The organism is Micromonospora sp. CPCC 205539, assembly GCF_036906815.1.
Classification (GTDB): Bacteria; Actinomycetota; Actinomycetes; order Mycobacteriales; family Micromonosporaceae; genus Micromonospora.
Map to the genome: position 1 here is coordinate 1 of NZ_JBAKHW010000018.1, position 56363 is coordinate 56363.

Sequence of the window (56363 nt, forward strand, 5' to 3'; positions counted from 1 at the left end):
CGCGGCGCGGGCGCGCGGCGGCGTGGCGCGGGCGCGCGGCGGCGTGGCGCGGCGCGGGCGCGCGACGCGGGGCATGGCACGGCACGGCGGGTCAGGCGGAGTCGCGCAGGATCAGTTCGGTGGGGAGCATGATCGCCGGTTCGATGCTCTCGCCGGCGGCCAGCCGGAGCAGTTGACGGGTCATCCGTCGGCCGATCTCCACGATCGGCTGCCGGATGGTGGTCAGCGGCGGGTCGGTGTACGCGGCGGTCTCGATGTCGTCGAAGCCGATCACCGCGACATCCTCCGGCACCCGCCTGCCGACCTCGCGCAGCGTCCGCATGGCGGCGTGGGCCATCAGGTCGGAGGCCGCGAAGACCGCGTCCAGGTCGGGGTGCTCGACGAGCAGTCGGTGCATCGCTGCGGCCCCGGACTCCCGGGTGAAGTCGCCGACCGCGATCAGCTCGGGCAGCCCGGCGGCGGCCATCGCGCTGCGGTAGCCGGTGAGCCGTTCGATGCCGGCGATCATGTCCTGTGGACCGGCGATGCTGGCGATGCGTCGGCGACCGCTGTCGATCAGGTGCCGCACCGCCGCGGTCACACCGCCGACGTGGTCGACGTCGACGTACGGCACGGGGACGTCGCCGAGCGGCCGGCCGCTGCACACCACCGGAATGCCGAGCCGGGCCAGCGTGCCAGGCAGCGGGTCGGCGCCGTGCAGTGATGCGAAGAGCACGCCGTCGACGTGCCGCCCGGTGGTGAACCGTTCGACCCGGTCGTGCCCGGCCGGCGAGCCGGCCAGCATCAGCACCAGTTGCTTGTCGGCCGCCTCCAGCTCCTGGCTGACGCCGCGGATGATGCCGGGGAAGACCTGGTCGTCGGAGAAGACCCGGGTGGCCGCCTCCGGCATGACCAGGGCGATCGAGTCGGTGCGCTGGGTGACCAGACTGCGGGCGGCCAGGTTGGGGACGTACCCCAGCTCGGCGACCGCCCGGTTGACCGCCTCCCGGATCGGCTCGGCGACGGTGGTGGAGCCGTTGACCACCCGGGACACGGTGGCTCGGGACACCCCTGCCCGCGCCGCCACCGCCTCGAGTGTCGGCCGTTGCGCCGTTGTCATCGCGCCTTCCCCCCGGTCGTCACAGCCCGTTCCGGGAGATCACCTCCTGGTACCACCGGGCGCTGGCCTTCGGTGTGCGCCGCTGGGTCAGGTAGTCGACGTGCACGACTCCGAACCGCTTGCGGTAGCCCTCTGCCCACTCAAAGTTGTCCAGGAATGACCATACGAGATAACCACGCAGGTCCACGCCCCGGGAGATCGCCTCATGGGCTGCCCGCAGGTGACCGTCCAGGTAGGCGATCCGGTCCGTGTCGATCACCTGTCCCGACCCGGCGGGCGAGTCGGCGCCGGGCTTGTCGGGGAACGCCGCGCCGTTCTCGGTGATCAGCAGCGGCACCCCGGGGTAGTCGGTGGCGATCCGTTCCAGCAACCGGGTCAACCCCGCCGGCTCGATCATCCAGCCCATGTCGGTGAGCGGGCCGGCCGGCGGCAGGAAGTGCACCGCGCCCTCGGTGCCCGGGTACGCGCCACCGCCGCCAGCGCCGTCGGGCCGGCCGGCGACGTAGCTGGGCGCGTAGTAGTTGATGCCGAGCAGGTCGATCGGGGCGGCGATGAGCTTCTCGTCGCCGTCCCGGATGAACGTCGGCTCGACGATCTTCGCCATGTGCTCACGCACGTCGTCCGGGTAACCGCCGGCCAGCAGCGGGTCGAAGAAGATCCGGTTGTGCAGGCCGTCGACCAGGCGGACCGCGGCGGCGTCGGCGGCGCTGTCCGGATCGGCTGGCCGTACGTCGGCCGGGTTGAGGGTGATGCCCACGGTCCGCGCTCCGGCCGCGCGCAGCGCCCTGGCCGCCAGGCCGTGCCCGAGCAGGAGATGGTGGACGGCGCTGAAGGCCGCCGCAGGGTCCTGCTCGCCCGGCGCGTGCACCCCGTTGCCGTAGCCGAGGTAGGCCGAGCACCATGGCTCGTTGAGGGTGGTCCAGACGTCCACCCGGTCGCCCAGTTGCTTGTGGACAGCGGTGGCGTACGTGGCGAAGTGCTCGGCGGTCTCCCGGTTGGTCCAGCCGCCCCGGTCGCCCAGGCTCTGCGGCAGGTCCCAGTGATAGAGCGTGACGATCGGGTCGATGCCCTGCGCGAGCAGCGTGTCGGTGAGCCGATCGTAGAAGTCCAGCCCGCGCGGGTTGACCGGCCCGGTGCCGTCCGGCTGGATGCGCGGCCAGGCGACCGAGAACCGGTACGCACGCAGGCCCAGCTCGGCCATCAACGCGACGTCGTCGGCGTACCGGTGGTAGTGGTCGCAGGCGACGTCGCCGGTGTGGCCCTGATGCACCTTGCCCGGTGTCCGGCTGAAGGTGTCCCAAATGGAGGGGCCGCGTCCGTCGTCACGGGCCGCGCCCTCGATCTGGTACGCGGCGGTGGCCGCGCCCCAGAGGAAGTGCTCGGGAAAACGGAGTTCGCTCACGCTTGGCCGCACCTTCCATGTCCGCCGGGTCGTACAGCACAGCGTACGGCCAGTGGGAGCCGTTCCAAGAGACATGAGAGCGCTCTCCGCCATCTCTGATCGCGAAGGGGGCGTCCTGGAGCGACGCCCCCTTCGGTGGTCCAGGGCTTGCCCTCAGCCGGTACGAAGACCCTCGAGTAGGTTGCGGTCGCCGGCGACGTCCAACGTATCGAAGCTGACCCGTCCCCAGAGCGCCAGCAGCAGGTCGCTCGCCGTGCCACTGACCTGCGCCCGCGCGTGGTGGTCGTCGTGATCGAAGATGGTCGCGGTGTCGAGCAGCGCCACCCCCTCGCCGCGTAGCCGCAGGTACCAGTCCTGAGCGGCGTCGGTCGCGGAGAGCTGCACCACCCCGTGCCAGTCGCCCGGCACCCGCCGTCGGCCCGCGGGCAGCCAGGTGTCCAGCACCTCGCTCACCCCGTCCGCGGCGAGCTTCGCCTCCACCGGCTCACCGGCGGCGATGGCGAGTTGGGCGTCCCAGCGGTGCACCGCCGTCTCGTGCGCCATCCGGCGCGGCCAGAAGGCGGCCTTCTTCGGCTGCGGGGCCCAGTTCCACGCCGGGGCCTCCGGGTCGAGCCCGTCCAGGAGGACCATCAGCTTGTCGTACCCCTGCTGCCAGAGCTGAAGCGGGCTGAGGCCGGTCGCGTCGAAGTCCGGGCGGGCCGGGGCGGCGGTCTGGCCGGAGCCGGCGAACGAGGACACCCAGTGGTAGGCGCCGGCGAGGTGCAACGTGAGATCGGTGACGGTCCAGCCCGGACAGGAGAGGACCGGTGTCTCGGGTGGCGCCTCCGCCACCGCCGCAGCGAATGCGGGACCCTCCGCCCGGAGTGCCCCGATCCAGAAGTCCTTGCTGCCCTGCAGTCTGCTCATCGCCATCCTCCCGGGGGTGCCGGGCGACCAGTGGGTGCCGCGGCTGCCCCTCAGCCTAAGGTGAAGGACGTGCCAGACGCCTACGCCCAGTCGACAACCGATGCCGATCGTGCCATCCCCGGCCCGCTGGCCAGCTACACCACGCTGCGGATGGGCGGGCCTGCCGAGCGGATCGTGGCCGCGGGCACTGTCGACGAGATCATCCAGGCGGTCCGGGCCGCCGCCGAGCCGGTGCTGATCCTCGCCGGCGGCAGCAACGTGGTGATCGGCGACGAGGGCTTCCCCGGCACGGTCGTCCTGGTGCGCTCCCGTGGGCTGCGGGTCCTCGCCGAGGACGCCGGGTCGGTCACGGTACGGGTCGAGGCCGGCGAGCCGTGGGACGACCTGGTCGCCACCACGGTGGCCAACGGCTGGGCCGGGCTGGAGTGCCTGTCCGGCATCCCCGGCTCGACCGGTGCCACCCCGATCCAGAACGTCGGCGCGTACGGCCAGGAGGTTGCCGAGACCATCACCGGCGTCGAGGTGTACGACCGGGTCGAGGACACCCGTCAGTGGATCCCCGCCGCCGACTGCGGGTTCGCGTACCGGGGCAGCATCTTCAAGTACCGGGACCGCTGGGTGGTGCTCTCGGTCGACTTCCGGCTCACCCGCTCTCCGCTCTCCGGTCCGGTGCGCTACGCCGAGCTGGCGCGGGCGCTCGACGTCCAGGTGGGTGACCAGGTGCCGCTGGCCGACGCCCGGTCGGCGGTGCTCCGGCTTCGGGCCGGCAAGGGCATGGTGCTCGACGCCGACGACCCGGACACTCGTTCGGTCGGCTCCTTCTTCACCAACCCGGTGCTCGACGCGGCGACGTACGAGCTGTTCCGGGAGCGCGCCGCCGAGCTGGGCGAGCCGCCGGCCTGGCCCGGCTCCGACGGCATGGTCAAGGTGAGCGCGGCCTGGTTGATCGACAAGGCCGGCTTCGGCAAGGGTCACCCGGGGCCGGCCGGCGTGGCCATCTCCGGCAAGCACACCCTGGCGCTCACCAACCGCACCGGCACGGCCAGCACCGCGGACCTGCTGACCCTGGCCCGCGAGATCCGCGACAAGGTCGAGACGAGCTTCGGCGTGAGCCTCCACCCCGAACCAGTCCTGATCAACTGCACGTTCTAGCCCCGCGCCCGGCCCGGCCCGGCCCGGCCCCGCCCCCGCGCCCGCCCCGCGCCCGCCCCGCCCCCGCCCCCGCGATCTTGCACTTACTGCCCGGACATAGCCGGCTAGAAGTGGCATAAAGGGGACCGAGAGTGCAAGATCGCGCGATGGTGAGGGGCTAGGGCGCGGTGGGGGCGACTCGCGGCCAAAGGGACCGAGAGTGCAAGATCGCGCGATGGTGAGGGGCTAGGGCGCGGTGGGGGCGACTCGCGGCCAAGGGAGGGTCAACTCGCCCTGGCGCCAGCGGGTGGGGCCGTTGAGGATGGGCCAGCCGGTGTTCTTGAGGCTCGTCACGGCTTGCAGCCAGCGTTGGCGGGGGCCGAACGGGGCGTAGGGCGCCGCGGTCCGCCAGGCGTCGTCCAACGCCTTGATCAGGGCGTGGACCGGCTCACCGGGCACGTTGTGGTGGATCAGCGCCTTGGGCAGCCGCTCGGCCAACTCGGCCGGGCTGCCCAGCGTGGTGAGCTTCGCAGCCAGGGTCAGCGTCCGGGGTCCGTCGGCGTCGATCAGCAGCCACCCGCCGAGCCGGCCCAACTCGTCGCAGGTGCCCTCGACCAGCACCCCGCCCGGGGCGAGCGCGGCGGTCATCGTCCGCCAGGCGTCGAGGACCTCGCGCTCGTCGTACTGGCGGAGCACGTTGAACGCGCGGACCACCACCGGCCGGAGCCCGGCCAGCTCGAACCCGCCCCGGGCGAAGGTCAGGCCGGGCGGATCGGCGGCCGGCGCCGCGGCGGCCACCCGGGCGGGGTCGATCTCCAGCCCGATCAGCCGTACGTCGGGGCGGACCCCGGCGGCCAGCCGGGCGCGCAGCTCCACGGCGGTCACCGGGGTGGCGCCGTAGCCGAGGTCGACCACCAGCGGGTCGGCCGCTGCCCGTAGCCGGTCGGCGCAGGTGGCGACGATCCAGTTGTCCACCCGGCGGAGCCGGTTCGGGTTGGTCGTACCCCGGGTGACCACGCCGAGCGGACGGCGTCGCGCTGCTTCGCTCATCCCGGCCTCAGGACACCCGGTGCACCTTGTGCTGCGCGGCCTGCGCCCGCGGCCGGACCACCAGCCGGTCCACGTTGACATGCTCGGGGCGGGTGGCGCACCAGGCGATGCAGTCCGCCACGTCCTCGGCGACCAGCGGGTCGGGCACTCCGGCGTAGACGGCGGCGGCCCGTTCCGCGTCGCCGTCGAAGCGGACCAGCCCGAATTCGTCGGTCTGCACCATGCCCGGGTCGATCTCGATGACCCGGAGCGGCCGACCACACAGCTCCAGCCGGAGCGTGCCGGCGATGGCGGTCTGCGCGTGCTTCGCCGCCGTGTAGCCGCCGCCGCCCTCGTACACGGTCAGGCCGGCGGTTGAGGACACCACCACGATGGTGCCGGCGCCGGACGCCTCCAGCGCCGGCAGCAGCGCCTGGGTCACCCGGAGCGTGCCGAGCACGTTGACGTCGTACATCCACTGCCAGTCGCGGACCGAGCCGGACTCCACCGGGTCCAACCCACGCGCGCCGCCAGCGTTGTTGACCAGCAGGGTGACCGGTCCGGGTGCCTGCGCGGCGGCCTCGGCCAGCCCGGCCACCGACTCGTCCGAGGTGACGTCGCAGGTCACCGCGGTCGCCTGCCCACCGGCGGCGGTGATCTCGGCGACCAGATCGGCGAGCCGATCGGCGCGGCGGGCGGCGGCGAGCACGTGGAAGCCCTCGGCGGCGAGCCGGCGGGCGGTGGCCGCGCCGATCCCGCTGGACGCTCCGGTGACGATGGCGACAGGGGTCATCCGGTCATTGTCACCCCGGTCGTCCGACCGACTTCGGGCGGGCGCGGGACGGGTGGGCGGTGATGAGGTCTGTCACCCCGAGGGACCGCAGCGAAGCATTTCCGTCGTCCGATGGGGAAGATGACACCCGGCGTACAGGTTGACCAAGAAGCGCCGGTCGTGCGACGCGGCATTAACCGTGACAAGAGGAGCGGACGTGGCGGAACTGCACACCGGTGTTGGTCGTCAGCGGGGTGCCCGTCCGTGGCCCCGGCCGCGCCGCATCGCCACCCTTTCGGTACACACGTCCCCCCTGCACCAGCCCGGCACGGGCGATGCAGGGGGGATGAATGTTTACATCCTGGAGGTCGCGCGGCGGCTCGCCGAGGCCAACGTCGAGGTGGAGATCTTCACCCGGGCCACCTCCGGCGACCTTCCCCCGGTGGTCGAGATGGCCCCCGGCGTGCAGGTCCGGCACATCACCTCCGGCCCCCTGGAGGGCCTGACCAAGGAGGAGTTGCCCGGCCAGCTCTGCGCCTTCACGGCCGGGGTGCTGCGCGCCGAGGCGGCCCGCCCGCCCGGCCACTACGACCTGATCCACTCTCACTACTGGCTCTCCGGTCAGGTCGGCTGGCTGGCCAAGGAGCGCTGGGGGGTGCCGCTGGTGCACACGGCGCACACCCTGGCGAAGGTCAAGAACGCCCAGCTCGCGGCCGGCGACCGGCCGGAGCCCAAGGCCCGCGTGATCGGCGAGGAGCAGGTGGTCGCCGAGGCGGACCGGCTGGTCGCCAACACCCGGGTGGAGGCCCGCGACCTGGTCGAGCGGTACGACGCCGACCCCACCCGGGTCGCCGTCGTCCAGCCGGGCGTCGACCTGGACCGGTTCCGGCCCGCGCCGGGCGACCGGTCCGCGGCGAGCCGGGACGCTCGCCGTCGGCTGGGGCTGCCGGTCGAGGGGTACGTGGTGGCCTTCGTCGGCCGGATCCAGCCGCTCAAGGCCCCCGACGTGCTGATCCGTTCGGTCGCCGCGCTGCGCAAGCTCGACCCGGCGCTGGCCGACGAGGTGACCGTGGCGATCTGCGGTGGCCCCAGCGGCAGTGGTCTGGACCGGCCGACCGCGCTGATGGAGCTGGCCGCCAGGCTCGGGGTGGCCGACCGGGTGTGCTTCCTGCCACCCCGCACCGGCGACGACCTGCCGGCGCTGTACCGGGCCGCCGACCTGGTCGCGGTGCCGTCACACAACGAGTCGTTCGGGCTGGTCGCCCTGGAGGCGCAGGCCTGCGGCACGCCGGTGCTGGCCGCCGCCGTCGGCGGTTTGGTGACCGCCGTCCAGGACCAGGTGAGCGGGGTGCTGATCGACGGGCACGACCCGGTGGACTGGGCGCGTGCCCTGGGTGACCTGCTGCCCGACGAGGCTCGGCGGGCGGCTCTCGCCAAGGGCGCCGAGCAGCATGCCCAGCACTTCTCCTGGGACCGTACGGTCGCCAAGCTGCTCGCCGTCTACGGCGAGGCGATGGCCGTGCACCGCGCCCGGCTCGCTGCCGATCTGGCTGCCGATCCCGCGCTCTCCTGCTCCTGGTGACCGCGGGCGCCGGTCGCCACCCGGTGCGTTGGCCGGGTCGGTCGTAGAGTGGGTCCGGTGAGCCCGAAGAGCGATCTTGCGACCTTGATCGAGTCGGTGTGTGCCGAGCGGGAGCTGGCCTGGGAGTCGACCGGGCCCGGCTCCTACGCGGTGACCCTGCCGGGCACCCACAAGCTCAAGACGGTCTGCAACCTGATCGTCGGCGAGCACGCGTTGCGGGTCGAGGCGTTCGTGATGCGTCAGCCGGATGAGCGGCGCGAGGAGCTGTGGGCCTGGCTGTTGCAGCGCAACGCCCGGATGTACGGCGTCTCCTTCTCCATCGACGCGGTCGGCGACGTGTACCTGACCGGACGGGTCAACCCGGCGGGGGTGGACGCCGACGAGCTGGACCGGCTGTTCGGCGCGGTGCTCACCTACGCCGACGAGTCCTTCGACACCATGCTGGAGATCGGCTTCGGCAGCTCGATCCGGCGCGAGTACGAGTGGCGGGTCAAGCGCGGCGAGTCGACCGCCAACCTGGCCGCCTTCACGCACCTCTTCGAGCCCTCCGGCTCCGGCCCCGACCCGGCCTGAGCGCCGGCCCCGAGCCGACCCGCCCGGGTGACCCGACGGCTGGTGGTTCGGACCGCCCCCGACGGGTATGCCGCACCGCGCGGTGCGGCATTTGGGACCCCCGCGCGCCGAGGACGGAGTGTCGAGGAGCGTGAGCGTGCCATGGCTCAGCGGAACAGCTCAGGTCGCGGCGGGACTGCGACCAGGACGAAACGACAGGCTGGCAACCAGACGCCGGGTACTCCGGGAGTCTCCGAGTCGGAGATCTCCCGGATGCGGGTGGACGACATCCGTGGGCAGCTGCGCAAGCGGGGGGTCTCCGGGATCTCCGCACTGCGCAAGCCCGACCTGGTGAAACAGCTGGTGCGCTCGCTGCGGGCGGAGCGAGGCGGCGCCGCTCGGCGCAGCACCGGTCCGGCCGGCCGGGCCACCGGCACCAGGGCGTCGGCGGGTCGTGCCGCCGCGACGAAGAAGTCGGTGGCCAGGGCGGCGCCGAGCCGGGCGAAGGCCGCACCGGCGAACAAGAGCGCCCCAGCGAAGCGGGCCGCCGCGAAGAAGGCGACCGCCGCGAAGAGAACAACGCCTGCGAAGAAGGCGACTGCCCCGAGGAAGACCGTGGCGGCCCGAAAGACGACCGCCGCGCGGAAGACGGCGGTGGCCAAGAAGGCGCCTGCGGCCCGGAAGACGGCGGTCGCCAAGAAGGCGCCTGCGGCCCGGAAGACGGCGCCCGCACGGAAGGCACCGGCGAAGAAGGCCCCTGCGCGGCCGGCGGCGGCGAAACGCACGTCGGCTGCCAGCGGCGGTACGGCGGCTGGCGGGATCCGTACCGGGCGGAGCACCGCGCGGTCGGTCCGCAGTTCGCAGGTGATCTCGTCGACCGCGGATCGGCCGGAGCGCCCGGGGCGGAGTCTGGTCACCGCGAACCATGAGGTGATCCAGCAGTGGGCTCGGCGGCGCGGGGCGAAGCCGGCGACCATCGCCGGCACCGAACGGGACGGCCGGGCCGGGGTGCTGACCTTCAACATTCCCGGATACCGGGAAAGCGGCCGGATTCGCGAAATCACCTGGGATGAGTGGTTTCATACTTTCGACCTGCGCCGGCTGAACCTGATTTATCAGGAGCAGTTGCGCGACGGCCGCCCGAGTAACTTCTTCCGGACCGAGTCACCCGATCGGGAGGACGGTTGAGGTGTTTGCGGGAATGCCGGACGGGTACGCGGCTGTTGCCAAAGACCGAGGCCAGAGCACTGGCTACCGGCGAGTTGTGACCGGCGAAACAGCCGTTCCGGGTTGAATTCGCAATCCGGGCGAACTAACTTTATTGCACCGCACCACGCTTGGAAACGTTCGGGGGAGCGGCGGATCGATCAGATCCGCGCACCAGGCGAGGTGCGAGGGACGGGTGGATTAACCGTTGGGGGACGGTGCCCACCTGTTTGGACCGGCGGCGTGAGCGGGCGACGCTTACGGGGGTGAGTGTTGCCCGCCGCCGCCGGCCCCACTGCGGGCGCCCGCCACGACCTTCGGGGACGGGGCGGGCGCCTTGTGTATCTCGTACCTGATTAGTGGGGCGCGGGGGGGGGCTCCCGGTCGACGGCCCGGTGCAGCGCGGCGACGTGCCGCTCCCGGGGCGGCCCGGCGAGCAGGTGGCCCAACGCGGCCAGCAGGCCGAGCCCGCCCACGATCAGCCAGTGTCGGCCGCCGAGATACTGGAGGCTCACTCCGCCGAGCGTGGGGGCCACGAATGCCGCCGCCGGGAACGTCAGATAGAAGACCGCCTGGTACCGCGCCCGTAGCTGCGACGGTGCCAGGTCGGCGTTGATCTGCGCGTTGGGCGGGGCAGCGAGCATCGAGCCGACCGTCCAGACCACCGCGGCGACCAGGTAGACGGCCAACTCGTCGGCGACGGCGAGCGCGCCGAACCCGAGCGCGAGCAGCGCGGTGGAGGCCGCCAGCACGACGTGCTTGCGATGGCGGTCGATCAGCCGGGGCACGAACAGCTGCCCGAGCACGATCAGCGCGCCGCCGAGCGCCGCCACCAGCCCGTACGCCGAAGGGCTCAGGCCGTCCGCGCGCATGGCCAGCGGCATGATCGTCGAGGTCTGCTGGGTGAGCACGGCCAGCACGAAGGTGAGCCCGACGAAGACCAGGAAGATCCGGTCGGTCAGCGCGGTGAGCAGCCCCGGCTGCCGGAGCCGGACCGCTTTCGTCGCCAGCTCCGTCTGGGCGGGCCGCAGGGTCTCCGGCACCTTCCAGGCGATCACGGCGGCGGCGGCCAGGGTGGTGCCCGCGTCGACCAGGAACAGCGCGATGAAACTGGCCTTGGCCAGCACCCCGGCAAGCAGTGGTGCGATCGCCATGCCCAGGTTGAACGCCCAGAACTGGAGGTTGAACGCCCGCGAGCGGCGCGCCTCGGGCACCACGTCGACGATCGCCGCGACGAAGGCGGGGCTGGGCATCGAGTGCACCACGCCGATCAGCGCGGAGAGCACCGCGATCAGCGCCAAGGGTTTGCTGAAGGCGAGCGCCACCATCAAACCGGCGGTGGCCAGGTGGGCGGCGAGCAGAGTGGCCCGGCGGCCCCACCGGTCGGCAAGCACCCCGCCGAGCAGCACACCAGCGGCCCCACCGGCGCCGTACGCGCCGACCACCGCGCCGGCCACCGACACGCTGGCCCCGCGCACGTCGGTGAGGTACAGCGAGAGGAAGAGCATGGCGAACGCGCCAGCCCGGTTGATCAGCAGACCGGTCCAGAGGAACCAGAAGGTGGCGGGAAGCCCGCCGGCGGTGTCGTGCCACCAGCGCCGCAGGGCGTGCACCCGATCCCCTTACAGTTCAGCGTCTTAACTGTCCAGGCGTACTCTAGGTCAGATGGCCGCCGCCTCCGCGGGCTGCGGCGCCGCCGGCGGCACCGCGTTGACCGGTGCCAGCGCCGCGCCGGTGCGACGTAGCGCAACGGCACGCCGCTCCCGAGCCGGGCCGGACACCAGGTGGGCCACCGCGGTCACGGCGCCGATCGCGGCGCAGGCGTACCAGAGGGTGGCGTTGCCGGCGTGCTCGCGCACCACGCCGCCGAGGATCGGCGCGCTGGCCCCGGCGATCTGCCAGGAGAGGCCGAACACGCCCTGATAGCGGCCGCGCAGCTCGGCCGGGGAGAGCTCGGCGATGAGGGTCGAGTTGGACGGCGAGCTCAGCATCTCGCCGACCGTCCAGATCAGCACGGTCAGTCCGTAGAACCAGGCGGTGCCGGCGAACGCGGTCAGCCCGAACCCGACGCCCATCACCACGGCGGCCAGCGCGAGCACGTGCGAACGGCTGCGGCCCCGGATCAGCCGCGGGACGAAGAGCTGCCCGACCACGATGAGGATGCCGTTGAGCGCGATCACCGAGCCGTAGGTGGCCGGGCTGAGCCCGGAGTCGCCCATGGTGATCGGCAGCATCGAGATGTGTTGGAGGAAGACCAGCGCGGAGAGCAGGTTCAGCGCCACGAAGCCAAGGAAGATGCGGTCGGTGAGGATCGTCCGCAGGGCGCCGCGCGGGGCGGCGATCGGGGTCGGGCCGCCAGCGTGTCGGGTCTCCGGCACACGGATGAAGATGATCAGCGCGGTGATCAGCATGGTGCCCGCGTCGAGCACGAACAGCAGCAGGTAGTTGGCCTGCGCGGCGAACCCGGCGAGGATAGCGGCGCAGGCGAAGCCCAGGTTGAGTGCCCAGTAGTTGAGCGAGAAGGCGCGCATGCGGTCCTTCGCCGGCACCACGTCGATCATCATGGCCCCGAACGCGGGCCGGGCCGCCTCGGCGAACATGCCGAGCAGCAGCGCGCCCAGCGCCACCGCCCAGAAGTCCCGGGCCAGCCCGAGCGCGATCATGATGGCGGCCGCGCCGACGTGCGCGGTGAACAGCGTCGGCCGACGGCCCCACCTGTCGGCCAGGGTGCCACCGGCGGTGGTGCCGAACGCCCCACCTACGCCCCAGAGCCCGATCACCAGGCCAGCCTGGGACGCGGAGAAGCCGCGTTCCTGGGTCAGGTAGATGGCGAGAAAGATGAGGACGAACGAGCCGAGCCGGTTGATCAGGGTGCCGCTCCACAGGTACCAGAAAGTGGTTGGTAGCCCTCCGGTGGTGTCCCGGAACCAACTCTGCATCGTCCGCATATGGCGCCCCCGTGCAAGTAATGACCGACCTGACTACAACTCCTTACAACTCTAATCGTGGGAAGATCGACTGGGCATCAGGTTTTTCACGTGGTGGTCGTCACGACGGGTGCCCGCGTGTCCTGCCCGTGGGTGGGGCAGGATGATCCGCATGACTGCGAGCGAGGGGCCCACGGTGGGGACGCTGGTCCTGCTGCGGCACGGTGAGAGCGACTGGAACGCCAAGAACCTCTTCACCGGCTGGGTGGATGTTGACCTGACCGAAAAGGGCGAGGGTGAGGCGCGGCGCGGCGGCGAGCTGCTGCGCGAGCACGGCCTGCTGCCGGACGTCGTACACACCAGCGTGCTGCGTCGCGCGATCCGCACCGCCGAGCTGGCGTTGAACGCCGCCGACCGGCACTGGATCGCGGTGCGCCGGTCGTGGCGGCTCAACGAGCGTCACTACGGTGCCCTGCAAGGCAAGAACAAGAAGCAGACCCTCGACGAGTACGGCGAGGAGCAGTTCATGCTCTGGCGCCGCTCGTACGACACCCCGCCGCCGCCGATCGCCGACGACGACGAGTGGTCGCAGGTCGGCGACCCGCGGTACGCGCTGCTGCCGACGGAGCTGATGCCGCGTACCGAGTGCCTCAAGGACGTCGTCGACCGGATGCTGCCCTACTGGTACGACTCGATCGTGCCGGACATCCTGGCCGGGCGGACGGTGCTGGTGGCCGCGCATGGCAACTCGCTGCGCGCGCTGGTCAAGCACCTCGACCAGATCTCCGACGAGGCAATCGCCAAGCTGAACATCCCCACCGGCATCCCGCTGCGCTACGACCTCGACCCGCACCTGCGGCCGCTCACGCTGGGCGGCACCTACCTCGACCCCACGGCCGCGAAGGAAGCCGCCGCCGCCGTGGCAAACCAGGGCCGCTGAGCTGACGACGAAGGCCCCCGGGATCCCCGGGGGCCTTCGTCGTGCCTGGATCAGCTCGCCGAGGGCGAGTTCTCGCCGGTGATCAGGTAGATCACGTGCTCGCCGGCGTTGACCGCGTGGTCGGCGAAGCGCTCGTAGAAGCGGCCCAGCAGGGTGGCGTCGATCGCGGTCTCCACCCCGTACGGCCAGTCGTCGCCGAGCAGCACCGCGAACAGGTTCTTGTGCAGCTCGTCCATGGCGTCGTCGTCGCGGTCCAGCTCGCCGGCGAGGTCGGCGTCGGGCTTGGCGAGCACCGAGCCGATCTTCACGGCCATCCGGTCGGCGATCTCCGCCATCTCAGTGAAGATCGTCCGCAGCTCGGCCGGCACGGCGGGCGAGGGGTGCCGGCGCAGCGCGGTCTTCGCCACGTGGTCGGCGAGGTCGCCCATCCGCTCGAGGTCAGCGGCCACGTGCAGTGCGGTGATCATGGCTCGCAGGTCGGAGGCGACCGGCGCCTGTCGGGCGAGCAGGTCGCAGACCCGCTCCTCGACGTGTCGGTAGAGGTCGTCGATCTCGGCGTCCCGCTCGATGACCGTCTCGGCGGCCTGCCGGTCGGCGGTGAGCAGGGCCCGGGTGGCCTGGCGCATGGCGGCGCGGACGCCCTCCGCCATGTCCACCAGCAGTTGGCTGACGATCTGGAGGTCGGCCCGGAACTCGTCGCGCATCATCACGTCCTGTGGTCGGTCGCCGCCGACGGGTGCCGGCGCAGGGGTTGAGCAGGTGCGACGTCCACGGTAGGGGGGCGCGTACGGACCCCGGATGAACCACGGTGAACGACGCCAGACGCGGGGGTGAACATTCCCGAAAGTGAGGGTGGTTCGTCCTGGTCTGTGTGGTAGCCAGGTTAACAATGACCCTACGATCGCCGGGTGGAGTGGGCGGTGGCGGTCGTGGTGGCCGTGACGTTGGTGGCTGGGATAGCTGCCGGTCTCCTGCTGCCCCGGTTCCTGCCAGCGCGGGACGGTCGCTCCACGTCGACGGGGAGCGCCAGCTCCCGCTGGAGCAGGGGGAGGCCCGCGATAGCCGACGAGCAGCAGGCCGGGCTCGGCCGCCGGACGATCGACTCGCTCCGGGCCGGTGTCGTGGTGCTGGACACCGACGACGTTCCCGTCCTGATCAATCCGGCCGCCCGCGCGATGGGTCTGCTGCGCACCGGCAGCACGCCGGGCTCCATCGCCGCGCACCCGTTGATCCGTACTCTTGCCGGCCAGGTGCGGCGCACCGGGGTACGGCGCGAGATCGAGCTCGACCTGCCCCGGGGTCGCGACAGCGCGGGGGAGAACCCGCTCGGCGTGCACCTGCGGGCCATGGGCATCGGCAACGGCTTCATCGCCGTGGAAGCGGTCGACGTGACCGAGTCGCACCGGCTGGCCCGGGTGCGACGCGACTTCGTGGCCAACGTGAGTCACGAGCTCAAAACCCCGATCGGGGCGCTCCAACTGCTCGCCGAAGCGCTGCTGGACGCCACCGAGCCCGCCGACGCCGCGACGCCCGACCTCTCCGAGGACCTGGTCGCCGCCCGCCGGTTCGCCGAACGGATCCAGCACGAGTCGACCCGGCTGGGCCGGCTCGTGCAGGAGCTGCTGGAGCTGACCCGGTTGCAGGGCGCCGAGCCGCAGCCGCCCCCGGAGCCGGTGGCGGTCGACTGGGTGATCGCCGAGGTCGTCGACCGGACACGCACCACGGCCTCCGCCCGGGGCGTCGAGGTGGCGGTGACCGGTGAGCGTGGCCTCACCGCGTACGGCAGCGACACCCAGCTCGCCACGGCGGTGGCGAACCTGGTCGAGAACGCCATCAACTACTCGGGCGAGGACACCACGGTTCGGATCAACCTGTCCGGTGACGACGAGCACATCGAGATCGCCGTCGCTGACCAGGGCATCGGCATCGCGCCGACGGACGTGGACCGGGTCTTCGAACGGTTCTACCGGGCCGATCAGGCCCGCTCGCGTGCCACCGGCGGCACCGGGCTCGGCCTGGCGATCGTGAAACACATCGCGAGCAACCATGGCGGACGGGTCGAAGTGTCGAGCACTCTTGGTGGTGGGTCGACGTTCACCCTACGGCTGCCCGCCCGACCATCGGACGACCTGCTGGCGACACTGCCGCCGGTTGGGATCGAGACCGGTCCGGCCGAGCTACGGCAGGTCTGACAGCAATGAAAGGAAATCCCCGTTGAGCCGCGTACTGGTGGTCGAAGACGAGGAGTCGTTCTCCGACGCCCTGTCGTACATGCTCCGTAAGGAGGGTTTCGAGGTCTCGGTCGCCGCGACCGGCACCTCCGCCCTCACCGAGTTCGACCGCACCGGCGCCGACATCGTGCTGCTCGACCTGATGCTGCCCGAGATGTCGGGGACCGAGGTCTGCCGGCAGCTTCGGCAGCGCTCGGCCGTGCCGATCATCATGGTCACCGCGCGGGACAGTGAGATCGACAAGGTCGTCGGCCTGGAGATCGGCGCCGACGACTACGTCACGAAGCCGTACTCGCCCCGGGAGCTGGTCGCCCGGATCCGGGCGGTGCTGCGTCGGCAGAGCCCGGAGGTGGCCGAGGCGGGCGCCCCGACGCTGGCCGCCGGACCGGTCCGGATGGACATCGAGCGGCACGTGGTGACCGTCGACGGCGGTGCCGTGCAGCTGCCGCTCAAGGAGTTCGAGCTGCTCGAGCTGCTGCTGCGCAACGCCGGCCGGGTGCTGACCCGCGGCCAGCTCATCGACCGGGTCTGGGGTGCCGACTACGTCGGTGACACCAAGACACTGGACGTGCACGTCAAGCGCCTGCGCTCCAAGATCGAGCCGGAGCCGTCCGCGCCGCGCTTCATCGTCACCGTCCGGGGTCTGGGCTACAAGTTCGAGCCGTGATCGGCCCGTCCGAAGGGGGTCCACGCTCGGCGTGGGCCCCCTTCGGGCTGTCGGTGGTCGGTCAGCGGACGACCTTGACGTTGAAGATGTCGGTGCCGAGCCGGCCGTAGAGCCGCAGCCAGAGTGGCAGCAGCATCTCGGTGCCCCGGGCGGTGGAGAGGTCACCGAGGTCGATCACGTCGGCGTGCCCGAAGCTGACGAGCAGGCCGGTGACGATCCGCTTGGCCTCCGCGTCGTCGCCGGAGACGAAGACGGTGTGCGCGCCCTCGACGAGCTGGCGCGGACGCACCATCAGCTCGGCGGTCAGCGTGTTGAGTGACTTGACCACCTTGGCCTCGGGAAACTCTCGCTGGATCCGCTCGGCGAGCGAGTCGGTGTTGAGCATCGACAGGGTGGGTGGAAAGCCGGCGCTGAAGTCGAGCGGGTTGGCGATGTCGAGCAGGACCTTGCCGGCCAGGTTCGCCGCGCCGGCCGCGGCGAGTGCCGGGAGGGAGCCGTTGCCGTTGGTGGCGTTGACCACCAGCTCGGCAGCGGCGGCGGCCTCGGCCAGGGTGGCCAGGCCGACCTCGGGGTGCTGCGCCGCCCAGGTGGCGTGCTCGCCGGCCCGGGTGGCCGCGACGTCGCGGGTGCCGATGGTGACCTGATGGCCCAGCTCCGCTGAGCGGGCGGCGATGGTCCGGCCGACCGAACCGGTGCCGAGAACTGCGATGCGCATGGTGATCGTTCCTCCGTCAGGGGGCCTCGCGCCCGGTTGCGGACAAGCTAACAGACAGGTCTGTCTACTGCTGCCCCGTCGAGGCCCGCGCCGGCTGGAAGGGGTAGACGGGGCTGTCTGTAGGATCGGGCTGCCACCAGCACGTTGAGGGAGTACCGATGCCTGCGCCTCGCACCCCGGCCGGCGCGGCCCGGGACCGGATCCTGGACACCGCGTTCCGGCTCTTCTACGCGCACGGGCCCCGCGGAGTGGGGGTGGACACCGTCATCGCCGAGTCGGGCGTGGCGAAGGCGACGCTCTACAAGCACTTCCCGCGCAAGGACGATCTCGTGCTGGCGTACCTCGACAAGGTCGACCAGGCGTGGTTCGGCGCGTTACGGGCCGCCGCCCGGGATGCCGGGGACGAGCCGCGCGCGCAGTTGATCGGGATGTTCGACGCGCTCGCCGGTGCCTGCCGCCGGGACGGCTACCACGGCTGCGCATTCATCAACACCGCCGCCGAGTCGCCCGCCGGCAGTGCCGTGCACGCCCGTACGGTCGAGCACAAGACCGTCGTCCGGGCCTGGGTGACCGACCTGGCCCGGCGCGCCGGCGCGGCCGATCCGGACCTGCTCGCCCGGCAGCTCACCCTGCTGCTCGACGGCGGACTGGCCGGTGGCGTGCTGGACGCTGACCCGGCGATCGCCGACGCGGCCCGGCACAGCGCCCGCACCCTGGTCGACGCCGCCCTCCGCTGACCACTTCCCCGACCAGGATCAGCGGAACCGGGTCAGATCTCGTCGGCGGGGTGCGGGGCCACCATGCCCTGCTTGGTCCGGATCGCGCACAGCTCGGCCAGCCGCTCGTACGCGGGCGCGCCGATCAGCGCGGTCAACTCCGGCCCGTACGAGAGATACATCGGCTCGGTCCCGACGTGCGCCTCCGTCGAGGAGGTGCACCACCAGTCCAGGTCGTGCCCACCGGCGCCCCAGCCCCGGCGATCGAACTCGGACAGCGTGGAGACCAGCACCTTGCTGTTGTCCGGTCGCTTGACCCACTCCTGGTCCCGCCGGATCGGCAACTGCCAGCAGACGTCCGGCTTGTATTCCAGCGGATGCACCCCGTCGCGCAGGGCCTGGGCGTGCAGCGCGCAACCGCCGCCACCGGCGAAACCGGCGTCGTTGAGGAACACGCACGGGCCGTCGGCGTCCTGGGTGGCCGTCCGGCGGGCCGGGGTCTTGCCGTCGACGGTGTCCTCGTCGGTCCAGTTCTTGAACCCGCGCCGAAAGTGCTGCCAGGTCGACGGGGTGAGCCGCTTGACGGCGTTGCGGACCCGCTTCTCGTCATCGGAGTCGGTGAAGAACGCCCCGTGCGAGCAGCAGCCGTCGGCTGCCCGACCGGCGATGATGCCGTGGCAGCCCTGGCCGAAGATGCAGGTCCAGCGGGAGAGCAACCAGGTCAGGTCGGCCCGGATCAGGTGGGTCTCGTCCGCCGGGTCGGCAAACTCGAGCCACTCCCGGGGGAAGTCCAGCGGCACCTCGCGGCTGCGCGGATCACCCGGGTCGTCCACCAGCACGCGGAGCTCCATCGTCACCCGGACCAGCGTACGCGTGGTCACGTCTGTGGGCCGGTGAGCCGCGGAAACATGTTGCACCTAGGGTCTTCCCCATGCGACTGGGTGTCCTCGACGTCGGATCCAACACCGTGCACCTCCTGGTGGTGGACGCGCACCACGGCGCGCACCCGTGGCCGGCGCACTCGGAGAAGGTGGTGCTGCGGCTGGCCGAGCAGATCGGCCCGGACGGCGCGTTGACCGACGCGGGCGCGGACAGCCTGGTCAAGGCGGTCAGCATGGCCAAGACGGCGTCCACCGGGCTGGAGGCTGACGACCTGATCGCGTTCGCCACCTCCGCGGTTCGCGACGCCACCAATGCCGCCGAGGTGCTGGCGCGGGTCCGGGAGGAGACCGGCGTACGCCTGGCGGTGCTCTCCGGCGCGGACGAGGCGCGGATGACCTTCCTGGCCGTACGGCGCTGGTTCGGCTGGTCGGCGGGGCGACTGCTGGTGCTGGACATCGGCGGCGGCTCGCTGGAGATCGCCGCCGGAATCGACGAGGACCCGGACGTCGCGGTCTCGCTGCCGCTCGGCGCCGGCCGACTGTCCCGGGAGCGGCTGCGGGTCGACCCGGCCAGCGCGGCGCCGCCGACGGCCGAGGCCGTCGAGAAGCTGCGGGAGTACGTGGACGGTCGGCTGGACAAGGTGCTCGACCAGATCACCCAGGTGGGCTGGGAGCGGGCGGTGGCCACCTCGAAGACGTTCCGCACCCTGGCCCGGTTGGCCGGGGCGGCGCCGTCCGGTGCCGGGCTCTGGGTGCGGCGCAGCCTCACCCGTGCCGGGTTGCGGCAGGTCATCGGCTTCATCCGGCACATCCCGCCGGCCCAGCTCATGGAGCTGGAGGGCGTCAGCGCGGGCCGGGCCCACCAACTGCTGGCCGGCGCGGTGGTCGCCGAAGCGGTGATGCGCCGCCTGGATCTGGACGCGTTGGACATCTGCCCGTGGGCGCTGCGTGAGGGAGTCATCCTCCGTCGGCTGGATCAACTCGAACCGATCTGATCGCGCTCCCGGGCTACCCTGGCTGATGTGACTTCCCGCGTTCCGGTGCTTCTGTCCAGCTCGTCGGTCTTCCCCGAGCCGACCGCGGCGGCGTTTCAACTGGCCGCGGCGCTCGGCTACGACGGTGTCGAGGTGATGGTCTGGACCGACGTGGTCAGCCAGGACGCGGGCGCGCTGCGCGGCCTGTCCGCGCACTACGACGTGCCGGTGCTCTCGGTGCACGCGCCCTGCCTGCTGGTCACTCAGCGGGTCTGGAGCCCGGATCCGTGGGAGCGGCTGCGCCGGGCCGCCGAGCTGGCCGAGACACTGGGGGCGCCCACCGTCGTGGTGCACCCGCCGTTCACCTGGCAGCGGGACTACGCGCGCGGGTTCGTCGACGGTCTGGAGCGGATCGCGGCCCGGTTCAGTGGGTTGCGCTTCGCGGTGGAGAACATGTACCCGGTGCGGATGGCCGGCCGCCAGTTCGTCCCGTACGTCCCGGGTTGGGATCCCACCGACACCGGCTACCCGTCGTACACCCTTGATCTGTCGCACTGCGCGGCCTCGCACAGCGACCCGCTGGAAATGGCCGACCGGATGGGCACCGGGTTGGCGCACGTCCACCTCGGCGACGGCACCGGTGAGGGCCGCGACGAGCACCTGGTGCCCGGGCGCGGCACGCAGCCCTGTGGGGAGCTGCTCTCCTCGCTGGCCGGGCGGGGTTTCACCGGAGCGGTCGCGGTGGAGGTGGCCACCCGGGGCGCGAAGAGCCGCGCGGTGCGCGAGGCGGACCTGCGCGCCGCGCTGGAATTCGCCCGTCAGCACCTGAACGCGCCGTCCCCGGTCGACGCCTGACCCGCCCCGTTGAGTGGGGCCGACCGGGCGTCGACCGGCGCGCCGTCAGCTGACCGGAGTCAGCGAATCGGCGCCGGCGGTCGGCTGGGGGGCCACCGTCACCTGCTCGCCGATCGCGGCCCGCTTGCGCGCCCGGTGTGCCGCCACGTGCGAGCGGGTGGCGCAGCGCTCGGAGCAGAACCGCCGGCAGCAGTTGGACGAGGTGTCGAGGTAGACGTTGCCGCACCGCTCGTCGGCGCAGACGCCGAAGCGGGCGCTGCCGTACTCGCAGAGCCAGACCGAGAGCCCCCAGACAGCCCCGGCCAGGTACTCCGCGCTGACGGACGCGCCCCGGCTGGTCACGTGCATGTGCCAGTCGCTGGAGTCGTGACCGGAGATGCGCGGCTGCACGGGGTACGCCTCGAGCAGCGCGTTCAGCTCCGTCACCGCCTGGGCGTCCCGCCCCGAGGTGCCGTACTCGAAGACGTCGCGCAGCCGCTTCTGCGCCCGCCGGAAGGTTGCGACATCCCGGTCGGCGACCTCGTCGCGCATCCAGGCGTTGTCGTCGGGGAAGATGGCCCGCAGGTCGTCGAGGTCGTCCAGGCGTGCGTTGACCAGGTCAACGCCGGTCCGGGCGTACGCGTCGAAGTTCACGCCTCCAAAGGTAGACGACTCATGGGGTGCGCGGCGCGTCGATGTAGTGCGGCAGGAAGCGCGCGTACCCGTCGGTGATCAGACTCTTGCTCTCCCGTACCCCCACGCCGGCCGACTCGCCGTCGACGATCCAGCTGCCCAGCACCACCCGGTTGCCCGCGAACTGTGGCAGTGCCCGGAACTCCTGGTAGCACCAGCCCTCGTCGCCGTAGATCCCCGGGTTGGTGATCTCCTGCTCGCCCGTGACGATGCGCACCGAGCCGCCCTCACGACCGAGCAGGGGCTTGACGACGTACTCCGGCATGCCGCGCGGCGAGTCGAGGTACGCCGGGAGCAGGTACTCGTGGCCGGGGTACAGCTCCCAGAGGACCGCGAGCAGCGCCTTGTTGGACAGCAGCAGCTTCCAGGCCGGCTCGATCCAGGTGGTCGGGGTGCCCGGGTCCACGGCTGCCGGCCCGTACGGCTCTGCCAGCATCCACTCCCAGGGGTAGAGCTTGAAGCAGGTGGTCACCGGGCGGTCGTCGCGGTCGACGAAGCGCCGGCCGTCCCAGCCGATCTCCTGGATCGGCAGCAGCTCCACGCCGAGGCCGGCCTGCCGCGCGGTCTCGGCGAGGTAGCCGGCGGTCATGTGGTCCTCGCCGGACTCCTCCTCGTTCGACCAGACCACGTGCACCCGGGGATCGTGCAGCCCGGCCCCGATCTTGGCCCAGGCGCCGACCAGCCGCTCGTGCAGGCTGTTCCACTGGTCGAGCTCCGGTCGGGTCTGCTCCAGCCAGAACCACTGGATGATGCTCGCCTCGACCAGCGCGGTCGGGGTGTCCGCGTTGTACTCCAGCATCTTCGGTGGCCAACTGCCGTCGTAGGCGAGGTCGAAGCGCCCGTAGAGGGTGGGTGGCGCCTCGCGCAGCGACCGGGCCACCGCCTCGGCCGCCCAGGCCGGGATGCCGAACTCGGCGTACCGGCCCTGGGTCACCACGTGCTCGGCGGCGGCCACCGACATCCGGTGCAGCTCCTCGGTGGCCTCCTCCAGCCGCAGCACCTCGTCCAGGTCGAAGGCGTACGCGGCGGTCTCGTCCCAGTACGACATGATGCTGCCGTCGGGCAGCTCGGTGTCGACGTAGACCAGCCCCTGGGCGCGGATGGTGGCGTCCCAGTCGGGTCGTGGCGCGACCGACTCCCGGCGCACCTCAGCCGCCGCAGGAGGCGAGGTGGGTGCCGAACCCGCCACGGTCGGGCAGAGCGGCGGTCGTCGGCTCGGAGGCGGCACGCTCGGGGGCCGGAGCGGAGACCCGCATCGCCAGCGCGACCGTGTCACCGCCGCCGACCGGCCCGAGGGCGCAGTCGTCGTCATCGTCGTCGTCCGAGGTCATGTTGCAGCCGGAGAGGGCGAGCGCGAGAACGGTGAGCGCGCCGAGCTGCACGGAGGCCGACCGCAGTCGGCGGCGGGGGCGTTGGTCCACGGCATCGTTGTAGCCGATCGACGCCACCGCCGCCGCCCCGCCCCGCGCGAAAGTGGTCCGGCGCCGGTGCCCGGCCGCCCCTCGGCAGGGGCCCCCGCAGGGGCGTTACGCTCGGCTCATGCTCCGTTCCGTCATCCTCGCCGCCTCCCGGTCATCCCAGGTCGAGCGGCTCGTCGCGACTGCCCCGTTCACCCGGGACGTCGTCCGCCGGTTCGTCGCCGGCGCCGCCACCGACGACGCGTTGCGCGCGACCCGCGACCTCGTCGACAACGGCCTGGCGGTCACCCTCGACAACCTGGGTGAGGACACCGTCACCCCTGAACAGGCCATCGCCACCCGGGACGAATACCTGAAGCTGCTGAAGATGCTCGGCGGGGCCGGGCTCACCCCGGCCGCCGAGGTGAGCGTGAAGCTCTCCGCCCTCGGCCAGATGTTCGACGAGCAGTTGGCGTACGACAACGCGCGGGCGATCTGCACGGCGGCCGATGCGGCGGGCACCACGGTCACCCTGGACATGGAGGACCACACCACCACCGACTCGACGCTGGAGGTGCTGGGCAAGCTGCGCAAGGATTTCCCGTCGACCGGCGCGGTGCTCCAGGCGTACCTGCGCCGGACCGAGTCGGACTGCCGGGAGCTGGCCTCCGCCGGCTCGCGGGTGCGGCTGTGCAAGGGCGCCTACAAGGAGCCCGAGTCGGTGGCGTACCAGTCGGCCCGCGAGGTGGACAAGTCCTACGTCCGCTGCATGAACGTCCTGATGTCCGGCGACGGGTACCCGATGCTGGCCACCCACGACCCGAGGATGATCGCCATCGGTGAGGACCGGGCCCGCTGGTTCGACCGGGGGCCGGAGCGCTTCGAGTTCCAGATGCTCTACGGCATCCGCCCCGAGGAGCAGGCCCGGCTGGCCGGCGAGGGCTACACCGTGCGCACCTACGTCCCCTACGGCGACGAGTGGTACGGCTACCTGATGCGGCGGCTCGCCGAGCGCCCCGCCAACCTGGTCTTCTTCGGCCGCGCCCTGATCTCCAAGAAGTAGTCCCCACGATTCGGCCGACGGGCCGGCGGTGACCCCCTGTGGTCCTGCCGGCCCGTTCGTATCTCCGACTTGACGAACGTGGCTAACAAGGTTAGCTTTAAAGCTATGACAGCTAGCCAGGTGCGGCGGGACGGCGGACACATCGCGTACGAGGTGCAGGGGGAGGGCCCGCTGGTCGTGCTCTCGCACGGCATGGGTGAGAATCGGGCGAGCTTCCGACACCTGGTGCCGCTGCTGGTCGCGGCCGGCCACCGGGTCGCCTCGGTGGACGTCCGGGGGCACGGGGAGTCCAGCGCCGGCTGGCCCACGTACGCCCCGGCCGAGGTGGGCGCCGACCTGCTGGCCGTGGTCCGCCAGATCGACGCCGGGCCGGCCGTGTTGGTCGGCAGTTCGTCCAGTGCGGCGGCGGTGGTCTTCGCCGCGACCGACGCGCCCGACCTGGTTGCCGGCATCGTGCAGATCGGCGCGTTCGTCGGCCAGAAGATGAACCCACTGATCCGGTTGGCCCAGACCGTCGTGCTGCGCAGCCCTCGACTGTTCGGGATGTTCCACAACACGCTCTTCCCGGTCCATCGGCCCGCCGACGACGCCGCGTACCGCAGGTCGATGGTGGCCAACCTGCGCGAGCCCGGCCGGATGGCCGCGGTGCGCGGTGTGATCGCGCCGGTCGAGCCGCACTGGACCGACCGGGCCGTTGCGGTCGAGCAGCCGGTGTTGGTGCTGATGGGAGCCAAGGACCCGGACTTCCCCGACCCGGGCGCCGAGGCGCGGGCCGCCCGGCGGCTGTTCCGCACCGCCGAGGCCCGGATGATCGAGGAGTCCGGGCACTACCCGCACGCCGACCGGCCGCAGCGGACGGCGGACGAACTGCTCGGCTTCCTGGCGGTCTGCGCCAGTGCCTAGGGTCGGGCTCAACCAGCAGGCCGTGGTACGGGAGGCCGCCCGGCTGGCCGACGAGGTCGGCTACCAGCAGCTCACGCTGGCCGCGCTCGCCGGGCGGCTCGGCGTGGCGCTGCCCAGCCTCTACAAGCACGTCCGTGGGGCGGACGAGCTGGCCCAGAAGCTCTCCGCGTTGGCCACCGCCGAGCTGGCCGACGAGCTGACCACCGCCGCCGTCGGCCGAGCCGGCGTGGACGCGCTACAGGCGATGGCCAGCGCGTACCGCGACTACGCCAAGCGGCACCCCGGCCGCTACCCGGCCACTCAGCGGGCGCCCGACCCGGCCGACCCCGAGCACGTCGTGGCGGGCGAGCGGGCGGTCGGCGCCATCTACGCGGTGCTCCGCGGCTACGGGCTCACCGGCGACGACGCCGTGGACGCCACGAGAGCGCTGCGCAGCGCCCTGCACGGGTTCGTGGCGCTCGAGCTGGGCGGTGGGTTCGGCCTGCCCCGCGAGGTCGACCGTTCGTACCACCAGCTGGTCGCCAGCCTGGACACATCCTTCCGTTCCTGGCCCGGCACCCGGCAGGCTGCGGACCAGCAGGAGCAGGGGTGACGACCGTGATCCGAGGGCTCGCGCTGCTGTTGATCTTTCTATTGGAGCTCGCCGTGCTGGCGATCGGTGTGCGCTGGGGCTGGTCCCTGAACGCCCCCACCGCCGTCCGGCTGGCCGCCGCCATCGGTGTTCCGCTGCTGCTCGCGGGGCTCTGGGGTGCTCTCGGCTCGCCGCGGGCCCCGGTGTCGCTGCCACCGCCGGCCAAGTACGCGTTCCAGGTCGGCTGGTTCGTGGTCGGCGGCGGGATGCTCGCCCTGCTCGGGCACGCGTGGCTCGGCCTGGCCGTGGTCGTCGTCTGGGCCGTCGTCACATTTCTGCTGCACCGCGCCGCCTGATCCATCCGACCGCCGCCGGGGCGGTACCGGCCTCGCCTGTGCCGCCGATTGGTCGTACCCTTCGGCGGGTGACTGACGGGGTGCGGCAGCTTGCGCCGCGGCGGCTCTGGCCGCTGTGGACGGTGCTCGTGGTGGTCGTCCTGCTGCTGGGCTGCGGCCTGCCAGCGCTGCTCGTGGTGGGCGTGATCCGGGAGTCCGGCAGCCGCGCCACAATCAGCCGGTTCGGTGCCTCGGCGGCCGACGACCCGGCCACCGAGGTGGCCCGCGGGCTTTCCGACCGGATGACCGCGCAGCTCCAACGGCAGTCCACCGCGTTGGTCGGCGGCGACCGGGCCGGCTACCTCGCCGTCGCCGAGGCCCCCGCGCACGCCGACCTGCGCCGCCGCTTCGCCGCGCTGCGCGCGCTCAAGGTGACCGTCTGGCGGGCCGAGCCGAGCGGCCTGCCCGTGCCCGTCGAGGGCAAGCCGGGCGAGTGGCGGCTGCTCGTGCGCTTCCAGTACTGCTTCGTGGCACCGACCTGCCAGCCCAGCCCCGTGCTCATCGGCACCCGCTGGCGGGAGAACGGCGACCAGCCCCTGCTGGTCGCCCTCGAGGAGTCCAAGTCGGTGGAGACCGGCACCCGGCCCTGGGAGGTCAGCGACCTGGCCGTGGCGATCGGCGCGCGGACCATCGTCGCCACGACCCCGGCGCTGCGCGGCAAGCTGCCCAGCCTGCTCGCCCAGGCCGAAGCGGCGGCCAAGGTCGCCGACGGGTACGTGGTGACCGGGTCGCCACCGGACCGGTACCGGATCTTTTACGCCGGTCCCGCCGAGTGGAAGCGCTGGTACGGCGGCGGCCGGCCACAGTGGACCGGCGGTTACGCGGTGACGGTGGGCGGCGGCCACCACGAGGTGGTGCTCAACGCCGACGGCCTGCCCAGCAGCGGCACCGACGACCTGCTCCGACACGAGCTGACCCACGCGGCCTCGCTGCCCGAGCGCGGCTACCCGGGCAAGGCGACCTGGTGGCTGGTGGAGGGGCTGGCCGAGTTCGCGGGCGCCGGCGGGCAGCCGATCGACCGGTACGAGGGGCTCGCCGAGGTGCGCAAGCTGGTCCAGAGCAGTTGGGACGGTCGGCTGGAGGGCATCACCCCCGCCGACGACGCCCCGGCCGAACGCGTCGGCGGCAGCTACGGTGTCGGCTACCTCGCCGTCCGACACCTCGTCGACCGCTACGGGCCGGAGCGGCTACTCACCTTCTTCAAGGCCGTGCTGCACGAGCGCAAGACGCTCGATGTCGCCGCCGAGCAGGCGTTCGGCGAGCGGTGGTCGGTGCTGCACGACGAGTGCGTCGCGTCCGTCCGCGCCGCCGTCGCCTGAGGGCGGGCGGCCGGCCGCCGTCGATGCGCTGGGGGTGACCCGTACCATCGATGGGTGCGCCGCACCCAAACGCCGCGGCCCTCCAGAGCCACGCGGCCTCGCCTGCTCACCGCCCTGACCGCCATCGCCGTCCTCACCGCCACCACCGCCGCTTCCTGCGGCGACGACGACCCCGACTTCGCGCTGGCCTCGGCGGCCCGAAACCCGGTGACCGAGGTGATCGACGCTCCGGCGACCGTCACCGCACGGGCCGCCGCCACCCTGACCGCTCCCGCCGACGGCACCCTGGCCAGCATGCCGGTCCAACCCGGCCAGCGCGTCAAGCGCGGTCAGGTGCTCGCGGTCGTCGCCTCACCCTCGGCCCAGGATCGGCTGCGTCAGGCCCGGGAGGCGCTGGCCGCCGCGAAGCGGGCCGGCCGGGGTGTCTCCACCGGTGAGCTGAGCGGCAGCCGGCGCGGCACGGACAAGGCCGCCGACGACGCGTTCGACGCCGCCCGGAAGGCCGCCGAAAAGATCGCCGACCCGCAGGTGCGCGACGCGCTGATCGCCCAGGTGACCTCCGCGCAGCGGCAGTACGCCGCCGCCGCCCGCAGCGCCGACGAGGCCGTCCGCGCGGTGCAGCGGGGCATCAGCGGGCTGAACTCCGCCGTCGGCGCACTCTCCGCGGCGCAGCGCCTCCAGGCCCAGCAGGCGTACGACCTGGCGAAGGCGACCGTCGACGCGCTGACCCTGCGCGCCCCGATCGCCGGCGTGGTGCAGCCTGGCGGCACCCGGGCCGGCAGCGGCTCGCCCGGTGATCTCGCCGGGCTGCTGGCACAGGCCGGTGGCGCTCAGGCGGCCGGGATCGACCCGTCGGTGCTGGCCGGCCCCAACCAGGGTGGGCCGCCTGCTGGCGTGGACGACGCGGTGGCGGTCGGCGGCCGGGTCACCGCCGGCACGCCGGTGCTCACCGTGGTCGACACCGGGCAGCTGGGCCTGCTGGCCGAGGTCGACGAGACCGACGTGCTGCTGGTGCGTGCGGGGGTGGCCGCCACGGTCGAGTTGGACGCCGTCGGTGGCGCCACCTACGACGCCGCGGTCCGCTCGGTCGACGTGCTCCCCACCAGCTCCGCGCAGGGCGGGGTGACCTATCGGGTACGCCTCACGCTGGGCGCCGGGAAGCTGGCCGAGGACGAGCCGGCCCCGGCACCGCGCCCTGGCATGAACGCGATCGTCCACCTGCGGGTCCGCGAGGCCGCCGACGCGGTGACCGTTCCCGCCTCGGCGGTGTTCTCGGCCGACGGGCGGGACGCGGTCTGGGTGGTCCGCGACGGCAAGGCGGGCCGGGCGGCGGTGACGGTGGGTGTGCAGGGGTCAGACCTGGTGCAGATCCTCAACGGCGTGCAGGCCGGCGACCGGATCGTGGTGCGCGGCACCGACCAGGTACGCGACGGCCAGGAGGTGCGGTGACCGGACCCGCCGTGCCGGTCCTGGACGGCGAACGCGTACCCGCGATCGAGGCGGTGGACGTGTCCCGGACGTACCAGCTGGACGGGTTGTCGGTCGAGGCGCTGCGCGGGGTGTCCCTGACGGTCGCGCCGGGCGACTACGTGGCGCTGGTCGGCCCGTCCGGCTCCGGCAAGTCCACCCTCATGCACCTGCTGGGCGGGCTCGACCGGCCGACCGGCGGCCGGCTGGTGATCGGCGGGCGGGACGTCAACGCCCTCTCCCCACCGGAGATGGCCACCCTGCGCAACGAGACGATCGGCTTCGTCTTTCAGGCGTTCCACCTGCTGGCCCGCACCTCGGCGGTGGACAACGTGGCGTTGCCGTTGGTCTACCGGGGTGTGCCGGCCCGGCAGCGAAGGGAGCGGGCCGCGGCGATGCTCGGTCGGGTCGGCCTCGGGCACCGGCTCGACCACCGGCCCAACCAGATGTCCGGCGGCGAGCAGCAGCGCGTCGCCATCGCCCGCGCTCTGGTCACCGAGCCGACGGTGCTCCTGGCCGACGAGCCCACCGGCAACCTGGACAGCGTCACCGGCGCTGCCGTGCTGGAGCTGCTGGAGCGGCTGAACGCCGAATCGGGGGTGGCGCTGGTGATGGTCACCCACGACCAGGAGGTGGCGGCTCGGGCCCGTCGTCGGATCACCATGCGCGACGGCGAGGTGGTGGCGGACAGCGCCACCCCTCGAACCCCGCTTCATGATCGACCGCTGTCCGACGACAACGGTCGACCTGCGACACTGGTCCCCGCTCCCAGCGCGGAGCCCCGGTCCGCGTCCGGACGGGGACCGGGGCACCCGCCCGGTGGCTTCGGGGGGGCCGCCGGGGCCGCCGGGCGCCTTCCGCGCTCGCCCGCCGCCACGGACCCTGCCGTCGACGCGGCGGACCACGCCGCCGGGGGGAGCGGGTCGTGAGGATCGCCGAGGCGTGGCGGGTGGCGCTGGACGCGCTCCGGGCCAACCGGCTGCGCAGCGCGCTCACCATGCTCGGAGTGATCATCGGGGTGGCCTCGGTGGTGCTGCTGGTGGCCATCGGCACCGGCACCAAGCAAAAGGTGGAACAACAGGTCGAGGGGCTCGGCTCCAACCTGTTGCTGGTGGTGCCCGGCAAGATCGAGGTGGGCACCGCACCGGTGGTCTCACCGCTGACGCTCAAGGACGTGGACGCGGTCTCCCGGGTCGTCGGTGATCCGGAGCGGGTCGCGGTCACCGTCGCGTCCGGGGCGACCGCGCGGGCCGGTACGCGCTCCGACTTCACCACCGTGCAGGGCGTCCTGGAGACCACCCCGGCGGTGTTCACCCGTTCGCTGGCCAGGGGCCGCTACCTCACGAGGACGGATGTGGACACCAGCCGGCGGGTCGCGGTCCTCGGCAACTCGGTGGCCCGCGCCCTCTTTCCTGACCGCGACCCGCTCGGCCAGCAGGTGACGCTCGCGGGCGTGCGGTTCCGGGTGATCGGCGTCTTCACGCCGCTCGGGCAGAGCCTCGGCGTCGACCGGGACGACGAGGTGCACGTGCCGGTGACCGCAGCGCAGCGACTCTGGGGCACCCAGCGGGTGGACGGCATCGCCGTGAAGGCACCGGACCGGGAGCGGATCGACGAGTTGGGCGAGCGCATCGTCGCCGAATTGAGCCGGCGGCACCCGGACACCGAGTTCAGCGCCGTCACCCAGCAGCAGATCCTCGGTGTACTCGGCGACATCCTCGGCGTGCTCACCGGCGTGCTGGCCGCCATCGCCGGCATCTCGCTGCTCGTCGGCGGGGTCGGGGTCTCCAACATCATGCTGGTCAGCGTTCGGGAGCGGACCCGGGAGATCGGGCTGCGCAAGGCCGTCGGCGCCCGTCCCCGCGACATCGGCGTGCAGTTCCTCCTGGAGGCGGTGCTGCTCACCTCGATCGGTGGCCTGACCGGGATGGCTCTCGGCGTCGGCACCGCACTCGTGGTGGACGCGCTGTCCCCGATCCCGGCGGCGATCACCTGGTGGTCGCTGACGCTCGCCTTCGGCGTCTCGGCCGTGGTCGGCATCGTCTTCGGGGTGGTGCCCGCGCAACGGGCCGGCCGACTCGACCCGGTGGTCGCGCTGCGCGCCGAGTGAGTCGGTACGCGCCGGACCGCAACCGGACGTCGGTCGCAGGCAGGGAGATATCGGGAGCGCGGATCGGGTGAACCGGCGGCCGACACATGATCAGTTGTACGAAGGGATCGCGCCGGTCACAGCCGTCCCGCTACCGTACTGGTAACACGCGCGTCGCCGGCCCGGCCCGGAGCATCCGTCGGGTTGGCACGCGCCGGGCATGGGATGGGTCGGTGAGCCATGGCCGGGTCGCAGTCCGACGGACGGCTGTCGGAGGTCAAGTTCCTTACCGTCGCCGAGGTGGCGACAGTCATGCGGGTGTCGAAGATGACGGTCTATCGCCTGGTGCACAGCGGTGAGCTCACCGCGGTGCGGGTCGGCCGGTCATTCCGGGTGCCCGAGCACGCGGTGCACGAATACCTGCGGGGCGCCTTCCAGGAGACCGCCTGAGCTACCGGGCCGCTGCCCGAGTGCGACGTGACGGGCGTCGGTGAGCGCGAGGATTGGGCCTGCGAGCCCCGCGGTCACCAACGGCAGGCCGGTATCGACGGGGCCGCGTTGGTCCTGCTGACGCTCGCCGGTTACCCTGGAGCCCGACCGAGACCCCACCGGTGCGCCCCGCCGCCCAGACTGGTCCGGTCCGTTGTCCGCAAGCGGTCACCGTCGCCACTCGCGTGGTGTCATCCGGTCCGCCCCCGCACGTTGCATCGAAAGGCTGTCGTATGGGCTCGGTGGTCAAGAAGCGCCGCAAGCGCATGGCTAAGAAGAAGCACCGCAAGCTGCTGCGCAAGACCCGCGTCCAGCGTCGCCGTCTCGGCAAGTGATCGCCGCCGGGCCAACGGCCCGGCGTCCGGCGTCACTTGCCAACTGTCGACCCTCGGAGGCTCAGGTGATCAGGCCGTGGTTGACCCGGCTCGATCCCTCCTGTCGAGGTAGGTGCGTCAGATGACCCCCGGTAGCACCCCAGGTGCTCCGGGGGTCGTCGTCGTCACCGGGGTCGGCCGCTACCTCGGTGCCCACGTCGCGGCCCGGCTGGCCGCCGACCCGCGCATCGAGCGGGTCATCGGGGTGGACGCACCCGAGCCCGGTCCCGAGCTGACCGATCTGCTCGACCGGGTCGAACGGATCCACGTCGACAGCGGCTCGCTCGGCGGGCTGCTCGCCGACCTGGATGTCGACGCTGTCGTCCACCTCGCTCTGGTCAGCGCACCCGATCCGCAGCACGGTGGTCGGTCGACCATGAAGGACCAGAACGTCATCGGCACCATGCAGCTGCTCGCCGCCTGCCAGCGAGCACCCCGGCTGCGCAAGCTCGTGGTCCGCTCGTCGACCGCCGCGTACGGTGTGTCGTTCCGGGATCCCGCCGTGTTCACCGAGGAGACCGAACCGCGCGAGGTGCCGCGCGGCGGCTTCGGCCGCGACATCCTCGACGTCGAGGGGTACGTGCGCGGCTTCCGGCGTCGCCGACCCGACGTCACGGCGACGGTGCTGCGCTTCGCGCCGTTCATCGGCTCGACCGCCGACACCACGCTGACCCGCTACTTCTCCCAGCCGTTCGTGCCCACCGTCTTCGGCCGCGATCCCCGCCTGCAGTTCCTGCACTTCGAGGACGCGTTGGAGGTGCTGCACCGGTCGATCGTCGAGGATCATCCCGGCACCTACAACGTCGCGGGCCCCGGAGTGCTGTCGCTGTCCCAGGCGATCCGCCGGGCCGGTCGGGTGGCCGTGCCGGTGCTGGAGCCAGGGCTCTCCGGCGCCGCCGCGCTGGCCCGCAGCCTGGGTTTCGGCCGCTACGGCCTGGACCAGGTCGATCTATTCGTGCACGGCCGGGTCGTCGACACGACCCGGCTGGAGCAGGAGTACGGCTTCACGCCCCGCACCACCGCCGAGGCCTTCACGGACTTCATCCACGCCCACCACGGCGGAGTGGTGGTGACCCGCAGCCAGTTGGCGGCCGCCGAACAACTTGTCCTGGATGGCATTCGGCGAGTCCGCGCCACAGTTCGGGAGCGGTCATGACCGGGCCGGGCGAGGGGCGCGACGGGGCCAGCATCGGTCGTTTCGACGTACCGTCAGGTCCGACCGCGCCGGCTCCGGAGTCGGCGCGGCGCAACGGACATCGACCCGCGGCCCAGGTCGCCCCGACCCCGACGCCGGCCGACGGGGTCGACGCCGCGGCCACGGACGGGGTCGACACCGCGGCCACCGACGAGCCGGCCACGGACGAGCCGGCCACCGACGCACCGGCCGGCCGGCGGGTCGGCGGATCAGGTGGCACCGACCCGGCCGTGCCGGACCGGCCGGGGGACCACTGGGACCGCAAGGTCGCCAACGGCCTGGCATTCCTGCGCCGGCGGCTCTCCGGTGACTACGAGGTCGACGAGTTCGGCTTCGACCCGGACCTGACCGACGCGGTCTTCCACCCGCTGCTGCGGCTGCTCTACCGGGACTGGTTCCGCACCGAGGTCAGCGGCGTGGAGAACGTGCCGGTCGACGGGCCCGCCCTGGTCGTCGGCAACCACTCGGGCACGGTGGCGCTGGACGCGTTGATCCTGTCGGCGGCGCTGCACGACCGGCACCCCGCCCGCCGCTACCTGCGTCTGCTCGGCGCCGATCTGGTCTTCCGGATGCCGGTGGTTTCGGAGATCGCCCGCAAGACCGGCGGCACGGTGGCGTGCAACCCGGACGCCGAGCGGCTGCTCGGCGGCGGCGACCTGGTCGGCGTCTTCCCCGAGGGGTTCAAGGGCGTCGGCAAGCTCTACGCCGACCGTTACAAGCTGCAACGGTTCGGCCGGGGCGGTTTCGTCTCGGCGGCGCTGCGGACGGGCACCCCGATCGTGCCGGTGGCCATCGTCGGCGGCGAGGAGATCTACCCGATGCTCGCCGACATCAAGCCCCTCGCGCGGCTGCTCAAACTGCCCTACTTCCCGGTCACACCGACCTTCCCGTTGCTCGGGCCGCTGGGCATGGTGCCGCTGCCCAGCAAATGGCTGATCGAGTTCTGCGCGCCGATTCCCACCGCGCACCTGATCGACTCGGCGGACGACCCGCTGGTGGTCTTCAACCTCGCCGACCAGGTGCGGGAGACCATCCAACAGACCGTGCACAAGCTGCTCGAGCAGCGGCCCGACCCGTTCGGCCCCTGAGGCCGCTGGTCAGCTGCTGCGGCGACGGCGGTGCAGCGCCAGGCCGGCGGTCACCGCGCCGGCCACCACCCCGGCCGCCGCGGTCGACGGTACGGCGATCCTGACCGCTCGTCGGCCGGTGCGGAAGTCCCGTACCTCCCAGCCGTGCTGCCGGGCCTGCCGTAACAGCGTGCCGTCCGGGTTGACCGCCACCGCCCGGCCCACGGCGGAGAGCAGCGGCAGGTCGTTGGCCGAGTCGCTGTAGGCGGCGCAGCGGGTCAGGTCCAGACCCTCGACAGCGGCGAGCTGGGTGACCGCGTCGGCCTTCGCCGGCCCGTGCATGAGGTCGCCCGCCAGCCGCCCGGTGTACGCCCCGTCCAGCACCTCGGCCACGGTGCCGATCGCGCCGGTCAGGCCGAGCCGGGCGGCGATCACCCGGCCGATCTCCACCGGGGCGGCGCTGACCAGCCAGACTCGCTGGCCGGCGTCCAGGTGGCGCTGGGCGAGCTGGCGGGTGCCGGCCCAGATCCGCGGTGCCATCAGCTCGTCGAAGATCTCCTCCGAGAGGCGCTCCACGTCGTCCACCCGCCAGCCCTCGATGAACGCCAGCGCGGCGTCCTTGGCCTGCGACATGTCACCGGCGTGCTCCCGGGCGAGCACCCGGAAGCGGAGTTGCTGCCAGGCGAACCGGGCGAGGTCTGTGCTGGTGAAGTATTTCCGGGCGGCGAGGCCGCGGGCGAACCAGTAGATCGACGCGCCCTGCATCATCGTGTTGTCCACGTCGAAGAAGGCGGCCGCGCACGGGTCCGGTGCGGGCGGGGCCAGCTCGGTCTCCGCCCAGCCGGCGGTGTGACCCTGGGCGTCGGTGCTGACCGTCAGCTTACGTATACGCGCCACGCGACTCCCTTCTCGCCAGGTCAAATGACACCTTCAGCGAGGGTAGCCGGAGTACGCCGAGGACCGGCCGGGCACCGAACGAACTGCGGCACCACGGAGGGACCTGCGGTAAGGGAGTAGTCGGGGCGGGTCACCCCGGGTGACGTCAGCGTGCGCCGGGGCAGGCGGTGGGCGTGGGGCCGAGGGCATCGCTGCCCTTCGGCGCCGGCAGCCCGCAGCCGATCGCCGCGCGCACCGCGTCCGAGCGCTCGCGGATGGTGTCCAGCAGTGTCAGCGACTGCCGGGTCCGCTCACGGTCCGCGCGGCTGGCGCCGCTGAGCAGGTTACCCACCGCCCGGCGCTGGCTCGTGACGAAGGCATTGACGGTGTCGAGGCTGGCCGGCTCGGCCCGCTGCACCGCCGCCGAGGTGAGCAGGCGGATGCCCTGCCGGGTGTCCGCGTCCATGTCGTCGAGGACCGCGTTGAACCCGATCCGGTCGCCGCGCAGCTCGGCGGCCTCGCCGAGTCGGGTGCGGGCGAAGTCGAGGAAGAGCTGGCCGCGGCTGATGTCCGAGCTGGCCAGGGCGAGCTGGGCGCGCTCCGTCGAGCGCTTCATGCCGTACAGCGCGTCGCCGGGGACTGCGTTCTCACTCGCGGCGGAGATGCCGGAGACGGCGATGGCGCCAGCGGCGACGCCGATCAGGATCGCGCCGCGCGCACGGGCCCGCCGGGCGGTGACCGCCGGGAGTAGCGGACCGCGAGCGGTGCTGGCGGAACGTGCTGGGTTCGGCTCGTTGGCCGCCGGGGCGGTGCCCATACCCTCCCGTTCGGCGGTCGCGAGCAGCATCGCCCGCAGGCCGGTACGGAAGTCGGGGTCCGCCTCGACCGCTGGGGGGTCGGCGCTGAGCCGTTGGCTCACTGCGACGAGCGGCGCGAGTTGGCCGTCCAGCCGGGACCGGACGTGGTGCCGCCGGCCACCGTTGGCCTCGTCGAGAAGCTGCGCGAAACGCTCCGCGCGCCGACGGGAGAAGAGGATGTCGTCCACCGCGGGCACCTCCTCTCGCTGGTCACGGCCGGTCGGCCGCCGTGCTTGCCGGCGACCGGGCGGCAGTGTGACACCACGGAGGTGAGGCGCCGTCCGGCGTGCCGGTCGGACCTCGGTGACCCGGTCCTGCCGGGACAACCACCGGTCGCACCCGGAGAAACGCGGCGGACCGGGCACGGGTTACGGGCCTGGCGGAGCGGAAATCACAGAAAGTGATCGTCGTCACCAGGCGGGACCGACCATGAGCTGCCCAGACGTCGATCGACGCCCATCGGTCCCGCCGAGAAAAGGGCTACGGCTGGAAGCCGTCGGGCAGGAGCCGGGCGAGCGCGCGGACCGCCCGGTACTGGAGTGCCTTGATGGCACCCTCGTTCTTGCCCATCGCGCGGGCCGTCTCGGCGACCGAGAATCCCTGGAGGAACCGGAGCACGATGCACTCCTGCTGCTCCGGGTTGAGCTGCTTCACGGCCGTGAGCAGGGCGACGTTGGTGATGTGCTCGACCACCGCCGCCTCCGGGCTGCCCTCCGGGCCCCGGTCCTCCCGGTCGGCGTCGAGCACGTCACCGGTGGTGACCTCCAGCCGGTACCGGCCGGACTTGAAGTGGTCGGCGACCAGGTTGCGGGCGATCGTCACCAACCAGGCGCCGAGATCGCGGCCCTGCCAGGTGAAGCTGCCGATCCGCTTGAGCGCCCGCAGGAAGGTGTCCGAGGTGAGGTCCTCGGCGAGCTGGCGGTTGCCGACCCGGAAGTAGACGAACCGGAACACGGTGTCGACGTACCGGTCGTAGATCAGCCCGAACGCCTCGGACTCGCCGGCCTGTGCGCGCTCGACCAGCGTCCAGACCTCAGTGGCCGGGTCGGACGGGTCGGGCCGGCTCGGGAAGCCGGTCGGGCTGGTGGCGGCCGGCACCACCGGAATCACCGCGGTCTCGCCCGCCGCCGGATCGGTGGTCGCCGGCGCTTCGCCGACCCTCCGACCCTGGGCCGGAGGCATGGTCGGTCGAGCAGGTACGGCGACCCGCCCGCCGGCCGGTTTCGCGTTTCCGCCGGGCACCGCCGGTCTTGGTGGCGGCTCGTTGTGATGCGGCGGGCGATTTCGGATCCGCTTTGCCACGCCTTCGCTGAGGAGGGCGTTGCCGGACGGCTCGTCCAGCGGAGCGCGGGCGGACGGCCGCTCGTTGGCGTGGGCGCGGGCCGCCGGAGCGGGCAGACCGACCGGGCGTTCCGCGTAACCGAAGGTGGTCACCGTGTCGCCCCCGATCCGTCGGTCGCCGGTCGGGCCGGTCTGCGGGTCGTCGTCGGGGCGGACCGACCGGGCTTCCGGTCGGGCAGGGCTGGTCCGGGGTGTGCCGACGGGCGGCAGTTCCCCTTGAGGTGCTGGTCCAATGCGCTCACAGGCACGGGGGCCTCCTCGGGCTGAGGGGTGTCGACTCACGGCAAATCGGGTGAGCCGACCCGAGTGATGATAGGGCCAACGTCACCCGCGTGTGGCAAGTCCGTTACACAGGGCGGAAGTATTTCCCGCTCCGTCGCACCAGCGGCGGACCGGTTGTCCGTCGTGTGTAGTTGACTTTTGCGCGGCACTGGGATCCAGGATGGATCGCCTGCTCAGCGGCGTTGTGCCCGTTCGGCTGAGCCAACGCGGCGGGTCGTCGCCATGGCTCGCCCCATCCGTCGACGATCGACGCCATGTGTCCCACACGCGAGACGCTTTCGGATCGTCGGCGTCACATCCGCTGGTCCCGTTAGCGGGACTTGCGCGCGGCCGTCGTCCGCCCGTTGCGGCCGCCATTGGGCGTGGCCTGTCGCCGCGTGCTGTGCCAGACTCGACCATCGTGCAGGACGCAGCCGCAAGCTCCGCGCCGAACCTCGCCGACCGGGTTCACCGGGCGGCTCTCGATCACGGCGACCAAGCCGCGCTGTACTGGCGGGGACGGACGATCAGCTGGTCCGAACTGGACGCCACGGTGGACGCGGCCGCGCACGGCCTGAACGCCGCCGTGCCGCCCACCGACCCGGGTGACACCCCACCCCGCGTCGCGATCGCCCTGCCCAACACCCCCGACTTCGTGGTCGGCTGGCTCGGTGCGCTGCGCGCCGGGCTGGTCGCGGTGCCGGTCAACCCCGGCTTCACCGCCCCGGAGCTGCGACACGTGCTCGCCGACTCCGGCGCGTCGGTGCTGATCGGCACCGACCGGGTCCGGGGACTGGTCGCCGAGGTCGCCGCCGACCTGCCCGCGCTCACCGCCGTGCACGGCACGCCACCGACTGCCGACGCGCCGGAGACGCCGCTCCGCGCCCGGCGAGGCGGCGACGACCTGGCCGTCCTGCTCTACACCTCCGGCACCGAGGGGCGGCCCAAGGGCGCGATGCTCCCGCACCGTGCCCTACTCGCCAATCAGGACCAGGTCGACCGGATCGAGCCGCCGGTGGTCGGGCCGGCGGACACCGTGCTGCTGGCTTTGCCGCTGTTCCACGCGTACGGGCTCAACTCGGTGCTCGGCGCGGTCGTCCACCATGGCGCGACCGGCGTGCTGCTCGACGAGCCGGGGCCCGCCGCGGGGCTGGACGAGATCGCCCGACACCGGGTCAGCGTGCTGGTCGGCGTACCGTCGATGTTCCTGGCGTGGGCCGGCGCGGCGGCGGTCCGCGCGGCGACCGCGTCGGTTCGGTTGGCGGTCTGCGGCGCGGCACCGTTGGAGCCGGCGGTCGCGGCACGCTTCACGGAGGTCACCGGTCATCCGGTGCACGTCGGGTACGGGCTCACCGAGACCGCGCCGGTGCTCACCTCCACCCTGGTCGGCGGTGTGGCCAAGGCCGGCTCGATCGGCCGGCCGCTGCCCGGTGTGGGGGTGCGTCTGGTCGGTGCGGACGGGGTGGACCTGTGGCGGGACGGCGTGCCCACCCTCGACGAGGACCAGGACGAGCTGGACATCTCCGACGTGGCACCGGGCACCGACCCGGGGCAGATCGTCGTGCACGGCCCCAACCTCTTCACCGGATACTGGCCGGACGGCCGGGGCGGCCCGGACGCCGACGGCTGGTGGGGGACCGGCGACATCGCGTACGCCGACGAGGACGGCGACCTCTTCCTGGTCGACCGGCTCGGCGAGCTGATCCTGGTCAACGGGTTCAACGTCTATCCGCACGAGGTCGAGCTGGTGCTCGCCGGGCACCCCGGGGTGTCCGAGTCGGCGGTACTGGGTGTGCCGCACCCGCGGACCGGCGAGACTGTCCGGGCGTACGTGGTGCCGGCGCCAGGGCGGCCGGTGACCAGCGAGGAGCTGCTCACCCACTGCGCGCGGCACCTGGCCCGGTTCAAGTGCCCGACCGCCGTCGAGTTCGTCGACGCCCTGCCGCACTCGGCGATCGGCAAGGTACGCAAGACTCAGCTCCGGTCGGCGACACCGACCGACCCGCCGGCGTTCGCCGACACTCGCACGGAGGTAACCGATGTCCACTGACGCCCGGCTCGCTCTGATCACCCGGCCCGGCTGCCACCTGTGCGACGACGCCAAGGCGGCGCTCGACCGGGTGGTGGCGGTCACCGGGGACAAGTGGGTCGAGTGGGACGTCACCGGCGACGAGGGGCTGGAGCGGGAGTACGGGGACCGGCTGCCGGTGGTGATGCTCGACGGCAAGGAGCACGGCTACTGGCGGGTGGAGGAGGATCGGCTGCTGCGGGACCTGACGACGCCGCAACTCTGAGCGGTGCCTATGGTGCTCGGATGACCTCTGCGCACCCCCACCTGGTCTGGGACTGGAACGGCACGCTGCTCAACGACCTCAGCCTGGTGGTGGCCGCCACCAACGCCGCGTTCGCCAGCATGGGCGGCCCGGCGGTCAGCTTGGACGAGCATCGGGTGCGGTTCCGCCGGCCGATCGCCGAGTACTACGCCGAGGTGCTCGGCCAGGCCGTCGACGAGGAGCAGTTCGGCCGGCTGGACGGGCTCTTCCATGACGCGTACCGCAGCGGGTTGACCACCTGCGAGCTGGCCGCGGACGCGCGGACCGCGATGGGCGCCTGGCCGGGCAGCCAGAGCCTGCTCTCCATGTGGTTCCACGAGGAGCTGGTGCCCACCGTGCACACCTTCGGGCTGACCGGCCACTTCACGCGGGTGGACGGGCTGCGGGCCGCCGTCGGCGGCGACCGCAAGGCCGAGTCGCTCCGGCAGCACCTGGCCGAGCTGGGCGTGGACGGCACCTCGGTGGTGCTGATCGGCGACTCGATCGACGACGCGGACGCGGCGCTCGCGGTGGGTGGCCGGGTGGTGCTCTACACCGGCGGCTTCACCGACCCGGCTCGACTGCGCTCCTCCGGCCACCCGGTGGCCGACACCCTCACCGAGGCGGTGGAGTTGGCCCGGGAGGTCAGTTCCGCAGGTAGGTGAGGACGGCCAGCACCCGACGGTGCTGCTCGGTGTCCGGCGGCAGGGTGAGTTTCGTGAAGATGTTGCGCACGTGCTTCTCCACCGCCCCGTCGCTGACCACCAGGGCGCGGGCGATGGCGGTGTTCGAGCGGCCCTCGGCCATCAGGGCGAGCACCTCGCGCTCGCGCGGGGTCAGCTCACGCAGCGGATCGTCCCGGCGGCGTCGGGCGAAGAGCTGACCGACCACCTCCGGGTCGAGTACGGTGCCGCCGGCCGCCACCCGGCGCAGCGCGTCCAGGAACTCGTCGATGGCGGCCACCCGGTCCTTGAGCAGGTAGCCGATCCCGCCGCCGGCGCCGCCGGTGGTGGCCAGCAGGTCGTCGGCGTACGAGACCTCGACGTACTGGGAGAGCACCAGGATCGGGGAACGCGGCACCAGCCGGCGCGCCTCCACCGCCGCCCGCAACCCCTCGTCGGTGTGCGACGGCGGCATCCGGACGTCGACGATCGACACGTCCGGGCGGTGCTCCACCACCGCCTCGACCAGCGCGTCGCCGTCCCCGACGGCGGCCACCACCTCGTGCCCACTCTCGGTCAGCAGCCGCACCAGCCCCTCCCGGAGCAGTACGGCGTCATCGGCGATCACGATTCGCATGGCTGTGTTGTCTACCACGTCCGACCGGTCCGGTGGACGCGGTACGGCACCCGGCTGTCCGGCCGGCTCACAGCGGAAGATCCGCTCGGATCTCAGTCGGCCCGCCGGTCGGGCTCACCACGGCCAACTCGCCGCCGGCGGCCCGGACCCGGTCGGCGATGCCGGCCAGCCCGTGCCCCTTGGCCAGGTGCGCGCCGCCCTGCCCGTCGTCGCCAACCCGTACCCGGAGTTTGGTGTTCTGGCGGAGAACGGCGACCAGACACTCGGTCGCGCGGCTGTGCTTGGCGACGTTCGTCAGAGCCTCGGCCACCACGAAGTACGCGGTGTTCTCCACCGCGGGGTCGAGTCGCCCGCCCGGCGTGCCGAGCTGCGGGTCGACCTGGAGCTCGATCGGGATCAGTCCGCGGCCGGCGAGCGCCGCCAGGGCGCTGGGCAGGCCCCGGTCGACGAGGATCGGCGGGGCGATGCCCCGCGACAGCGCCCGCAGCTCGGCCAGCGTGTCCCGGGTCTGGGTGACCGCCTCGTCGATGGTCCGGCCGGCCGCCTCCGGGTCGGTGGCGAGCTGTTGGCGAGCCCGGCTGAGGTCCATCGCCAGCCGGACGAGGCGCTGCTGAGGACCGTCGTGGATGTCGCGTTCCAGCCGACGCAGCGCCGAGGCCTCGGCGGAGACGGCCGCGCGCTTCTGTTCCTCCAGCACGGTGATCCGGTCCCGCATCTCGGCCACGCCGGTGAGCATCGCCCGGGCGAAGCTGGCCTGGAGCAGCGCGCAGCCGCGCACCACGATCGGCAGGGTGATCAGGAAGAACACCCCGATCGCCGTGTACAGCCCGATCCGGGCGGTGGTCGAGTCACCCAGGCCGAGCAGTTGGGCCAGGTCGCTGTCCCCTTCGCCCTCGGCCCGGGGCAGCGCCCAGTCGTACGCCCAGTAGAGCGAGCCGGCGACCGTGCCGGCCCACCAGACCAGCGCCACCACGAAGGTGGCCATCGCCACGATCAGCCGCAGGATGCCGTGGGCCAGGTCGAGCCAGGACTGGGCGTCCCGCATCGGCACGAAGATCCGCCGCCAGGCGTTCGCCCCCGCTTCGGCCAGTCGGTAGTGCGGCCGGATCCGGGGCTGCCGGAGCACGGCGGGCAGCCGCAGCCGCTCGATGTCGGCCAGCCCTCGCGCGGCGTACAGGGTGCCGCTGAGGATCGGCAGGCCGATCACCGTCACCACCAAACCGACGCCCACCGCGAGGCCGACGACAAGGACGACGAGGCTGGCGACGGCCAGAGGCAGGCCGAGCAGCACGTACCCGGAGTCGACGAAGAGCTGACGGGGGATGCTCGGCGCCAGCGGCTGCTGGTCGCCGGTCACGGCAACGGCGGTCATGCCTCAAAGGCTAGGCACCCGCACCCCCACCTCCCATCCCGTCGCCCCGCCTCTGCCCCGTAGTGCTGCCCCTACCCCGCCCGCCCCGCGCACGCCCCGCGCGGGCCAGCGCCCGGGCCAGCGCCGATCTTGCAGTTGCTGTCGGTGATATGTCCGCTACGCCTCAGACGTCCGGGCAGAAAGTGCATGATCGCGGGGGAGGGCGGTGCGGGTGGGGGCGGTGGGCTCAGAGTGAGCTGTGGGATTGGTCAGAGAAGTCGGGATTGAGCAATAATCGCCCTGGCCGGCGGGGATGGGCGGCCGCCAAATCGATCTTGCGGAATGGAGGTGCTGGTGGAGCCGCGTCGCGCAGCGACAAGATCGCGATTTGTGCACGTCTTCACAAGCGCCTACTCTCTAGTTCCGACGCGCCCTGCTAGCACAGCCGGCAACCTCGGTCGCCAGCGGGAGTCCATAAGCGGCCCACCAGCGGAGTTGGCCGAGGATCGCACCGCACGGAGTCTCATGAGTCAGCACCGTCACCCAGGCGCGCCCGGCCGCGCCGGTGCCGTACCGGCGCTCCCGGACCTGCCCGAGGCGACCGTCGCGCGGCTTCCGGAATACCTGCGTGCGCTGCACAACCTCGCCGACGACGGCCACGAGACGGTCTCCAGCGAGGGCCTGTCCGCCGCCGCCGGGGTCAACTCCGCCAAGCTCCGCAAGGACCTCTCCCACCTCGGCTCGTACGGCACCCGGGGCGTCGGCTACGACGTCGCGTTGCTGATCGAGCAGATCGAGTACGTGCTCGGGCTCACTCAGCGCCGGGCCGTCGCGCTGGTCGGCGTGGGTAATCTCGGTCACGCCCTGGCCGGCTACGACGGCTTCGCCGGCCGCGGCTTTCGGATCGCCGCACTGCTCGACGCCGATGCGTCCCTGGTCGGCGAGGTGATCAACGGCCTGGTCGTCCGGCACGTGGACGAGCTTCCGGCGGTCGCCGCGGAGGAGTCCATCTCGATCGGCGTCATCGCCACCCCGGCCGCCGCGGCCCAGCGGGTGGCCGATCAGCTGGTCGCCGTCGGCGTGACGAGCATCCTCAACTTCGCGCCGTGCGTACTCTCGGTGCCGGAGGGGGTCGACGTACGCAAGGTGGACCTCGCCATCGAGCTGCAGATCCTGTCCTTCCATGAGCACCGCAAGGCGTCGCTGACCGCCCTGCCCGGCGGGCTCGCGGCCAACGACACCCAGGAGGCGATCGGCACGTGAAACTGCTTGTCGTCGGCGCGTCCTACCGGACCGCCCCGGTCGCCACGCTGGAGCAGCTGGCAGTGCCCCCCGCCGACCTCACCCGCACCCTGGACCGCCTGGTCGCCCAGCCCTACGTGAGCGAGGCGGTGCTCGTCTCCACCTGCAACCGGGTGGAGATCTACGCCGCCGTGTCCGGTTTCCACGGCGGGCTCGGTGACATCTGCACCGTCCTGGCCGAGCAGGCCGGCAGCACACCCGGGGCGTTCGCCAACCACCTCTACGTGCACTACGACGCCGCCGCCGTGGACCACGTCTTCCGGGTCGCCACCGGTCTGGACTCGATGGTGGTCGGCGAGGCGCAGATCCTCGGCCAACTGCGTGACGCGTACCACTGGGCCACCGGTGCCGACTCGGCCGGCCGGCTGCTGCACGAGCTGATGCAGCAGGCGCTGCGGGTCGGCAAGCGGGCCCACGCCGAGACCGGCATCGACCGGGCCGGCCAGAGCGTCGTCACCGCCGCACTGGAGCTGGCCGCCGGGCACCTCGGCAGCGACCTCGCCGGCCACCCCGCCCTGGTGGTCGGGGCCGGCGCGATGGGCTCGCTCGGGGTGGCCACGCTGTCCCGACTGGGCGCCGGGCCGCTCACCGTCTCCAACCGGGGCGCCGACCGGGCCGTCCGGCTCGCCGAGTCGTACGGGGCCTCCGCGGCGCCGATGACCGAGCTGGCCGACACCCTCTCCACAGTGGACATCGTAGTGGCCGCCACCGCGTCCATCGAACCGGTCCTCACCCGCGCGGTGGTCAGCAAGGCGCTGGCCGAGCGCGGTCCGACGCGGGGCCCGCTGGTCCTGCTCGACCTGGCTGTCCCGCGCGACGTCGAGGAGGGCGTCGCCGAGCTGCCCGGTGTCGAGGTGATCGACATCGACCGGATGGCGGCTCTGCTCGCCGACGGTCCCGCCGCCGCGGACGCCGCCGCCGTCGAGCGGATCGTGCTCTCCGAGGTGGAGGGCTTCCTCAGCTGGCTGCGCGGTGCCGACGTGGCGCCCACCGTGGCCGCGCTGCGAGGCCGGGCCGACGACGTGGTCACCGCCGAGCTGCGCAGGTTGGCCCAGCGCCGCCCCGACCTCGGCGACGACCTGCGCGCCGAGGTGGCCCGTACGGTGCACCGGGTGGTGCAGCGGCTGCTGCACCAGCCCACCGTCAAGGTCCGCCAGCTCGCCGCGGAGCCCGGCGGCGACCAGTACGCGGCCCTGCTGCGCGAGCTGTTCGACCTCCAGGTGCCACAGACCTCGCCGGTGGACACCGTCCCAGACGTGCTCTCCCCCGACATCGGCGCGGCGCTCGGCGGCATCGACCCGCTGTTCGGCACCGACGCTGCCGACCCGACCCCGCCCACCGGAGGTGTGCGATGACCGCCCCCCTGCGCCTCGGCACCCGGGGCAGCGCCTTGGCGATGGCCCAGTCCGGCCAGATCGCCGAGGCGTTGACCGCCGCCACCGGGCGCTCGGTCGAGCTGGTCGAGGTGGTCACCGCCGGTGACCGCTCCAGCGCGCCCGTGCACCGCCTCGGTGTCGGCGTGTTCGTCTCCGCGCTGCGCGACGCGCTGACCGCCGGGACGATCGACTTCGCGGTGCACTCCTACAAGGATCTGCCCACGGCTGCCGCCGGCGGGCTGCACATCGCGGCGGTGCCGGCCCGGCTGGACCCGCGCGACGCGCTGATCGCCCAGGGCGGCCGGACGCTCGCCGAGCTGCCGCCCGGGGCCACGGTGGGCACCGGCGCGCTGCGCCGGATCGCCCAGTTGCACGCGCTCGGTCTCCAACTGGAGGTCACCCCGATTCGCGGCAACATCGACACCCGCCTGGCGCGGGTGGTCGGCCCCGAGGCCGACCTCGACGCCGTCGTCCTGGCCCGGGCCGGGCTGGCCCGGATCGGTCGGGCCGACGAGATCACCGAGACGCTGGATCCGATGCTGATGCTGCCCGCGCCCGCACAAGGCGCGCTGGCCGTGGAGTGCCGGATCGACGACCAGGACCTGGTCGAGCTGCTCGCGGTGCTCGACCACGCACCGTCGCGAGCCGCGGTCACCGCGGAACGCGCGTTGCTGGCCACCCTGGAGGCCGGGTGCAGCGCGCCCGTCGCCGCCTATGCGGAACTCGCCGAGGGCGATACCGGCGATGAGATCTACCTGCGCGGGGCGGTGATCAGCCCGGACGGCACTCGTGACCTCCGGCTGTCCCGCACCGGAACGCCCGCCGACGCGGCGGAGATCGGTAAGGCACTCGCCGCCGAACTCCTCGAACTCGGCGCCGACTCGATCCTCGGCCACGATGGACACACCGGCCCGGGGACCCAGCAATTTGGGAGCACAGAATGACCCGCACCCGTAAGCCCGTCGGCCGTATCGCGTTCGTCGGGGCTGGCCCCGGCGACCCGGGCCTGCTGACCCGTCGGGCGCACGACGCCCTGGTCGACGCCGACCAGGTGATCTACGACCGGGGAGTCCCGGAGTCGTTGCTCACCGTCGTCCGCGCCGAGGCCAGGGAAGATGCCGAGTTCACGCCGGCGGAAGGCGCACCGGGGGACGTGGCGAAGGTGCTGATCTCCGCGGCCCGCTCCGGGCTGAACGCGGTGCACCTGGTCGCCGGCGACCCGTTCGGCCACGACTCGGTGGTCAAGGAGGTGCAGGCCGTGGCCCGCACCGCCGCCCACTTCGAGGTGGTGCCCGGTGTCGGCCAGGCCGAGGGCGTGGCGACCTACGCGGGCGTCCCGCTGCCGGGCGTACGGACCGCCGCCGACGTCGAGGACGTCAGCGTGCTGGACTTCGAGGCGCTGGCCGCGGCCGTCGGCCGAGGTTCGCTCGCGCTCGCGGTGGACGCCGGTGATCTCGCCGCCGTCCGGGACGGGCTGCTCTCCGCCGGAGTCGACGGCACCACCGGCGTCGGGGTGACCGGCGACGGCACCGGCGAGACCCAGTACACGACCACGTCGACCGTGGACAGCTTCGTGGCCGCCGCGCTCGGCTTCACCGGCCGGGTGGTGCTCACCGTCGGCGTCGGGGTGGGCCAGCGCGACAAGCTGAGCTGGTGGGAGAACCGCCCGCTGTACGGCTGGAAGGTGCTGGTCCCGCGCACCAAGGAGCAGGCCGGTGCCATGAGTGCCCGGCTGCGTGCGTACGGGGCGATCCCGTGCGAGGTGCCGACCATCGCGGTGGAGCCGCCGCGGACGCCGGCGCAGATGGAGCGGGCCGTCAAGGGCCTGGTCGACGGCCGGTACGCCTGGGTGATCTTCACCTCGGTCAACGCGGTTCGCGCGGTGTGGGAGAAGTTCGCCGAGCACGGGCTGGACGCCCGGCACTTCGGCGGCGTCAAGATCGCCTGCATCGGTGAGGCGACGGCGGACGCGGTTCGCGCCTTCGGCATCCAGCCGGAGCTGATCCCCGCCGGGGAGCAGTCCTCCGAAGGGCTGCTGGCCGAGTTCTCGCCGCACGACGAGATCCTCGACCCGGTGGGTCGGGTGCTGCTGCCGCGCGCCGACATCGCCACCGAGACGCTCGCCGCCGGGCTCACCGAGCGCGGCTGGGAGGTCGACGACGTGACCGCATACCGGACGGTCCGGGCCGCTCCGCCGCCCGCCGAGATCCGGGACGCGATCAAGTCGGGCGGGTTCGACGCTGTCCTGTTCACGTCATCCTCCACCGTGCGGAACCTCGTCGGTATCGCCGGGAAGCCCCACACGCGTACCGTTGTTGCCGTAATCGGGCCCAAGACGGCGGAGACCGCGACGGAGTTCGGCCTGCGGGTCGACGTCCAGCCGCCGCACGCTTCGGTGCCCGACCTGGTGGAGGCGCTCGCCGCCTACGCCGTCGAACTGCGCGAGAAGCTCGCCGCCATGCCGGCCAAGCAGCGTCGTGGCTCGAAGGTGCAGGGGCCGACCGCCCTCCGCTTCCGGTAGTCGTCCGAGGAGAGGCCCCTCATGCCGTACCCAGAGATCCGGCCCCGCCGGCTGCGCCGCACCCCGGCGGTGCGCCGGCTGGTCGCCGAGACCCGGGTCGACCCGGCCGAGTTGATCGTGCCGATGTTCGTCAAGGAGGGGCTGACCGAGCCCCGGGCCATCGGGTCGCTCCCGGGGGTGCTCCAGCACTCCCGGGACTCGCTGCGCAAGGCGGCGGTCGAGGCGGTCCGCGCCGGCGTCGGCGGGATCATGCTCTTCGGCGTGCCCGAGCAGCGGGACCCGACCGGCTCCGGCGGCATCGACCCGGACGGCATCCTGAACGTCGCCATCCGGGACGTGGTGGCCGAGGTGGGCGACTCCACGGTGGTGATGAGCGACCTCTGCCTGGACGAGTTCACCTCGCATGGGCACTGCGGGCTGCTCACCCCCGACGGTGACGTGGACAACGACGCCACCCTCGCCGCGTACGCCGAGATGGCGGTGGCCCAGGCCGCCGCCGGGGTCGGCATGGTCGGGCCGTCCGGGATGATGGACGGCCAGGTCGGCGTGGTCCGCCGGGCACTCGATGCCGCCGGCCACCAGGATGTGGCGGTGCTGGCGTACGCGGCGAAGTACGCTTCGGCGTTCTACGGCCCGTTCCGGGAGGCGGTGGAGTCGGCGCTGGAGGGCGACCGGCGCACCTACCAGCAGGACCCGGCCAACCTGCGCGAGTCGCTGCGTGAGGTCGAGCTGGACGTCGCCGAGGGTGCCGACCTGGTGATGGTCAAGCCGGCGCTGCCCTACCTCGACGTGGTGTCGGCGGTGCGGGCCGCGGTGGACGTTCCGGTCGCCGCCTACCAGGTCTCCGGCGAGTACGCGATGGTCGAGGCGGCCGCCGCGAACGGCTGGATCGACCGGGAGCGGGTGATGCTGGAGACGCTCACCTCGATCAAGCGGGCCGGCGCGCAGATCATCCTCACCTACTGGGCGGTCGAGGCCGCCGGCCTGCTGCGCGAACGTTACTGAGCGGGCTGCTCGACGCTTCGGGTCGGGTCGGCCGGCGTCGCTTCGGGTCGGGTCGGCCGGCGTCGCGCAGGGTCGGGTCGGGCGGCCTCGTGTCGCGCAGGGTCGGGTGCGGGTTGGCCGTGCAAAGCGGGCTCTTCGTGTGTCGCGCGCCTTCGGGGGCCGACGCCCTCCCTCGCATCCTTTGCTCTGCTTCACTCCACGCAACACTTGGGACCGTTTTCTGTTGCGTCCGTTGAAGCAGAGCAAAGGATGTAGAGCAAAGGATGTAAAGGTGCCAGGTGCCAGGTGCCAGGTGCCAGGTGCCAGGTGCCAGGTGCCAGGTGGACGGGCAGCCGATGAGCACACCGGTTGTCCACAGCTTTATCCACAGGGATTGAACCTTGTGTGCGGCCCGTGGAGGGTGGGCGCATGACGTCGGCCCTCGATCCTCCTCCCACCGGTCCCACCATCGGTCCGTTTCCCATCGCGGGTCTGGTTCGGCGGGCCCGTCGGCTCGTGCGGTTGAGCCAGCACCAGATGGCCCGGTTTGCCAAGGTCGCGCCCTCGACGGTGGGTCGGGTGGAGGCGGGAAGTCTGACTCCGAGTCTGGTCGTGCTGGAGCGTCTGCTCGGAGCGGCCGGGCTTCGTCTGGCCGTGGTCGACCAGGACGGGCGGGTGATCCAGCCGATGGCCGACCGGGAGGACATCCACGACGGCGCCGGCCGTCGCTACCCCTCACACCTGGACACCATCCTCGACCCCGAGCCGGGGGAGTGGTGGGCGGACATCTACGGGCTGGCCCGCCCACCCGAGACCTACCACCGTTCCTCGGCAGATCGGGAGGCTCGGCGTCGGCGCAGCCAGTGGGAGGTGCGGGTCGCGCAATTCCGTCACCTGCCACCTCCTGCGAGCACCCACGACTACTACTGATTCCGCCGAGGGCGCGCGCGGCAACGAAACGGCCCGTCGCCCGGCTCTGCACCGGGACGACGGGCCGTGAATCGAGCGCGGCGGGTCAGTCGTCGTTGGTGATGGTGCCGACCGCGAGTGGATCGGCCAGCCGCAGGCCGGGCACGCCGGCTACCAACAGGGTCAACTTCTCGTCCGACTCCCTCTTCCGATCACCGCGGACGGTCACCGGGAAGGCGACCGACGTCTGCCCGGCGGCCAGCAGCTTGCAGCCGGCGTACAGGTCGAAGTCGGAGCCGGCCTGCGCCGTCAGGCCGACGGTGGCGGCACAGAGCAGCACCGGCTGGGACAGCGGCCGGGACACGGTGGCGGTGAAGGTGAGCTGCCGGGTGCCCTGGTTGCCCTCGACCACCGTCGTGTCGGCGACGGTCAGCGACGCCCGGGACCGGAACCGAGCCACCTGCGGGTCGTGGTCGCTGGACCCGCGCGACCCGTCGCCGGTGAACTCGGCCGGCCAGTCGGCGTTGATGTGCGCCGCCCGCACCTGCACCAGATCGGCGTAGAGCGCGTCGTTGACGAACAGGTGGTCGAGCGTCTGTGCCTGCCCCTCGAAGCTGTACGAGTAGGCCGAGGCCGGCACGTCCGCGACGAGGTTGTCCCACAGGTTGTGCAGGCCCGCCTGGTAGAGCGGGGCGAGCTGGTCCGACGGGGTGGGCTGGCTGTCGGTGGCGCTGAACTCCTGGTGCCCAGAGGGCAACGGATCGTCCGGGCGGGGGAAGACGTTCAGGTCCCCGCCGTAGACGACCCGGGCGTGCGGATCGGCCGCCTCGATCGCGGTGACGATCGCCGCGCCGTACGCCGCCTGCTCCCGACGCTGCCCGACCCGGCTGTCCGGGCCGGAGGAGTAGTGGTTGCTGAGGGCGTACAGGGTGAACCGCTCGGTCGAGCCGGGCGTCGCGGCGACGCTGAACTTGCCCAGCTGGGGGGCACGAGTGAAGACGTTGTCCCCGTCCTTGCCGGTCGACGTGTCCACGTCGGCAGGCAGCACCGCGTTCAGAGCCTTCGGGTTCTGCACGTCGGCGTTGGCCGGCAGCCCCGGGGCGCGGTACTGCACGGTGGGCGCCGAGCCCAGCAGCGGGTCGCCCGGCGTCGCGGCCGGCAGCGACAGCCGGTCGGTGCGGTACAGGAACGCGGCGGTGATACCGCGGGCGTCCGCGCCGGATCGGTCGTACGTGGCGGCGTAGGCCGGCCCGCCGGCCGCTGCCACCGCCAGCGCCAGCTCCTGGATGGTGTCCGGAGCGCCATCGGCGTTGTCGGTGTCGCCGCAGGCCAGCGTGGCCCCGGACACCGTGCAGATGTCCTGGTCCTCGGCCTCCTGCACCAGGATCAGGTCCGGCGCGTGCAGATCCTTGACGATCTGGTCGGCGAGTGCGGTGAGGTGCTCGCGGTAGTCCGCCTCGCTGCTCGGGACGTAGTCGAACGGCGGGGCGACGCCCGGGCAGCCAGCGTTGCCGGTGAAGTCGCAGCCGTCGAACGGATCGTCCCGGTAGTCGTAGAGGTTCTCCACGTTGTAGGTGGCGACCGCCACCTCCTGCGACCGGTTGGCCGGCTGCGGCGGGTTGTTCTTCGACGGGTCGGCCCCGGCGTCGAACTCGGCCCGCTCGACCTGCACGCCGTACTTCTCGAACGAGTAGTAGACCCCGCCCACCGCGTCGGCGCGCAGCTTGTCGAAGGTGTGCGCCGGCGGGAGCAGCGCGGTGCTGTCCCCGGCGGTGGCCTTCACGCCCATGCTGCCGAGCAGCACGCGCTGGCCGTTGCCGTCGTCGAAGCCACGGGCCGGGTCGTTGTCCAGCGGGTGCGTGTCCCGGAACACCCGTCGGGCGTACGCGTCGGTGCGGTCCAGCAGCGGGTCGTCCCGGTCGACCACCCACAGTTCGGCGTCGGCGGTGGAGGAGAAGACGTCCCGGCCGCTGACCGCACCGCTGCCGGCACGGACCCGCAGACGGGCGCCCTCGTGCCGCTCCCAGAAGCGCTGCGCGTCGGCGAACTCCACCGGCGGCGCCGCGTCGGTCACCGCGACCGTGGCGTCCACGCTCAGGCCGGTCGCGATCCGGCGGACCAGTGACGCGCCGGAGAGCTGGGTCAGGTTGTAGTACTCGGACACCCGGGCCCGGAGCACCACCTCGTCGCCCACGGCGGGGACATAGCCGCCGATCAGCGAGGTGAACGCGCCCATGAACACGAAGACGCCGTCGGAGCTGGTCGGGTCGCCATCGGTGTCGCCGGTGCGGCTCTGCAGGAAGAACCCGCGCTGGTCCGCGCCCGTCGCGGTGCGGGCGAGGGTCAACTGCGTGATCACGCCGCGCACGTCGTACAGCGTGCTGCTGGTGCCGTTGCCGCTCGCCGGTGCGAGCGGCGACCGGTCGGCGGGGCCGGCCTCGGCGTCGGTGGTCGGGCCCTGCACCTCGCCGACGGTCAGCTCCCGGGTCACCTGCACGGCCAGCGCGCAGGTGGCGCTGCCGCCGTCCGCGTCGGTCGCGGTGACCGTGACGGTGTACGCCCCGGCGGCGAGGTCGGCGCTCGTGGCGACCGTGGCGCGGGCCGTTCCGCCCACCCCGTCGGCGGGAGTGAACGCGGTGCGGGTGATCGAGCCGGTGGCCGGGGCCGGGCTGACCGCGGTCACCGCCAGATCGACGATCGTGTCGTCGGAGTCGGCGGCGGTGACCTCACGGCTGGCCGCCGTGCCGCCGGCGGTGACCAGTGGCCCGCCGCAGGTCAGCGTCGCCGGCGCGTCGACCGGCCCTCCGCCGTCCACGGTGTGGGTGCCGAGCCCGTCGAAGGTGTCGACCGGGAGGCCGGCCCACTGCGCGGCGGGGTCGAACGCGTCCGAGGGGTCGGTGTCGCCGGCCGTCACGACGGGCAGTCGGCGCAGCGTGTTGTCCGCGGTGCTGGTGGCACCGGCGCCCCACTCGGTGCCCGGGTCGACGCCCACCTGACCGATCGAGTCGAGCACGGTGGTGCCACGGCGCAGCACGATCGCGTCGTCGCCGTTGAAAAGGCTCGCGCCGGTGGTCTGGTCGGCCTGGGCGAGGATCGCCGGCCCCGCCGAGGCACTGGCGAACACGAACGCGTCGCCGACGGCCACCGTCCCGGTCAGCGCGATGGTGGTGGCCGTGCCCGAGCCGTTGAAGTAGAGCTGGAGCTGGTAGCCGCCGGCGGTGAGGTCGACGGCGGCACCGGTGCCGTTGTACAGCTCGATCGCCTTGTTGTTCGACGAGCCCTCGACGTACTCCGAGATGAACAGGTCGGTGGGCGCGGCGCTGGCCGCGGTGGGTGCGACGCCGAGGGCCGTGACAGTCACGGCGGCGGTCGCGGTCGCGAGCGCGGCGATTGTGCGGCGCGGGCGCATAGGGCCTCCACGATGGGTGGACGGGAATCAACGCACGTTAAGGTGCGCGGCTGTCCACCGTCCATCCCCCATTGGACAGTTTCGTGAATTCCTCGGCGGGGCGGCCTCAGCGTGGCGGATCGAGACGGTGCACCAGCTCGGCGATGTCGACGCTGTATTCGCACCAGTCCCGGTCGGGCCGGTAGCCCAGCTCGGCGTTGACCTTGAGCATCGCCTCGTTGGCCTGGGCGTTCCAGGTCTGGACCTCGGCCAGCTCGGGCTCGGCGGACCGCAGCTCCAGCAGCATCCGGGCCTTGATCGCCCGATCGATGCCGTAACCCCGGTGGTTCTGCGCAACGATCGTGTCGTACTGGTCGGCGCGGGTCGGGTGCTGTGCCGGCACCACCACCTCGGTCAGACCGGCCACCTCGCCGCTCTGCTCGTGCCGGGCGAGCACGATGTACGGCTTCATGCCTCGCCGGTGCAGGGTGTCGAGGCTGTCCCGCAGCCGCTCCGGGTCGTACGAGCTGGGACGCAGCTCGCCGTCGTCCACGTCACGGACCTCGGCCTTGGCCCGCGCGTACGCCTCGATCAAGTCGTCCGGCGGACCGCCCGGGAAGAACTCCAGGTGATAGCCCGCCCCGATGCCGGTGGCCATCTCGGCCAGCTCGGCCCAGTCGACCGCGGTCAGGTCGAGCACGCTTCGCGTCTCCACATACTCCCGGGTGAACCCGAGCGCCTCGTAGAAGCCCACCGCCGGCGTGTCGCCGACCACCTCGACCCCGATCGACCGGAAGCCCTCCTGGTAGACGCGCCGGGCGGCCCGGAGCACCAGGTCACGACCGAGGCCGGTGCGTCGGACGGAGGGGTGCACCAGCACCTCGAGCACGCCGATGTCACCGAGGAGAAGCACGTGGACCTGCCCGAGGATCGCCCCCGGCTCGCCTGGATCGGTCGGCTCGGCCTGGCCGATCCAGGAGATCCGCCGCTCGCCGGGCATCACCTCGGCGAGGTACTCCCGCAGGGAGGTCTCCCGCCAGGGCGGGTCCTGCGGCAGATCGGTCGCCAGGACCGCGTTCAGCGTGCCCAGCAGCGACGCGATCTCGGCGGACGACGCGGTCCTGGGGTCCCACTCGCGCACCATCACCCGTCTAGCTTGCCGCTAACAGCTGCCGGGGGGAAGTGTCCAGTTCTCCAATGTAAGCGGACGATCACTTCACGAGCGGCTGGCCTGTCCGTACCGGTTCGCGGTGTTGTACACGTCCTGGACGTACCGGCGCACGTCGTTGTACGACAGGATCGCGTTCCACCAGTCGCCCGGGATGCTCAGGTTGCGGCCGCCCTTGCAGAGGTAGTTTCCGGCCGCGAGTGCCGCGTCGTCCAGGTCGTGCGGGTTCTTGACGCCGTCGTTGTCCCCGTCCGCGCCGATCTCCTGCCAGGTGGTCGGGATGAACTGCATCGGCCCGATCGCGTGGTCGAAGGTGGTGTCATGATCGAGTGACCCACGGTCGGTGTCGGTGATCCGCATCCGGCCGTCCTTCCCGTCCAGCGGCAGCCCGATGATCTCCGGCATGGCCTTGCCGTCCTGGCCCAACACGGCGCGGTTGGCCGAGCCGTGCCCGGATTCGACCTGCCCGATCGCGGCCAACGTGGTCCAGCTCAGCGCGCAGCTGCGGTTGGTCTGGGCGAGCACCAGCTCGGCGTAGCCGTACGCCTGCATGGCGATCGGTGGGACGCCGACCTTGGCGCCGACCTGCTGCGCCCAGCCGGCGAGGGCGTCCGAAGGGCGTCCCCCGAGCGCGGGCCCGGTAGGGAACCCGCCGCCGGGCAGTCCACCGGTGGGGAGCGGGCCGGTCGGCAACGGCGCGCCCGGGAGGCCCGACGGCACGGCGGACGGAACGACCGTCGGTGCGGTGGCGGAGCCGTCGACCGCGACCGGGCGGGGCGCGCGGATGGCGGAGGGGACGAGCAGCGCGCCGGCCGCGGCGGTCACGGCCACCAGGGCGAGCAGGAAGATTCCCGGCAGTGTGAGCCGGCCGCTGGGCCGGCGGGCCCAGGCGCGGGTCGCCCGCGCCGCGGTCGCCGCCGCCTGGCGGGGCGGTGGCAGGCGTACGGCGTGTGCGAACGGCACGCGTCGCCGACGACCGAGGTCGGACGCGGGGATTCCGTCCACTGTGGTCTTGGCGGCGTCGCCGGCCGGGGTGCCCGTCTTCGCGTCGTCGGCCGACGTGGTCGTGGTCTTCGCGTCCGCCGACGCGGCCTCGACCTTCGCGTCTGCCGATGTGGCCTCGACCTTCGCGTCTGCCGATGTGGCCTCGACCTTCGGCTCGGCCGACGAGGCTTCGGGCTTCGGCCCGCCCGACGAGGCGTCGGCGGTCAGGTCTCCGACCGCCGGGTCTACCTTCGGAGCGTCTGCCTTCGGAGCGTCCGCCGTCGGCTCGGTGTAGGCGCTCGAGTCCGATCCGGACTCCGCGGGGGCGGACGGGCCCGAGGCGGCGGCACCGCCGCTCAGCCAGGGCCGGCGGGGGCGGGGCACCCGCTTGACCGGATCGGGGGCAGCCCCCGAGCCTTCCAACGGCCCGTCCAGCGGCACCGCCGGTCGCAGCGGTCGTGCACGCGTTCTGTCCTCGCCGTCCACCACCTGTCGAGTATTACCCATGCCCCGCAAGGCGTCAGGTCCGGACGTACCCTGGTGCCATGCCCCGGTACGAGTTCCGCTGCCGCGCCTGCGGCGACACCTTCGAGGTCAACCGCCCGATGGCGGCCGCCAGCGCGCCAGCCGCCTGTCCCCAGGGGCACGCCGACACGGTCAAGCTGCTGTCCGCGATCGCGGTGACCGGCCGGGGTGCGGGCGGTTCGGCTGGTGCTCCGGCCTCCTCCGGCGGCGGCTGCTGTGGCGGGGCCTGCGGCTGCTGACCTGGGCAAATGCCCGCCAGTCGGCGGGCCGGTCTTGCCGCAAGTGGGCGCGAGTGGCACCTTGAGGCGGCATCTGCCCGGCCGTTCTCACGATGTGTGATCGCTCGGACTCAGGCAGCATGAACCCGACGTCACGGGCGGAGGTTCCACGCATGTCGCCACGGATCCAGCTCCCGAGCGGTTGGGTGACCTTCGTGTTCACCGATATTGAGGGTTCGACCCGGCTGGCCCAGCTACTCGGCCCCGACTACCGCCCGGTGCTCGCCGAACACCGCCGTCTGCTGCGCCGGACGCTGGCCAGCACCGGTGGCGCTGAATTGTTGACCGAGGGCGATTCGTTCTTCCTGGCCTTCGACGACGCCTCGGCGGGGTTGACCGCCTGCCTGACCGCCCAGCGGGCGCTGGCGAACCATGAGTGGCCCAGCCGGGAGGCAGCGCCCCGCGTGCGGATGGGCCTGCACACCGGTTACGCCGAGCCGCGCGACGGCGAGTACGCCAGCCCGGAGGTGCACCGGGCCGCGCGGGTGGCCGCCGCCGCGCACGGCGGGCAGGTGCTCTGTTCCGCGTCCACCGCCCGCCGGGCCGAGCCGTTGCCGCCCGGCGCCACCCTGCTCGACCTGGGCCTGCACCGGCTGCGCGGCTTCGATGACCGGGAGCGGTTGTTCCAGTTGGTGGCGCCCGGCCTGGAGCGACAGTTCCCGCGTCCGCGCACCGCCGACGCGGTGGCACACAACCTGCCGAGTCAGGTCACCTCGTTCGTGGGTCGACGCGAGGAGCGGGTGGAGTTGGGCCGGCTGGTGGAGGTGCACCGGCTGGTCACCGTGCTGGGCGCGGGTGGCGCGGGCAAGACCCGGCTCGCGGTGGAGTTGGCCAGTGGAGTGGTCGAGGCGTACCCGGACGGGGTCTGGTTCGTGGACATCGCCGCGGTGACCGACCCGGGGTTGGTGGCCTTCGCCATCGCCGCGGTGCTCGGGCTGCGACCCGAGCCGGGCAGGCCGATGCTGGACACCCTGGTCGAGTACGCGGCCGGCCGCCGGATGCTGGTCGTACTGGACACCTGCGACGCGCAACCGGCCGCCTGCGC

General features: G+C 72.5%; 54 protein-coding genes (1 of these 54 running past the window's edge). 33 read left to right on the forward strand and 21 right to left on the reverse strand.

The genetic code is table 11. The annotated features are described in order from the left end of the window. Positions 1 to 91 precede the first annotated feature (91 nt). From V6V47_RS17305 to V6V47_RS17315, 3 genes are all read right to left on the reverse strand, one after another. Positions 92 to 1099: a LacI family DNA-binding transcriptional regulator gene (locus tag V6V47_RS17305; protein ID WP_334629283.1), complete on the reverse strand. Its 1008-nt coding sequence runs from the start codon at positions 1097 to 1099 to the stop codon at positions 92 to 94. Between the two features lie 19 nt (positions 1100 to 1118). Beyond that, positions 1119 to 2501 (reverse strand): GH1 family beta-glucosidase, encoded by a 1383-nt coding sequence (locus V6V47_RS17310; RefSeq protein WP_334629284.1) that lies wholly within the window; start codon positions 2499 to 2501, stop codon positions 1119 to 1121. Between the two features lie 153 nt (positions 2502 to 2654). Further along, positions 2655 to 3413 carry a maleylpyruvate isomerase family mycothiol-dependent enzyme gene (locus tag V6V47_RS17315; protein ID WP_442934251.1) on the reverse strand — a complete coding sequence of 253 codons (759 nt, stop codon included), beginning with the start codon at positions 3411 to 3413 and terminating at the stop codon, positions 2655 to 2657. 54 nt (positions 3414 to 3467) lie between these two features. Between V6V47_RS17315 and V6V47_RS17320 the strand changes: the two genes are divergently transcribed. Further along, positions 3468 to 4559 carry a UDP-N-acetylmuramate dehydrogenase gene (locus tag V6V47_RS17320; protein WP_442934252.1) on the forward strand — a complete coding sequence of 364 codons (1092 nt, stop codon included), beginning with the start codon at positions 3468 to 3470 and terminating at the stop codon, positions 4557 to 4559. A 225-nt stretch (positions 4560 to 4784) separates the two neighbouring features. Here the strand turns inward: V6V47_RS17320 and V6V47_RS17325 are convergent, their stop codons facing one another. Both V6V47_RS17325 and V6V47_RS17330 read right to left on the reverse strand, forming a co-directional pair. Then, the gene (locus V6V47_RS17325; protein WP_334629287.1) at positions 4785 to 5588 is read right to left on the reverse strand and encodes a class I SAM-dependent methyltransferase; all 804 of its coding nucleotides are present in this window, start codon (positions 5586 to 5588) and stop codon (positions 4785 to 4787) included. A gap of 7 nt (positions 5589 to 5595) precedes the next feature. Continuing rightward, positions 5596 to 6360 carry an SDR family oxidoreductase gene (locus V6V47_RS17330; protein WP_334629288.1) on the reverse strand — a complete coding sequence of 255 codons (765 nt, stop codon included), beginning with the start codon at positions 6358 to 6360 and terminating at the stop codon, positions 5596 to 5598. A 196-nt stretch (positions 6361 to 6556) separates the two neighbouring features. Here V6V47_RS17330 and mshA point away from each other — a divergent pair, with 196 nt between their 5' ends. The 3 genes from mshA (at position 6557) to V6V47_RS17345 (ending at position 9661) form a co-directional block, all read left to right on the forward strand. Beyond that, positions 6557 to 7921 carry a D-inositol-3-phosphate glycosyltransferase gene (mshA, locus tag V6V47_RS17335; RefSeq protein WP_334629289.1) on the forward strand — a complete coding sequence of 455 codons (1365 nt, stop codon included), beginning with the start codon at positions 6557 to 6559 and terminating at the stop codon, positions 7919 to 7921. A 57-nt stretch (positions 7922 to 7978) separates the two neighbouring features. Beyond that, entirely contained in the window at positions 7979 to 8494 is a 516-nt protein-coding gene (locus V6V47_RS17340; protein ID WP_334629290.1) for a YbjN domain-containing protein, read from the forward strand. 351 nt (positions 8495 to 8845) lie between these two features. Next, positions 8846 to 9661, forward strand: a complete 816-nt coding sequence (locus V6V47_RS17345) for a hypothetical protein (protein ID WP_442934257.1) — start codon at positions 8846 to 8848, stop codon at positions 9659 to 9661. Between the two features lie 374 nt (positions 9662 to 10035). On the opposite strand, the gene V6V47_RS17350 is transcribed toward V6V47_RS17345, so the two are convergent. Continuing rightward, a complete protein-coding gene (locus tag V6V47_RS17350; protein WP_334629292.1) occupies positions 10036 to 11292 on the reverse strand; it encodes an MFS transporter in 1257 nt (418 codons plus the stop codon). Positions 11293 to 11340: 48 nt separating this feature from the next. Beyond that, positions 11341 to 12627, reverse strand: a complete 1287-nt coding sequence (locus tag V6V47_RS17355; RefSeq protein ID WP_334629293.1) for an MDR family MFS transporter — start codon at positions 12625 to 12627, stop codon at positions 11341 to 11343. 151 nt (positions 12628 to 12778) lie between these two features. Between V6V47_RS17355 and V6V47_RS17360 the strand changes: the two genes are divergently transcribed. Further along, positions 12779 to 13546, forward strand: a complete 768-nt coding sequence (locus V6V47_RS17360; RefSeq protein WP_334629294.1) for a phosphoglyceromutase — start codon at positions 12779 to 12781, stop codon at positions 13544 to 13546. Positions 13547 to 13596: 50 nt separating this feature from the next. On the opposite strand, the gene phoU is transcribed toward V6V47_RS17360, so the two are convergent. After that, positions 13597 to 14250 (reverse strand): phosphate signaling complex protein PhoU, encoded by a 654-nt coding sequence (gene phoU, locus V6V47_RS17365; protein WP_334629295.1) that lies wholly within the window; start codon positions 14248 to 14250, stop codon positions 13597 to 13599. Positions 14251 to 14454: 204 nt separating this feature from the next. On the opposite strand from phoU, the gene V6V47_RS17370 reads away from it, so the two are divergent. Both V6V47_RS17370 and V6V47_RS17375 read left to right on the forward strand, forming a co-directional pair. Further along, positions 14455 to 15738, forward strand: a complete 1284-nt coding sequence (locus V6V47_RS17370; protein ID WP_334629296.1) for a sensor histidine kinase — start codon at positions 14455 to 14457, stop codon at positions 15736 to 15738. A 22-nt stretch (positions 15739 to 15760) separates the two neighbouring features. Continuing rightward, positions 15761 to 16444, forward strand: a complete 684-nt coding sequence (locus tag V6V47_RS17375; RefSeq protein WP_334629297.1) for a response regulator transcription factor — start codon at positions 15761 to 15763, stop codon at positions 16442 to 16444. Positions 16445 to 16505: 61 nt separating this feature from the next. Here the strand turns inward: V6V47_RS17375 and V6V47_RS17380 are convergent, their stop codons facing one another. Next, positions 16506 to 17159, reverse strand: a complete 654-nt coding sequence (locus V6V47_RS17380) for an NADPH-dependent F420 reductase (protein WP_334629298.1) — start codon at positions 17157 to 17159, stop codon at positions 16506 to 16508. 158 nt (positions 17160 to 17317) lie between these two features. Here V6V47_RS17380 and V6V47_RS17385 point away from each other — a divergent pair, with 158 nt between their 5' ends. Further along, positions 17318 to 17896 carry a TetR/AcrR family transcriptional regulator gene (locus V6V47_RS17385; RefSeq protein WP_334629299.1) on the forward strand — a complete coding sequence of 193 codons (579 nt, stop codon included), beginning with the start codon at positions 17318 to 17320 and terminating at the stop codon, positions 17894 to 17896. A gap of 32 nt (positions 17897 to 17928) precedes the next feature. Here the strand turns inward: V6V47_RS17385 and V6V47_RS17390 are convergent, their stop codons facing one another. Further along, positions 17929 to 18726 carry a hypothetical protein gene (locus V6V47_RS17390; RefSeq protein WP_334629413.1) on the reverse strand — a complete coding sequence of 266 codons (798 nt, stop codon included), beginning with the start codon at positions 18724 to 18726 and terminating at the stop codon, positions 17929 to 17931. An 80-nt stretch (positions 18727 to 18806) separates the two neighbouring features. Between V6V47_RS17390 and V6V47_RS17395 the strand changes: the two genes are divergently transcribed. Then, positions 18807 to 19751: a Ppx/GppA phosphatase family protein gene (locus V6V47_RS17395; protein ID WP_334629300.1), complete on the forward strand. Its 945-nt coding sequence runs from the start codon at positions 18807 to 18809 to the stop codon at positions 19749 to 19751. Between the two features lie 27 nt (positions 19752 to 19778). After that, complete coding sequence (locus V6V47_RS17400) at positions 19779 to 20585, forward strand: sugar phosphate isomerase/epimerase family protein (protein WP_334629301.1); 807 nt, start codon at positions 19779 to 19781, stop codon at positions 20583 to 20585. A gap of 45 nt (positions 20586 to 20630) precedes the next feature. Here the strand turns inward: V6V47_RS17400 and V6V47_RS17405 are convergent, their stop codons facing one another. From V6V47_RS17405 to V6V47_RS17415, 3 genes are read right to left on the reverse strand one after another with little or no spacing between them, the layout of a single operon-like run. Next, on the reverse strand, positions 20631 to 21218 hold the full coding sequence (locus V6V47_RS17405) for a CGNR zinc finger domain-containing protein (RefSeq protein WP_334629303.1): 588 nt from the start codon (positions 21216 to 21218) through the stop codon (positions 20631 to 20633). A 19-nt stretch (positions 21219 to 21237) separates the two neighbouring features. Then, positions 21238 to 22404 carry a glutathionylspermidine synthase family protein gene (locus tag V6V47_RS17410; protein WP_334629304.1) on the reverse strand — a complete coding sequence of 389 codons (1167 nt, stop codon included), beginning with the start codon at positions 22402 to 22404 and terminating at the stop codon, positions 21238 to 21240. Between the two features lies 1 nt (position 22405). Next, on the reverse strand, positions 22406 to 22678 hold the full coding sequence (locus V6V47_RS17415; protein ID WP_334629305.1) for a hypothetical protein: 273 nt from the start codon (positions 22676 to 22678) through the stop codon (positions 22406 to 22408). Positions 22679 to 22796: 118 nt separating this feature from the next. Here V6V47_RS17415 and V6V47_RS17420 point away from each other — a divergent pair, with 118 nt between their 5' ends. The 12 genes from V6V47_RS17420 (at position 22797) to V6V47_RS17475 (ending at position 33607) form a co-directional block, all read left to right on the forward strand. Beyond that, the gene (locus tag V6V47_RS17420; protein ID WP_334629306.1) at positions 22797 to 23717 is read left to right on the forward strand and encodes a proline dehydrogenase family protein; all 921 of its coding nucleotides are present in this window, start codon (positions 22797 to 22799) and stop codon (positions 23715 to 23717) included. 105 nt (positions 23718 to 23822) lie between these two features. Continuing rightward, positions 23823 to 24620, forward strand: coding sequence for an alpha/beta fold hydrolase (locus V6V47_RS17425; protein ID WP_334629307.1), 798 nt, complete (start codon positions 23823 to 23825; stop codon positions 24618 to 24620). Then, a complete protein-coding gene (locus tag V6V47_RS17430) occupies positions 24613 to 25212 on the forward strand; it encodes a TetR/AcrR family transcriptional regulator (protein WP_334629308.1) in 600 nt (199 codons plus the stop codon). Before V6V47_RS17425 ends, V6V47_RS17430 begins: the two co-directional genes overlap by 8 nt. Then, positions 25209 to 25547, forward strand: coding sequence for a DUF2568 domain-containing protein (locus V6V47_RS17435; RefSeq protein WP_334629309.1), 339 nt, complete (start codon positions 25209 to 25211; stop codon positions 25545 to 25547). The genes V6V47_RS17430 and V6V47_RS17435 overlap by 4 nt, the downstream gene beginning before the upstream one ends. A 68-nt stretch (positions 25548 to 25615) precedes the next feature. Then, entirely contained in the window at positions 25616 to 26905 is a 1290-nt protein-coding gene (locus V6V47_RS17440; protein WP_334629310.1) for a hypothetical protein, read from the forward strand. Positions 26906 to 26959: 54 nt separating this feature from the next. Beyond that, positions 26960 to 28354 (forward strand): efflux RND transporter periplasmic adaptor subunit, encoded by a 1395-nt coding sequence (locus V6V47_RS17445; protein ID WP_334629311.1) that lies wholly within the window; start codon positions 26960 to 26962, stop codon positions 28352 to 28354. Continuing rightward, entirely contained in the window at positions 28351 to 29301 is a 951-nt protein-coding gene (locus tag V6V47_RS17450; RefSeq protein ID WP_334629312.1) for an ABC transporter ATP-binding protein, read from the forward strand. The genes V6V47_RS17445 and V6V47_RS17450 overlap by 4 nt, the downstream gene beginning before the upstream one ends. Continuing rightward, positions 29298 to 30482 (forward strand): ABC transporter permease, encoded by a 1185-nt coding sequence (locus tag V6V47_RS17455; protein ID WP_334629313.1) that lies wholly within the window; start codon positions 29298 to 29300, stop codon positions 30480 to 30482. Before V6V47_RS17450 ends, V6V47_RS17455 begins: the two co-directional genes overlap by 4 nt. 219 nt (positions 30483 to 30701) lie before the next feature. Further along, positions 30702 to 30911, forward strand: coding sequence for a helix-turn-helix domain-containing protein (locus V6V47_RS17460; protein ID WP_007465625.1), 210 nt, complete (start codon positions 30702 to 30704; stop codon positions 30909 to 30911). Positions 30912 to 31183: 272 nt separating this feature from the next. Next, on the forward strand, positions 31184 to 31285 hold the full coding sequence (locus V6V47_RS17465; RefSeq protein WP_007465623.1) for a 30S ribosomal protein bS22: 102 nt from the start codon (positions 31184 to 31186) through the stop codon (positions 31283 to 31285). Between the two features lie 121 nt (positions 31286 to 31406). Then, positions 31407 to 32480 (forward strand): NAD-dependent epimerase/dehydratase family protein, encoded by a 1074-nt coding sequence (locus V6V47_RS17470; RefSeq protein WP_334629314.1) that lies wholly within the window; start codon positions 31407 to 31409, stop codon positions 32478 to 32480. Positions 32481 to 32749: 269 nt separating this feature from the next. Next, positions 32750 to 33607, forward strand: coding sequence for a lysophospholipid acyltransferase family protein (locus tag V6V47_RS17475; protein WP_334629414.1), 858 nt, complete (start codon positions 32750 to 32752; stop codon positions 33605 to 33607). Between the two features lie 9 nt (positions 33608 to 33616). Here V6V47_RS17475 and V6V47_RS17480 read toward each other — a convergent pair whose 3' ends face one another. From V6V47_RS17480 to V6V47_RS17490, 3 genes are all read right to left on the reverse strand, one after another. Further along, on the reverse strand, positions 33617 to 34483 hold the full coding sequence (locus tag V6V47_RS17480) for an HAD family hydrolase (protein WP_334629315.1): 867 nt from the start codon (positions 34481 to 34483) through the stop codon (positions 33617 to 33619). Positions 34484 to 34628: 145 nt separating this feature from the next. Further along, positions 34629 to 35516 (reverse strand): DUF5667 domain-containing protein, encoded by an 888-nt coding sequence (locus V6V47_RS17485; RefSeq protein WP_334629316.1) that lies wholly within the window; start codon positions 35514 to 35516, stop codon positions 34629 to 34631. A gap of 283 nt (positions 35517 to 35799) precedes the next feature. Continuing rightward, on the reverse strand, positions 35800 to 36753 hold the full coding sequence (locus V6V47_RS17490; protein ID WP_334629317.1) for an ECF subfamily RNA polymerase sigma factor, BldN family: 954 nt from the start codon (positions 36751 to 36753) through the stop codon (positions 35800 to 35802). 589 nt (positions 36754 to 37342) lie between these two features. Between V6V47_RS17490 and V6V47_RS17495 the strand changes: the two genes are divergently transcribed. The 3 genes from V6V47_RS17495 to V6V47_RS17505 are packed head-to-tail and all read left to right on the forward strand — an operon-like array spanning position 37343 to position 39898. Further along, positions 37343 to 38971: an AMP-binding protein gene (locus V6V47_RS17495; protein ID WP_334629318.1), complete on the forward strand. Its 1629-nt coding sequence runs from the start codon at positions 37343 to 37345 to the stop codon at positions 38969 to 38971. Next, positions 38961 to 39215, forward strand: a complete 255-nt coding sequence (locus V6V47_RS17500) for a glutaredoxin family protein (protein WP_238658313.1) — start codon at positions 38961 to 38963, stop codon at positions 39213 to 39215. The genes V6V47_RS17495 and V6V47_RS17500 overlap by 11 nt, the downstream gene beginning before the upstream one ends. Before the next feature lie 20 nt (positions 39216 to 39235). Then, positions 39236 to 39898 (forward strand): HAD family hydrolase, encoded by a 663-nt coding sequence (locus tag V6V47_RS17505; RefSeq protein ID WP_334629319.1) that lies wholly within the window; start codon positions 39236 to 39238, stop codon positions 39896 to 39898. Here V6V47_RS17505 and V6V47_RS17510 read toward each other — a convergent pair. Next, positions 39879 to 40532 (reverse strand): response regulator transcription factor, encoded by a 654-nt coding sequence (locus tag V6V47_RS17510; RefSeq protein WP_334629320.1) that lies wholly within the window; start codon positions 40530 to 40532, stop codon positions 39879 to 39881. The genes V6V47_RS17505 and V6V47_RS17510 overlap by 20 nt on opposite strands. A gap of 67 nt (positions 40533 to 40599) precedes the next feature. Then, complete coding sequence (locus tag V6V47_RS17515; protein WP_334629321.1) at positions 40600 to 41904, reverse strand: sensor histidine kinase; 1305 nt, start codon at positions 41902 to 41904, stop codon at positions 40600 to 40602. A gap of 504 nt (positions 41905 to 42408) precedes the next feature. On the opposite strand from V6V47_RS17515, the gene V6V47_RS17520 reads away from it, so the two are divergent. The 6 genes from V6V47_RS17520 (at position 42409) to V6V47_RS17545 (ending at position 48996) form a co-directional block, all read left to right on the forward strand. Then, the gene (locus tag V6V47_RS17520) at positions 42409 to 43146 is read left to right on the forward strand and encodes a redox-sensing transcriptional repressor Rex (RefSeq protein ID WP_334629322.1); all 738 of its coding nucleotides are present in this window, start codon (positions 42409 to 42411) and stop codon (positions 43144 to 43146) included. After that, positions 43143 to 44540 (forward strand): glutamyl-tRNA reductase, encoded by a 1398-nt coding sequence (locus V6V47_RS17525; protein WP_334629323.1) that lies wholly within the window; start codon positions 43143 to 43145, stop codon positions 44538 to 44540. Before V6V47_RS17520 ends, V6V47_RS17525 begins: the two co-directional genes overlap by 4 nt. After that, a complete protein-coding gene (gene hemC / locus V6V47_RS17530) occupies positions 44537 to 45505 on the forward strand; it encodes a hydroxymethylbilane synthase (protein WP_334629324.1) in 969 nt (322 codons plus the stop codon). Before V6V47_RS17525 ends, hemC begins: the two co-directional genes overlap by 4 nt. Beyond that, a complete protein-coding gene (locus V6V47_RS17535) occupies positions 45502 to 47082 on the forward strand; it encodes a uroporphyrinogen-III synthase (protein WP_334629325.1) in 1581 nt (526 codons plus the stop codon). Before hemC ends, V6V47_RS17535 begins: the two co-directional genes overlap by 4 nt. A 21-nt stretch (positions 47083 to 47103) precedes the next feature. Continuing rightward, on the forward strand, positions 47104 to 48087 hold the full coding sequence (gene hemB / locus V6V47_RS17540) for a porphobilinogen synthase (RefSeq protein WP_334629327.1): 984 nt from the start codon (positions 47104 to 47106) through the stop codon (positions 48085 to 48087). 408 nt (positions 48088 to 48495) lie between these two features. Next, positions 48496 to 48996 (forward strand): helix-turn-helix domain-containing protein, encoded by a 501-nt coding sequence (locus V6V47_RS17545; protein WP_334629328.1) that lies wholly within the window; start codon positions 48496 to 48498, stop codon positions 48994 to 48996. 85 nt (positions 48997 to 49081) lie between these two features. Here the strand turns inward: V6V47_RS17545 and V6V47_RS17550 are convergent, their stop codons facing one another. The 3 genes from V6V47_RS17550 to V6V47_RS17560 all read right to left on the reverse strand — a co-directional run bounded on the left by V6V47_RS17550 (position 49082) and on the right by V6V47_RS17560 (position 55022). After that, the gene (locus tag V6V47_RS17550; protein ID WP_334629329.1) at positions 49082 to 52384 is read right to left on the reverse strand and encodes a lamin tail domain-containing protein; all 3303 of its coding nucleotides are present in this window, start codon (positions 52382 to 52384) and stop codon (positions 49082 to 49084) included. 106 nt (positions 52385 to 52490) lie between these two features. Further along, entirely contained in the window at positions 52491 to 53507 is a 1017-nt protein-coding gene (locus V6V47_RS17555) for a GNAT family N-acetyltransferase (protein ID WP_334629415.1), read from the reverse strand. Positions 53508 to 53579: 72 nt separating this feature from the next. After that, a complete protein-coding gene (locus tag V6V47_RS17560) occupies positions 53580 to 55022 on the reverse strand; it encodes a lytic murein transglycosylase (RefSeq protein WP_442934253.1) in 1443 nt (480 codons plus the stop codon). A 38-nt stretch (positions 55023 to 55060) separates the two neighbouring features. Between V6V47_RS17560 and V6V47_RS17565 the strand changes: the two genes are divergently transcribed. Then, positions 55061 to 55279, forward strand: a complete 219-nt coding sequence (locus V6V47_RS17565; protein WP_334629330.1) for an FmdB family zinc ribbon protein — start codon at positions 55061 to 55063, stop codon at positions 55277 to 55279. A gap of 152 nt (positions 55280 to 55431) precedes the next feature. Next, positions 55432 to 56363 carry the 5' portion of an ATP-binding protein gene (locus tag V6V47_RS17570; RefSeq protein WP_334629331.1) on the forward strand. The gene runs 1909 nt beyond the window's last position, so only the first 932 of its 2841 coding nucleotides appear in the window; the start codon lies at positions 55432 to 55434; its stop codon lies off the right edge, out of view.

Bases quoted from the DNA above. Each gene is read 5' to 3' on its own strand.
- V6V47_RS17420 (WP_334629306.1), top strand. From the start codon at position 22,797: ATGCTCCGTTCCGTCATCCTCGCCGCCTCCCGGTCATCCCAGGTCGAG.
- V6V47_RS17425 (WP_334629307.1), top strand. From the start codon at position 23,823: ATGACAGCTAGCCAGGTGCGGCGGGACGGCGGACACATCGCGTACGAG.
- V6V47_RS17510 (WP_334629320.1), bottom strand. From the start codon at position 40,532: ATGCGAATCGTGATCGCCGATGACGCCGTACTGCTCCGGGAGGGGCTG.
- V6V47_RS17565 (WP_334629330.1), top strand. From the start codon at position 55,061: ATGCCCCGGTACGAGTTCCGCTGCCGCGCCTGCGGCGACACCTTCGAG.
- V6V47_RS17500 (WP_238658313.1), top strand. From the start codon at position 38,961: ATGTCCACTGACGCCCGGCTCGCTCTGATCACCCGGCCCGGCTGCCAC.
- V6V47_RS17390 (WP_334629413.1), bottom strand. From the start codon at position 18,726: ATGGAGCTCCGCGTGCTGGTGGACGACCCGGGTGATCCGCGCAGCCGC.
- V6V47_RS17465 (WP_007465623.1), top strand. From the start codon at position 31,184: ATGGGCTCGGTGGTCAAGAAGCGCCGCAAGCGCATGGCTAAGAAGAAG.
- V6V47_RS17315 (WP_442934251.1), bottom strand. From the start codon at position 3,413: ATGGCGATGAGCAGACTGCAGGGCAGCAAGGACTTCTGGATCGGGGCA.
- V6V47_RS17505 (WP_334629319.1), top strand. From the start codon at position 39,236: ATGACCTCTGCGCACCCCCACCTGGTCTGGGACTGGAACGGCACGCTG.
- V6V47_RS17545 (WP_334629328.1), top strand. From the start codon at position 48,496: ATGACGTCGGCCCTCGATCCTCCTCCCACCGGTCCCACCATCGGTCCG.
- hemB (WP_334629327.1), top strand. From the start codon at position 47,104: ATGCCGTACCCAGAGATCCGGCCCCGCCGGCTGCGCCGCACCCCGGCG.
- V6V47_RS17360 (WP_334629294.1), top strand. From the start codon at position 12,779: ATGACTGCGAGCGAGGGGCCCACGGTGGGGACGCTGGTCCTGCTGCGG.
- V6V47_RS17535 (WP_334629325.1), top strand. From the start codon at position 45,502: ATGACCCGCACCCGTAAGCCCGTCGGCCGTATCGCGTTCGTCGGGGCT.
- V6V47_RS17515 (WP_334629321.1), bottom strand. From the start codon at position 41,904: ATGACCGCCGTTGCCGTGACCGGCGACCAGCAGCCGCTGGCGCCGAGC.
- V6V47_RS17330 (WP_334629288.1), bottom strand. From the start codon at position 6,360: ATGACCCCTGTCGCCATCGTCACCGGAGCGTCCAGCGGGATCGGCGCG.
- V6V47_RS17355 (WP_334629293.1), bottom strand. From the start codon at position 12,627: ATGCGGACGATGCAGAGTTGGTTCCGGGACACCACCGGAGGGCTACCA.
- V6V47_RS17560 (WP_442934253.1), bottom strand. From the start codon at position 55,022: ATGGGTAATACTCGACAGGTGGTGGACGGCGAGGACAGAACGCGTGCA.
- V6V47_RS17385 (WP_334629299.1), top strand. From the start codon at position 17,318: ATGCCTGCGCCTCGCACCCCGGCCGGCGCGGCCCGGGACCGGATCCTG.
- V6V47_RS17380 (WP_334629298.1), bottom strand. From the start codon at position 17,159: ATGCGCATCGCAGTTCTCGGCACCGGTTCGGTCGGCCGGACCATCGCC.
- V6V47_RS17470 (WP_334629314.1), top strand. From the start codon at position 31,407: ATGACCCCCGGTAGCACCCCAGGTGCTCCGGGGGTCGTCGTCGTCACC.
- V6V47_RS17555 (WP_334629415.1), bottom strand. From the start codon at position 53,507: ATGGTGCGCGAGTGGGACCCCAGGACCGCGTCGTCCGCCGAGATCGCG.
- V6V47_RS17550 (WP_334629329.1), bottom strand. From the start codon at position 52,384: ATGCGCCCGCGCCGCACAATCGCCGCGCTCGCGACCGCGACCGCCGCC.
- V6V47_RS17305 (WP_334629283.1), bottom strand. From the start codon at position 1,099: ATGACAACGGCGCAACGGCCGACACTCGAGGCGGTGGCGGCGCGGGCA.
- V6V47_RS17460 (WP_007465625.1), top strand. From the start codon at position 30,702: ATGGCCGGGTCGCAGTCCGACGGACGGCTGTCGGAGGTCAAGTTCCTT.
- V6V47_RS17325 (WP_334629287.1), bottom strand. From the start codon at position 5,588: ATGAGCGAAGCAGCGCGACGCCGTCCGCTCGGCGTGGTCACCCGGGGT.
- phoU (WP_334629295.1), bottom strand. From the start codon at position 14,250: ATGCGCGACGAGTTCCGGGCCGACCTCCAGATCGTCAGCCAACTGCTG.
- V6V47_RS17520 (WP_334629322.1), top strand. From the start codon at position 42,409: ATGAGTCAGCACCGTCACCCAGGCGCGCCCGGCCGCGCCGGTGCCGTA.
- V6V47_RS17395 (WP_334629300.1), top strand. From the start codon at position 18,807: ATGCGACTGGGTGTCCTCGACGTCGGATCCAACACCGTGCACCTCCTG.
- hemC (WP_334629324.1), top strand. From the start codon at position 44,537: ATGACCGCCCCCCTGCGCCTCGGCACCCGGGGCAGCGCCTTGGCGATG.